The sequence below is a fragment of the Polynucleobacter sp. JS-Mosq-20-D10 genome, assembly GCF_018687755.1.
Classification (GTDB): Bacteria; Pseudomonadota; Gammaproteobacteria; order Burkholderiales; family Burkholderiaceae; genus Polynucleobacter.
Genome location: NZ_CP061305.1, coordinates 1,470,868 through 1,526,291, shown reverse-complemented (window position 1 = coordinate 1,526,291; position 55,424 = coordinate 1,470,868). Strand labels below are relative to the sequence as shown.

Below are 55,424 nucleotides of genomic sequence, written 5' to 3'. Positions count from 1 at the left end.
GTTTCAACTAAAACCATCGGACCATTTTGCAAACTGGTAGGTGCTTTAGGGGCTCTGCCCGTAGGCAAAACTTCTGGCTCAGATTTGATTTGCGATTGCGCCTCTTGATGCTTGTTAGAGTCCGTTGCAACCCAGACCATCCCAGCAGACTGAACTACGCTATGCAATGGGGTTTCTTCTAGTGCCTGAAAGGCAACCTTAGGGAGTTCAGGTATCGGTTTAGCGATCACCTCAATTGCTGGAGCAGGTGTAGCCACTGGAGCAGTGTTGTCAGGGTGATTGCTTTGACGAGGTGCACGTTGCTCTCTCGGTTCTCTAGGTGCACGAGGTGCACGCTCTTTCACTTCGTTAGAAACTACAGCTGCAGTCTTGTGTCCAAAGCTTTGGGCAATGTTCTGAATCGGCATTGAAGCAGATGCTCCAGCCATGCCTACTGGAGGACCTGAGAATGAAGTTGCTACAGCAACAACAGAAGCAATTGCTGCATCGCCAGTGGACTCAGTACGCTCGCCACGTTGACCACGACCACGACCACGACGGTTGCGGCCACGACCACGACGCTCTTCGCCATCTGCGCTAGGAGTTGCGTCAGTTCCAGGAGCAGCTTCAGTAGCCAGAGTTACCGCAGCTTGATTCTCTGGTTTTGGATTGTTCGAATTGCGGTTATTGCCATTACGGTTGCGACCATCTTGACGACCCCTACCTGAACCTGCCTCGCGTGGCGCATTTGCACCTTCAGTACTTACCGCACCTTCAGCTGGACGCTCAGCACGATCGTTACGCTCGCCACGACGACCGCGATTGCGGTTATTACCATTGCGATTGTTTTGGTTGCGACCACGTGGTGCGCTAGGAGCAGGCTGTGCTTCTGGTTTAGGCGCAACTGAGAATAGATTCTTAATGAATCCGAAGAAGCCACCGGTGCTAGCAGTTTCTACAGTTGCCTTTTCAGCACGCGCAGGACGCGGTTGACCTACTGGCGCTGGTGCATTGGGCGTAATCCCTTTGACTGCAGCTTCAGGGCGAACTTTAACGTCAGCATCTTTACGGCTTACAGCAGTATCGGTTTCGAGTTCACGCGCAGCTTCTTCAGCCATAACGTAGCTGGCCTTTTGATCGTCAAGACGTGGATCGTCATGGCGTAAACGCTCAAGTTTGTAATGCGGTGTTTCTAAATGCTTATTGGGAACCATCAAGACATTCACTTTAAAGCGTGACTCAATCTTGATTACCTCAGCGCGCTTCTCATTGAGTAAGAATGCAGCCACTTCGACTGGAACTTGCGTATGAATAGCGGCAGTGTTTTCTTTCATTGCCTCTTCTTGAATGATGCGTAAGACTTGCAATGCAGAAGATTCAGTATCGCGGATATGGCCTGTACCGTTACAACGCGGGCAGGTTACGTGACTGCCTTCAGAGAGGGCAGGGCGTAAGCGCTGGCGTGACATTTCCATCAAGCCAAACTTGGAGATCTTGCCCATCTGAACGCGAGCACGGTCATGACGTAAGGCGTCGCGTAGACGATTCTCAACATCCTTCTGCGCTTTGCTTGATTCCATATCGATGAAGTCGATCACGATCAAGCCACCTAAGTCACGTAAACGTGCTTGACGAGCGATTTCATCGGCAGCTTCTAAGTTAGTACGGGTTGCAGTCTCTTCAATATCGGAGCCACGGGTTGCACGTGCGGAGTTGACGTCCACTGAAACCAAGGCTTCAGTGTGGTCAATCACAATCGCGCCACCTGAAGGCAATGGCACGGTACGTGAGTAAGCAGTTTCAATCTGATGCTCAATTTGGAAACGGGAGAACAATGGAACATCGTCCTGGTAACGCTTCACTCTTGGCAGGTTATCCGGCATCACTACTGACATAAATGCAGCAGCTTGTTCGTAGATGTCATCGGTATCGATGAGGATCTCGCCAATATCCGGCTGGAAGTAATCACGAATCGCGCGAATCACTAAGCTAGATTCGAGGTAGATCAATAGTGGCGCTGAATTGCCTTTAGCGGCTTCATCAATTGCCGTCCACAATTGCATGAGGTAACTTAAATCCCATTGCAACTCAGTAGCGTCGCGACCAATACCGGCAGTACGAGCAATAATGCTCATGCCATCGGGCACTTCTAATTGAGACATCGCCTCACGGAGTTCTTGACGATCTTCGCCTTCAATACGGCGAGAAACACCGCCTCCACGTGGATTGTTTGGCATTAATACTAGATAGCGACCTGCTAAGGAGATGAAAGAGGTAAGGGCGGCGCCTTTTTGGCCACGCTCTTCTTTTTCGACCTGAACAATGATTTCTTGGCCTTCACGTAAGGCATCTTTAATAGAGGCATTACGGACATCAATACCCTCTTTAAAGTAGGTACGGGCCACTTCTTTAAATGGCAGGAAGCCATGACGCTCCTCGCCGTAATTTACAAAGCAAGCTTCGAGCGATGGCTCAATGCGGGTAATAACACCTTTGTAAATATTGCCTTTGCGTTGTTCACGACCGGCAGCTTCGATATCAATATCGATTAGTTTTTGACCATCGACGATGGCAACTCGCAACTCTTCTTGTTGAGTTGCATTAAATAACATGCGTTTCATAACACTCTCCTATTGGGAGTGCGTCGTTGCGCGCTGCGTTAGGGACAAGTTAAATACCGCTTGGGGCATAGCCCATTGGCGGTTTTGGAGTGTGGATCAAGCTAGTCCAGGCTAATTTGCCTAGTACACCATGTTCAATTAAACCGGTGCCACACTTGACGATCGCCGCAGAGACCTCCTTTAGGCCATCAATGCAGGCGCGCGCCTGAAAACTGTCTTCTAATCGCGGGTCGCGGCATACGGCACACCAACCCTGCGCCTCATTACAACGGGGGAGGGGCAACCCCGGGAGTCTATTAAGGGCGACTCCAAGCTCCACGATCCAAACCTGAATCAGGTCAGTCTCGGGCCAATAAATTGGCTAGAGCGTTGATTATACGGCACAAGTTGAAGGACAATGGGGTATTGTTAAGTCCCTTGTCGACCCCCGTCGGGGTGGCAAGAGAGATAAATCATGAAATCCGAACCCATTTCCAGGCCCTTGCAGGTCAAAAGCAGTGCTCCAGCCGCCGTTCATCTTCAGACTATTGGTCCAGAAGAGGCTGGCCAGCGCCTAGATAACTACTTGCTACGTTGGGCTAAAGGGGTTCCTAAAAGCCACGTTTATCGGATTATTCGCTCTGGCGAGGTTCGTGTGAATAAGAAAAGGGCTGAGCCGACTACGCGGTTAATTGAGGGGGATGTGGTTAGAGTCCCGCCAGTTCGTATCGCTGAGCCTGCCCAAATGGCAGCTGTCAATACAGCCCAAACTAAGTCTCGGGCACAGGGGTATTCTGACAAAATGCCCATTTTGTTCGAGGATGAGGCTCTATTAATAGTGAATAAACCGGCAGGTTTGGCAGTTCATGGGGGTTCAGGAATTGCGCTTGGCGTAATTGAAACTTTGCGTATTACCCGCCCCGAGCTCAAATTCTTGGAATTGGTTCACCGTTTGGATCGAGACACATCAGGCGTTTTGCTCTTGGCGAAAAAGCGTAGCGCTTTGGTGGAACTGCATCGTCAAATTCGCGAAGGGCAAACAGATAAGCGTTACTTCTTGCTAGCCCATGGGGAAATTACCCAAAGCGCAGGCACGATGCAACTGAAGTTTGCATTACATAAATACCTATTAGCCAATGGCGAGCGACGCGTTCGTGTTGACCCAGATGGTCTACCAAGCCATACTGCTTTGCGTGTCACTAAAGTAATGAAACGTGGGGAAGTGGCGATTACTTTGGCTGAGGCCCAACTTAAAACCGGGCGTACCCATCAAATTCGAGTCCACTTACAAAAACTGGGTCACTCGATTTTAGGTGACGATAAATATGGCTTTGAAGATCAGGACAAGATTGTGAAATCCAAACGCCTGTATTTGCATGCCCACTTAGCAGGCTTTACTCATCCGCGTACTGGCGAGAAAATGCGTATCGAGTCCCCATTGCCTGCTGAATTTACCGCAATGATGAAAACTTTTGAAGCGCGCGACAATGCCTGAAGAACAAAAACCCGATAGACGTTACGACCTGATAGTGTGGGATTGGGATGGAACCATCATGGATTCCACGCCGACGATCGTGGACTGTATTCAGCAAGCATGCCGCGATTTAGGTTTTAAAGAGCCTGATGACACTTTGGCTAGCTCGGTCATCGGTTTGGGTATTCAGGATTCACTCAGAAGGGCAGTGCCGTGGATTGAGCCGGCGCATTTCCCTAATTTAACGGAGCGCTTTCGATTCCACTATTTAGCTAAAGATCATGAGCTCGATTTATTTCCGGGTATTCGTGAATTACTCCAAAGCTTGCGCGAGGATGGTTATCTATTAGGTGTTGCCACTGGCAAATCTCGTGTTGGATTGGATCGTTCTTTAAAGCATCATCAGCTAGAGCAGATGTTCCATGAAACTCGTACTGCGGATGAATCCTTCTCCAAGCCTCACCCTGGGATGCTCCTGGAGCTCTCAGATGTGATGCAAGTGCCGATGCGCCGCATGCTGATGATTGGGGACACTACCCATGATTTAGATATGGCAGCTAATGCAGGTGTGGATGCAGTAGCGGTAACGTATGGTGCGCATCCTCCGAGCACTTTAAAAGAAGCGCCATCACTAATGCATGTGGATGATGTCTCGCAGTTGGCAACTTGGCTAAGTCAGAATCTCACTGTTAAAAACTAGTTAGTAATTAAGGATTAAAAAGATGGATCAAAATCAATCTGAGAACACGAATCAAAATTGGGAGCGTCAAGCACTCGAGCACTTACTGCTAGAGAATTTAAAAGAGACTCGCAAGGCGCGACGCTGGAAAGCGGTATTTCGTATTCTCACTCTCCTTGTCTTTGTCGGCGTACTACTGGCGGTATTTGATTTTCATTTACCTGGGCGTGGTATGGGAATGGAAAAGCACACTGCTTTGGTTACGCTAGAGGGGGAAATCTCTTCAAGCTCGATGGCCAATGCTTTGGATATCAATTCTTCGCTAACTGCTGCTTTTGAAAATGAAAACAGTGTAGGGGTAGTTTTGCGCATCAATAGTCCTGGTGGCTCTCCAGTTCAGGCTGGCATGATGAATGATGAGATTCATCGCTTACGCAAACTCTATTCAAGTAAACCGTTTTATGTCGTAGTCGAAGATATCTGCGCCTCAGGTGGTTACTACGTCGCTGTTGCAGGCGACCAAATTTTGGTGGATAAGGCGAGCTTAGTTGGCTCTATTGGCGTGATCATGGAGGGCTTTGGTTTTACTGGTCTGATGGATAAGTTAGGCGTGACTCGTCGCATGATTACTGCGGGCTCAAATAAGGGCATGATGGATCCATTCTCCAAAGAAAATCCACAGCAAGTAGAAATGATCAAAACGATGATCGATGAGATTCATCAGCAATTTATTGCGGTAGTGAAGGCAGGGCGTGGCGATCGTCTAAAAGAAACTCCAGAGATGTTCTCGGGTCGCGTTTGGAACGGCGAGCAAGCAATTAAAATTGGACTGGTGGATGGCTACGGAACAGTAGAGACTGTAGCGCGCGATATTTTTAAGGCGCCAGATATTCTCGACTACACCATGAAAGAGAATTTCGCAGAACGCGTTGCTAAACGTTTCGGCGCTGAAGTGGGTGCCGCAGCAGGTAAGGCTTTAATTAAAACACCTGATCTAAAGTAAAAAGGATAGATTAACAAAGTCACAAATAAAAAACCTAGGCCAGCAATAGAAATACTGCTGGCCTATTTTGCAATGAGGCACAGGCAGCTTCATTTGGGAAACGCTTACGCCAATCTGCAATCGAGAGCGTAGTAATAGTTTCGCTTGGCAGGCTGAGATCCATTCCCATGCAAAGCATTGATTGCGGAGACAGCGTATTAAGGCAAGCCATCAGCATTGCAGTATTACGATATGGCGTCTCAATCCAAATTTGTGTCTGCTGTAACTTTCTAGATTCCACTTCCAACTGTTTCAGTCGTGCGACACGGTCTTGCACGTCATGCGGTACATAACCCTGAAACGCAAAGCGTTGACCATTCAAACCACTGGCCATGAGACCAAGCAAAATAGAGCTTGGGCCTACCAATGGTTTTACTTTGGCGCCCAGCTTATGCGCTGCCAGCACAAGCTCTGCACCAGGATCCGCCACCCCCGGAACGCCAGCCTCTGACATGAGGCCCATGTCTTTTCCAGCAATGAGGGGTTTGAGTAGATCTATTGGTTTTACAGCATCACCATACTTAGCATTGCGAGCAACACCGCGCCACTCGCTCATCTGCATTTCTTGAATAGTGCAAGCTAAGGGCGACACACTATCGACTGCTTTTAAAAAAGCACGCGCAGTTTTGGCATCCTCAACAATCCAGTGGATGAGTTTGGCAGTTTGGGTAATGGTTTCGCTTGGTAGCACCCAAGGCAATTGCTCTACGCGAGCATCGTCACCCAAAGTATTGGGAATTAAAAAGAGAGTGCCTAGTGTTGAACTCATTATTTAATTCTTTTTCATTCAGTTAATTGATGTTTTATTTGGAATGAGAAAGCCAGCTTCACGCAAGAGGCCGCTTAGTGCAATTAATGGTAAGCCAATTAATGCAGTGGGATCATCACTCCGAATGGATTCTAAAAGTGAGATTCCTAGGCCTTCAGACTTGGCGCTGCCCGCACAGTCGTAGGGCTTTTCGGCATGGAGATATGCCTCTAGAACATCATCCGATAGTTTTCGAAAGGTCACTTCCGTAGGAATATTGATCGTTGTTTCAACGTCGCCATGCATCAGACAAAGCGCCGTTTGAAAAGTCACAGTGGCACCACGCATGAGTTGAAGTTGCGCCATAGCGCGCTCAAAGTTTCCCGGCTTACCAATAGCGGCTCCACAAAGGTCGGCCACTTGATCGGAGCCAATGACCCAAGCCTCGGGGTGATCTTTGGCTACGGCTGCAGCTTTCGCTTTGGCTAAGCGCAAGGCTAAAGCTAAAGTGCTTTCACTGGGGAGGGGGGTTTCATCTACCTTGGGGGAGATGACATCAAAAGGGATGCGTAGGCGCTCTAAGAGCTCCCGACGATAGACCGAGGTAGATGCCAGGATTAGTTTTTTTGCAGAATTACTCATCACTACTTGTACTTTCGCTGAAGCCTTCATTTAGACTGATGTCATGAATCGTAATCAAGTTTTACCTCAAGTTGAGCTATCTAATGATCCCAAGGCCCTCTGTCGGATCGATTTTTGCGCTCCACAGTCCTATCGAGGGGCTGGATTTTTGGAGATTACAGCCTTGCCAAGGGTGGCTGAGGAGACCTCCAGTATCGAGCCGGGCGATGGATTCCATTGGCAGGTAAAGACCCATTTTGCTGATTCTTTGGGTTCTGAGCCCCGGCAAATTCTGGAATTAGCCGTGAAAGGCCGTATCCACCTGGTTTGTCAGAGCTGTCTTCAGGATTGCGGTCTGGATTTAGCTCAAGAGAGTCGATTTGTCATGGTGGCCACCGAAGAGGAGGCGGACGCCTTCCCAATGGAAGATGATCAACAAGAACCTTTGGTAGTCAGTCAGCACTTTGACCTACTAGGGCTGATTGAGGATGAAATCCTCCTTTCCATGCCCTTAATTCCAAAGCATCCAAAGGGTGCTTGCCAGCCACATGCCTCTTCATTTGGCGAGGTGGGTGAAGCTGCAGAGGACTCTGAAAAGCCTCAGAACCCCTTTAACATATTGAAAAATATGAAGAAAAATTGATTTAGCCCCACCATTTGGGGGCAGGTTTTCAAACCTACTTTATCAATTAATCGGGCATTTATCTCAATTTACATGCTAGAATGTCGCCTTGCTTAGGAGTTCAATATGGCCGTCCAACAGAATAAAAAATCCCCATCCAAACGTGGCATGCACCGTGCGCACGACTTTTTGACCGCACCTGCTACGGCTGTTGAAGCCACAACTGGTGAGGCTCATTTGCGCCACCACATTTCACCAAACGGCTACTACCGTGGTCGCAAAGTTGTTAAAACAAAAAACGACTAATTTCTTAGTCTAAAAGATAGAAGCGGCTCCAATAAAAGCCGCTTTTTTCTTTGAAAAACACCACTTGCAGCAATACTTGATTTTATGAGTGTCACACTTGCTATCGATGCCATGGGCGGAGATCATGGGGTAGTTGTTACCGTCCCCGCTTGTTGCGATTTTCTAGAAAAACATGCTGATGTGAAGATTACCCTGGTTGGTAATCTTGAAGTGCTCAAGCAAGCCTTGAGTCAATTTCCAAAAGCGCCAATGGAGCGCATTCAAATTATTTCCGCTAGTGAGGTTGTCTTAATGGATGACCCCATTGAGGTGGCATTGCGCCGCAAAAAAGATTCGTCCATGCGCATTGCTATCGAGCAGGTCAAAGAAGGTCTTGCTGACGCGATCATTTCTTCTGGCAATACTGGCGCCTTAATGGCCATCTCCCGCTACATCCTGAAAACGCTAGATGGTGTTGACCGTCCCGCAATTGCTACTGCGATTCCTAATGAAAAAGGGCGCGGTACCACCATGCTCGATCTTGGCGCTAACGCAGATTGCGAGCCTATGCATTTGGTGCAATTTGCACAAATGGCTAACGTGATGGTTCAAGTGGTTGATGGCACACAAAATCCTTCCATCGGTCTTCTGAATATTGGTGAAGAAGTAATCAAAGGTAATGAGGTAGTTAAGCAGACCAGCGAGTTGCTGCGTCAAACAAACCTCAACTTTTATGGCAACGTAGAGGGCAATGATATTTTTAAAGGCACTACGGATATCGTGGTGTGCGATGGTTTTGTTGGTAACGTTGTCCTGAAGGCAAGCGAAGGCTTGGCCAAGATGATGAGCGGCTTAATTAAACAAGAATTCAATCGTTCATGGCTGACTAAACTCATGGCGATCTGTGCCATGGTACCTTTGTTACGTGTTCGCAAGCGCGTAGATCATCGTCGCTATAACGGGGCAGTATTATTAGGTTTACGCGGTTGCGTGATTAAGAGCCACGGTTCAGCGGATCGTTTTGCATTTGGTTTTGCGCTCGAGCGTGCATATGAAGCAGCAAAAAATCGCATGGTGGAGCGTATCGCTCAAGCTTTTGCGGCGGAGATAAAGCAATCATGAGTACCTATTCACGGATAGCCGGAACTGGAAGTTATCTTCCGGAGCAGCGTTTAAGCAATCAAGACCTCGTGGAGCGTTTGGCGAAGATCGGTCTTGAAACTAGCGATGAATGGATTGTGACTAGAAGTGGAATTTCCGCTCGTCACTTTGCTGCAGAAAATCAACTCACGAGTGACTTGGCAGTCAAGGCAGCTCGGGCAGCACTAGAGGCAGCTAGTTGCACCTCTGAAGATCTTGACTTGATCATTTTAGCAACATCGACGCCGGATCATTTAGGTGGTTTTCCAAGTACAGCGTGCGTAGTGCAAGATAAGCTGGGCGCTCACACAAATTGTGCAGCATTCGATGTTCAGGCGGTATGTGCTGGCTTTACTTATGCTCTCGCTATTGCAGATGCATTTATTCGCACGGGCACCTACAAAAAAGTATTGGTTCTCGGTGCGGAAACTTTCTCCCGAATTTTGGATTTCCAAGATCGCACCACTTCCGTTTTGTTTGGTGATGGCGCTGGCGCAGTTGTGCTTGAAGCTTCTGCCGAGCCAGGCATTTTGGCAACGGCCTTGCATGCGGATGGTAGTCAACGCGATATTCTATGTGTACCAGGGCGCGCTAAGCAGGGTGGCGTTGAGGGAACTGCCTACTTAACAATGGATGGTCCTGCGGTATTTAAGTTGGCTGTCAAAGTACTGGAGCAGGTTGCCCACGAGGCTTTAGAAAAAGCCAATCTCAAACCAGAGCAAATCGATTGGTTGGTGCCTCATCAAGCCAATATTCGCATTATGGAGAGTACGGCTCGCAAAATGGGTATGTCAATGGATAAAGTGATTGTGACCGTCCATGAGCACGGCAATACTTCTGCTGCATCTATCCCACTTGCGCTCGATGTCGGTGTTCGCTCTGGTCAAATTCAACGTGGCCAGCATCTTTTGCTAGAGGGTGTGGGCGGTGGCTTTGCTTGGGGTGCAGCAGTTATTAAGTTCTGAAGCAAAGTTCTAAAGCAAAAATATATTCATAACTATCATTTAGCGATTATTCCTATGACATTTGCATTTGTATTCCCCGGCCAAGGTTCCCAATCTGTTGGGATGCTCAACACCATTGCTGATCGCCCTGAAGTCCGCGCGACTTTGCAGGAAGCTTCAGAAGCTTTAGGTGAAGATGTTGCAAAACTGATTGCTGTAGGCCCTGCTGAAGCATTGTCTTTAACAACCAATACCCAGCCCGTGATGCTGACTGCAGCGATCGCTTTTTACCGTGCTTGGTTAGCCTCTGGCGGCGCCGTTCCCAAGATGATGGCTGGCCATAGCTTGGGCGAATACTCTGCTTTAGTTGCTGCAGGCGTAATTGCTTTTAAGGATGCTGTGCCTTTAGTGCGCTTTCGTGCTGAAGCGATGCAGACAGCAGTGCCGGTAGGTACTGGCGGTATGGCCGCAATCTTGGGTTTGGACGATGCTATTGTGAAGACTGTATGCGCTGAAGCTGCTGCAGCCTCTGGTGGTGTAGTGGAGGCTGTGAACTTTAATGCTCCAGGGCAAGTGGTGATTGCTGGCGGTAGTGATGCAGTGACCAAGGCCTGTGAATTACTCAAGGCGGCTGGCGCAAAACGCGCTCTGCCACTACCAGTATCAGCGCCTTTTCATTCATCATTATTACAACCTGCTTCTGAAAAACTCAAAGCTTACTTAGCGGATATTGAATTCAAGGTTCCGACTATCTCTGTAGTCAATAACGTTGATGTCAATGTCTTGAATGATCCAGCAGCCATAAAAGATGCTCTAGTGCGTCAAGCCGCCAAGCCTGTGCGTTGGCAAGAGACGATTAATGCGATGGCGCAGCAGGGCATTACTCAAGTAGTGGAATGCGGTCCCGGCAAGGTATTGGCAGGGCTGACAAAGCGCATCAATGAAAATGTTGTTGGGCTACCTATCTTCGATGAGGTCAGTCTCAATGAGGCTTTGGCTGCCGTAAAGTAAAAATACGAATCAGTAATAGATGAAATACGAAATAAACAACGGAAGATAAATATGAATCTCGACTTAAGCGGACAAATTGCGTTAGTGACCGGCGCATCGCGCGGTATTGGCCAGGCAATTGCGGATGAGTTAGTGAAGTGTGGTGCTAAGGTAATTGGTACTGCAACTTCTGAAGATGGCGCTAAAGCAATCAACGCCCGTTTACAAGCGAGCGGTGGCCGTGGCGAGGTATTAAATGTGACCGATCCAAAGGCTTGCGAGGAGATTATTGATTTGATCGTCAAAGATTTTGGAGGCATCAGTATTTTGGTGAATAACGCAGGCATCACCCGCGATAACCTAGCAATGCGCATGAAAACAGATGAGTGGACCGATGTGATCGACACCAATTTAAGTGCGGTGTTCCGTTTGTCGCAGGCAGTAATGCGCCCTATGATGAAAGCGCGCGCTGGCCGCATTATTAATATCACTTCGATTGTTGGCCACATGGGTAACCCTGGCCAGGCTAATTACGCTGCTGCTAAATCCGGTGTTTCAGGTATGACCCGTGCTTTGGCTCGCGAAATCGGTAGCCGCAATATCACTGTTAATTGCGTAGCACCCGGCTTTATCGACACAGACATGACCCGTGCTTTGAGTGAAGAGCAGCAAAATGCCCTAAAAGCGAACATTCCTTTGGCGCGTCTGGGCAGTCCAGAAGATGTGGCTCAGGCGGTGGCATTTTTAGCCTCTCCAGCCGCCGGATATATCACTGGAAATACCCTGCATGTCAATGGCGGGCTCTATTTAGCCTAAGAACAAAGCAGGAATTGATCATTTTTTGGCGGATTTACTAATTTAGCCTGCCAAGCTGATAAAATCCTTTTCATCGTTTTTTTACAACCCTTGGGGGAATTAATGGATAACATCGAACAACGCGTTAAGAAGATCGTCGCTGAGCAATTGGGCGTCGCAGAAGCAGAGATCAAGAATGAATCTTCTTTTGTGAATGACTTAGGCGCAGACTCTCTTGACACCGTTGAACTGGTAATGGCTTTAGAAGATGAGTTCGGGATTGAAATTCCGGATGAAGAAGCTGAGAAAATTACTACTGTTCAGCTCGCTATCGATTTTGCTCAGTCAAAAGCTCAGGGTTAATTCCCTAGCTTAGTTAAAAGCTATTACTGTGTCAGCATCAAATGGCCGCCGCCGGGTTGTTGTTACCGGCTTAGGCCTGATTTCACCAGTTGGTAACTCGGTTGACGTAGCTTGGTCTAATTTGCTTGCGGGTAAATCAGGCATCGCTACCATCACGAAGTTTGACCACACTCCGCTGAGTGTCCATTTCGCTGGCGAGGTCAAAGACTTCAATGTCGAAGAATATGTTTCTGCCAAAGAGGCGCGCCACATGGATACCTTTATCCATTTTGGCATCGCTGCTGGCACGCAAGCGATTCGCGATAGCGGTTTACAGGTAACTGAAGATAACGCCGAGCGCATTGGCGTCATGGTTGGTTCAGGAATTGGTGGCTTGCCGATGATCGAAGAGACTGGCGCTGAGTTGTTAGCTCGTGGTCCTCGTCGCATCTCCCCATTCTTTGTGCCAGGCTCAATCATCAATATGATTTCTGGTCATCTCAGTATCTTGTTTGGCCTTAAGGGTCCAAACGTTGCTGCGGTAACTGCCTGTACTACCGGTTTGCACAGTATTGGATTGGCAGCACGCTTAATTCAGTATGGCGATGCTGATGTGATGGTGGCTGGTGGGGCCGAATCCACTATATCTGCATTGGGTGTTGGCGGCTTCGCCTCAGCTCGCGCACTATCGACTCGCAATGATGATCCTGCAACAGCTTCACGTCCATGGGACAAGGACCGTGATGGTTTTGTACTGGGTGAGGGCGCAGGTGTTGTGGTTCTAGAAGAGTATGAGCACGCTAAAGCGCGTGGTGCAAAAATCTACTGCGAGCTCTTAGGTTTCGGTATGAGTGGCGACGCATATCACATGACTGCTCCAAATATGGATGGCCCACGTCGCTGTATGGTCAACGCCATGCGCGATGCCGGTTTAAATCCAGATCAAATTCAATATATCAATGCACACGGCACCTCTACACCCTTAGGTGATAAGAACGAAACCGGTGCGATTAAAGCTGCCCTTGGCGATCATGCTAAGAAGACTTTGATTAACTCCACCAAATCAATGACTGGCCATCTTTTAGGCGGTGCTGGTGGCTTAGAGTCCGTCTTTACTATTCTGGCGCTACACAACCAGAAGTCCCCACCTACAATCAACATCTTTAATCAGGATCCAGAGTGTGATTTGGACTACTGCGCCAATACTGCTCGGGATGTGAAGATTGACCATGCCATTAAAAACAACTTTGGCTTTGGGGGTACTAACGGTACCTTGATTTTTGGCAAATTGACCTAATATCCTTATTAGGCAGTTTCCTTCTCTTTTTTCTTCAATTATTGGTTTTTACCAAGCAGGTCTATAGCATTATGAAAAAGTATCTTATTGCGCTCTTGGCTATCTTTAGCTTGGGGCAAATCGCGCTTACTCCCCAGGTCCACGCCCAGAGCCCACGAGTTTTGATTCCTGACTTTGCAGACTTAGTTGAGCGAGCTAGTCCTGCTGTGGTGAACATCCGAACTACTGAAAAAGTAATGCAGCAGCAAGCTCAGGGTGGTATTCCCGGGATGCCTGAGGATCAGGCCGAGTTCTTCCGCCGTTTCTTTGGCGTGCCTATTCCAGGATTACCTGGCGGACCTAAGCAAGCGCAACCTAATTCAGGCAAGCCTCAAGAGGCGGATCGCGGCGTAGGCTCTGGCTTCATTATTGAATCTAATGGGTTAATTTTGACTAATGCCCACGTTGTCGAGGGCGCAAATACCATCTATGTCACTTTGACAGACAAACGGGAGTACAAGGCCAAGTTATTGGGTATGGATAAACGAACCGATATGGCGGTTGTCAAAATCGATGCACGTGATTTGCCTAAGTTGCCTTTAGGCGACTCTTCTCGAGTGAGGGTGGGTGAGTGGGTATTAGCAATTGGCTCCCCATTTGGTCTAGAAAACACGGTGACTGCTGGCATCGTGTCAGCTAAGAGTCGTGATACTGGCGACTACTTGCCATTCATTCAGACTGACGTAGCTGTGAATCCTGGTAACTCTGGCGGCCCTTTATTGAATACTGCCGGACAAGTGATTGGTATTAATTCACAAATCTTTAGTCGCTCTGGTGGATATATGGGTATCTCTTTTGCGATTCCGATAGATGAGGCGATGCGTGTTGCAGATCAACTGCGTACCAATGGAAAAATGACTCGTGGCCGTATTGGTGTCGCTTTGGGTGAGATGACCAAAGAAATTGCAGAGAGTCTGGGTCTAGGTAAGCCTCGTGGTGCCTTTGTTCGTAATGTTGAGCCAGGCGGTCCGGCGGCGGCGGGCGGCATTGAGTCTGGGGACGTGATTCTGAGCTTTAATGGTCGTGATATTGGTAAATCCACTGACCTACCAAGAGCCGTTGGGGAAACCAAGCCAGGAACCAGCGCTAACGTACAGGTTTGGCGTAAAGGCTCAACCAAGGACTTGATGGTCTCTGTAGTGGATACCGAAGTAGGTCAAGCTGCCGTGAAAAAGTCGGATAACTCAGGTTCATCTGGTGGAAATGCCAATTCTCTCGGGGTGGCAGTTTCTGAGCCCTCAGATAGCAAGAAAAAGGAACTCAATATCCGTGGAGGGGTCGAGGTTACCGGTTTAGGGGATGGCCCCTTAGCGCGCTCAGGAGTACGCCCCGGAGATGTCATCATCCGAATTGCCGATGCCGATATCACTGGGGTAAAGCAGTTTGAGGGTCTTGTGAAGGGTTTGGACCCCAATAAGTCTGTCCCGGTTTTTGTTCGTCGGGCTGATAGCACCCTGATTATTCCAGTAAAGCCAAAATAAGCCAAAACCTTGTTTTTTTGAATGAAATAAGGGGGTTTGGCGCTAATTTGGCGCCACCCATTACAATTAATTTAAGACGACTTTTTGCAGCGCATCATCGTGGTGCGTTCTGACAAGGCGTTTTTTGAAGACTACACAAGACGCTATGGATTTAATCCGCAATTTTTCTATCATCGCCCATATTGATCACGGCAAATCGACGCTTGCTGATCGCATCATTCAACTCTGCGGTGGTCTCTCTGATCGTGAAATGGAAGCTCAGGTTCTGGACTCGATGGATATTGAGCGTGAGCGTGGCATCACGATTAAGGCGCAAACAGCGGCGCTGACTTATAAGTCTAAAAACGGCAAAACCTACAACATCAATTTGATTGATACGCCAGGGCACGTCGACTTCTCCTATGAAGTTAGCCGCTCCTTATCGGCATGCGAAGGTGCATTGTTAGTGGTCGATGCCAGTCAGGGTGTTGAAGCTCAAACAGTCGCTAACTGTTACATGGCTCTAGAGTTGGGTGTTGAAGTGGTGCCAGTACTCAATAAGATTGATTTGCCACAGGCTGATCCTGAGCGCGCTAAACAAGAGATCGAAGATGTGATTGGCATTGATGCATCGGAAGCGGTGACTTGTTCTGCTAAAACGGGATTAGGTGTGCAGGATGTCATTGAAGAAATGATTGCTCGCGTACCCCCGCCAAAAGGTAGTGCGACAGATCCATTGCAAGCATTGATTATTGATTCTTGGTTTGATAACTATGTTGGTGTGGTGATGTTGGTGCGCGTTGTGAACGGCACTCTCAAGCCAAAAGAAAAAATTACCTTGATGTCCAATGGCTCAAGCCACCTAGTAGAGCATGTTGGTGTATTTAGTCCAAAGTCTGTGGATCGACCAGAGCTGTCTGCTGGTCAAGTGGGCTTTGTGATTGCGGGCATTAAAGAGTTAAAGGCTGCCAAGGTGGGTGATACGGTCACGCACACCCCAGGGCAACAGGGACGGACTCCTGCAACTGCACCACTTCCCGGTTTTAAAGAGGTTAAGCCTCAGGTATTTGCTGGACTTTATCCAGTAGAGTCGAGCGAATACGATCAACTGCGCGAGTCCTTGGAGAAGCTACAGTTAAATGACGCCTCACTCTTGTATGAGCCAGAAGTGTCACAAGCGCTTGGTTTTGGATTCCGCTGCGGCTTCTTGGGTTTACTCCATATGGAGATCGTGCAAGAGCGCTTAGAGCGTCAGTACGGCATGAACCTCATCACAACCGCACCAACGGTGGTGTATCAAGTAGAGCAATCAGATGGAACTATTTTATCGGTAGACAACCCATCAAAGATGCCTGAGGCTAGCAAGATCAATACGATTCTTGAGCCAATTGTGACAGTTAATCTGTATATGCCGCAAGAGTATGTGGGCGCGATTATTACCTTGTGCGTTGGTAAGCGCGGTATTCAGATGGATATGAATTACCTTGGTCGTCAAGTAAAGCTCACATACGAACTCCCAATGGCTGAGATTGTTTTAGATTTCTTCGACAAAATGAAATCCATTTCTCGTGGCTATGCATCCATGGATTACGAGTTCAAGGAATATCGTCCAGCCGATGTGGTTAAGGTTGACATCCTCATTAACAGTGAGCGAGTTGATGCTCTATCGGTGATCGTTCACCGCAGCAACAGTCAGCATCGCGGTCGTGAAGTGGTCGCCAAGATGCGCGGCATTATTCCGCGTCAAATGTTTGATGTAGCTATTCAGGCAGCAATTGGCAGCAACATTGTTGCCCGTGAAAACGTTAAGGCATTACGTAAGAACGTGTTAGCTAAATGTTACGGCGGTGATATCTCGCGTAAACGCAAATTATTAGAGAAACAAAAAGAAGGTAAGAAACGAATGAAGCAGGTGGGTAATGTGGAGATTCCACAAGAAGCCTTCTTAGCCATTTTGCAGGTGGACGACTAATGAACTTTGCCCTCATCCTTTTTATCTTGGTGGTGGTTTCTGGCATTGCTTGGATTGCTGATCGCTATTACTTTGCTCCGCAAAGACGTCAAGCTGGCATCGATCGTATGCCATTGTGGCTTGAATATACAGCTGGCTTCTTTCCCGTAATTTGTGCGGTATTTCTATTGCGCTCTTTTATTGTGGAGCCGTTCAAGATCCCATCCGGTTCCATGATCCCAACACTACAGATTGGCGACTTTATTCTAGTCAATAAATTTACTTATGGCATTCGTCTGCCGGTGATTAACCAGAAGGTCGTCGACCTAGGCTCCCCAAAACGTGGCGATGTCGTGGTATTTCGCTATCCCCGTGATGAATCTATTGATTACATCAAGCGTGTTGTGGCTTTGCCAGGCGACACCATTACTTATCAAGACAAGCGTTTAACAGTGAATGGTCAGCCATTGCAATACAGTGGTGGCGAGGCTTATCTTGATCCGGAAAACATGCGTTACGCAAAACGCTTTGCAGAATCTTTCCCTTCAGACTTGGGCGGTAACAGGCACGAGATTCTGAATGATCCTGATCGTCCTGCCGGTATGTTCCCTGCAGAGCAGTTTCCTGGATTCGAAAACTGCCAATATATTAATGCTGGCCTCACTTGCAAAGTACCTTCGGGACATTACTTTGCTATGGGTGATAACCGAGATAATAGTGCTGATTCTCGTTACTGGGGATTTGTACCGGATAAGAATATTGTTGGTAGAGCATTCTTTGTTTGGTTGAATCTCGGAAATCTTGGCCGTATTGGCGGCTTCGAATAAGACCATGAACGCCCGCGCCGCTATCGAAACTGCACCGCTGCAAGCGCAACTAGGCTACACGTTTAAAAAACTAGAGCTTCTTAATCAAGCTCTAACGCACCGTAGTCACAGTAAGAAAAATAATGAGCGTCTTGAGTTCTTAGGTGACTCGATCCTGAATTGCGTTGTCGCTGAAATGCTCTATGAGCGTTATTCAGACTTGGACGAAGGTGACCTTTCTCGCGTACGAGCTAACTTAGTCAAGCAACAAGCGCTCTATGAGATCGCTCAAACTCTATCACTATCAGATTACCTGCGCTTAGGCGAGGGCGAGCTGAAGAGTGGCGGTTTTCGTCGCCCATCTATTCTGGCTGACACGCTTGAAGCGGTGACTGGCGCCATATTTCTAGATGGTGGGTTTGATGCTGCCAAGGCCTGTTTGCGTAAACTCTATTCAATCATCCTGGCCAACGTTGATCCCAAAACCTTGGGTAAAGACGATAAGACTTTATTGCAAGAGTGTTTGCAAAGCTATCAGTTACCACTGCCTACCTATAACGTCACTGGTACTAGTGGTGCAGCTCACAATCAGCAGTTTGAGGTGGAATGTTTAATACCCAATCTTAAGGTTGCCGTGAAGGGTGAGGGGGCATCTCGACGTGCAGCGGAACAAGCGGCGGCTAAGCTGGCTTTAATTACTGCGCTAAAAGCCTTGCCACAGGCGCTAGGTAAACCTAAAAAGACTCGGTCAGCCAAAAAGAAGGCAGCCAAAAAAGTAGCGACTGAGGAGCAGTTAAATCTTAAGCTGAAGGGCTAATCGTGTTTAGATGCGGCACCATCGCCATTGTTGGCCGTCCCAATATGGGCAAATCGACCCTCTTGAATGCTTTGGTTGGGCAGAAGATCAGCATTACCTCGCGTAAAGCACAAACTACGCGTCATCGTATTTTAGGCATTCAGAATCGCGAAGAAGCGCAATTCATTTTCATTGATACACCAGGCTTTCAGACCCGTCTGATGAATACTCTCAATAAAGCGTTGAATCGTACGGTCACTACTGCCTTGCAAGATGTAAATGTAGCTTGCTTTGTAGTTGAGGCTGGTTACTTTGGCGAGGATGACAAGAAGGTTTTGAAATTACTGCCAGATGACTTACCCGTTATCTTAGTTTTAAATAAATTGGATTTATTTAATAGCCGCTTTCAGACTCCCTCTGAGCGTGATCAGGCCCTACTCAACTTCATTAAAGAAATGGCTCGCCCTTGGTGTGAATTAGGTGGTCACGAAGATCAGAAGTGTGAGTTTGCTGAAATCGTACCAATGAGCGCCAAGAGTCCTGGGGATGTTGAAAGATTGTTAGATGTGCTTGAAGGTTATCTGCCGGAAGCGCCGGCAGTCTACGATGGCGACACCATTACTGATCGCAGTGAGCGCTTCTTGGCTGCCGAGATTCTGCGCGAGAAGGTTTTCCGCTTCACTGGTGAGGAGTTGCCTTACACCAGCACCGTAGTCATTGATCAGTTCAAGATGGACGGCAAGATGCGCCGGATTGCAGCAACTATTTTAGTTGATCGTGATAGCCACAAGGCGATGATTATTGGCGCCAAGGGTGAGAGACTGAAGAAGATCTCAACCGATGCTCGCATTGATATGGAAAAACTTTTTGACGGCAAAGTCTTCCTGGAGACTTGGGTTAAGGTCAAGCGCGGGTGGGCAGATGATCGTGCTGAATTGCGGGCACAAGGGTTAGAGTAATTATTCATGGCCTCCATTCGTGTTGCTGACGAACCTGCTTTTGTATTGCATAGCATTCCTTATAAGGAAACTAGCTTAATTCTAGATGTGTTTACTCGGCAATATGGCCGCATGGCGCTGATTGCTAAAGGCGCTAAGCGCCCACATTCGGTATTACGTCCAGTCTTACAGCGTTTTCAGCCGCTATTGGTTTCTTGGAGCGGCAAGTCCGAGCTGCGTACTTTAACGAAATCAGAGTGGGTTGGTGGCACACCATCTTTGGTGGGCGATGCTTTGCTCTGCGGCTTCTATCTCAATGAGTTGCTAGTGAAGTTTTTAGCTCGTGAAGACGACTATGAAAAACTCTACGACCATTACACCGATACAATCTCCGCCTTATCTAACCTCGAATTTCAATCTAAGGGATTAGAAGAAATTTTGCGCCCCTTTGAGTTAACACTCTTGCAGGAGACCGGCTATGCAGCAGCGCTAGATCGCTGCGTCGAAACCAATAGCGCCCCCATCTCAAATGAGCAATACGTCTATCAGCCAGAGCGTGGTGTCAGGCCGGCACAAGGGGATGATCCAGGCCACTGGCCAGTCTTGAGTGGTAAATCTCTGCTTGCCATCGCAGTGGGAGACTTTTCTGATCAAGAAACACTTTCTGAGAGCAAGCAGCTGATGCGCTTCTTGTTGGGCTTGCACCTGCAAGATCAGGTTCTGACTACCCGTCAGATTTTGATAGATCTAAAGAAAATCTAGTAATCTACAAATATGAGCAACCCCAATATCCTTGAACTTGGTATCAATATTGATCACGTCGCTACTCTACGTAATGCACGTGGCACGGTCTATCCCGACCCATTAAAAGCTGCCCGCTTGGCCGAAGAGGCTGGTGCAGATTTAATTACCTTACATTTACGCGAAGATCGTCGCCATATTAAAGACGCAGATTTATTGGCGCTTCGCCCTTTGATTCGGACGCGCATGAACCTGGAGTGCGCCGTTACTCCCGAGATGATTAATATCGCCTGTCGGGTTCAGCCACATGATGTATGCCTCGTTCCTGAAAAGCGTGAAGAGGTCACTACTGAAGGCGGCTTAGATGTCGTAGGTCACTTTGATGCGGTGAAGGCAGCTACTGTGCAATTAAAAGCTGCTGGCATACGGGTTTCACTGTTTATTGACCCCGAAGAAAAGCAAATACAAGCGGCTAAAGATGCGGGTGCCACAGTAGTCGAATTGCATACTGGTCGCTACGCAGATCTGGCTGGTGATCAACAGAAGCAAGAGCTCGAGCGTATTAGAAAAGCAGCCCAGTTTGGAGTAAGTATTGGCTTACGAGTCAATGCAGGCCATGGTTTACACGAGGGTAATGTAACTCCAGTTGCTGCCATTGCTGAACTCTCTGAGCTCAACATTGGACACGCCATTGTTGCTGAAGCGCTCTTTAAGGGCTGGCAAAAAGCAATTACCGATATGAAAGCCCTGATGGTTCAGGGCAGGGCTAAATTTTAAAAGATTCAATATCAAATGATCATTGGCATAGGTACAGACATTTTGCGGATCGAGCGGCTTCAAGCTGCCTACGATCGCACCAATGGTCGCCTTGCTGAGAAGATCCTAGGGCCAGATGAGATGTTGGTTTTTAAACATCGCTTAGCCAGAAACCACAAACGGGGCATTGCTTTCTTGGCAACGCGGTTTGCTGCAAAAGAGGCATTCTCCAAAGCAATTGGCTTGGGCATGAGAATGCCAATGACCTGGCGCTCACTCCAAACATTGAATGAGCCTAGCGGTAAACCAGTTACTTCCTATTTGGGGGCACTTGCGCAATTTATGCAGGAAAAAAACTGGGAAGCGCAAGTCACTGTTAGCGATGAGCAAGACATGGCCATTGCCCACGTTATCGTAGTTCAAAAATAAAACAACTCTCAAAAGTATATAAAACTAAATAATTTCGAGGAATGCATGACTAAGTCGACTATGAAGCCGGGCCCAGTTACTTTAGATGTTGTTGGTCTCGAGTTAAATGCGGAGGATCGTCGTCGTATCTTGCATCCCCTTACCGGTGGCGTGATTTTGTTTGGCAGAAACTTTGCCAATCGTAAGCAACTCACTAAATTAACTGCAGAAATTAAAAAACTCCGTTCTGACGTATTGATCTCGATTGATCATGAGGGTGGACGTGTACAGCGCTGCAGAACGGACGGCTTCACCCATTTACCGGCTATGCGCAAGCTTGGTGAACTTTGGGGGGCCAAAAATAAATCGACCCATAGCGCTCAATCTGCTGCCATCGCTATGGCTGCAGCTACCGCCTGTGGATATATTCTAGCTGCCGAGTTAAGAGCTTGCGGCGTGGACTTTAGCTTTACTCCTGTCCTAGATTTGGACTTTGGTCGTAGCGGTGTAATCGGCGATCGTGCATTTAGTCGTGATCCGCAAATCACCTTTGCATTGGCTAAGAGTTTGAACGAAGGTCTACGACTTGCGGGTATGGCGAACTGCGGAAAGCATTTTCCAGGTCATGGCTGGGCAGAGGCGGATTCTCATGTGGCCATTCCGGTAGATGAGCGTCCATTAGAGAAAATTCTGGATGATGATGCTAAGCCTTACGAGTGGTTAGATCTGAGTTTGACTGCAGTAATGCCGGCTCACGTGATTTATCCACAAGTAGATAAAAACCCGGCGGGATTTTCTAAGGTTTGGCTGCACTCTATCTTGCGTCAAGAGTTAGGCTTTGAAGGTGTGATCTTTAGTGATGATCTTTCAATGGAGGGCGCCAGTGTTGCTGGTTCTGTGGTGAAGGGCGCTGACATGGCGCTTGAGGCAGGATGCGATGCAGTATTGATTTGCAATCGCCCTGATCTCGCAGATCAATTACTGAGTCAGCTAAAGGTTTCCAAGGCAAAACACGCTGAATCTGCAACTCGATTAAATCGCTTGATGCCGATTGCCACAACTCTTTCCTGGGATGAATTGCAAGGCGAAGCGCAATACCAGCATGCCAAAGGCTTACTCCAGCAGTTGAAGCTCATTGCCTAGGCAATAAAAAAGCCCGGCGTACCGGGCTTTGGCTAATCGAGCGAGCTAATTAGTTAGCGCGGCTACGATATTCACCAGTACGAGTATCAATCTCGATCTTGTCACCGGTGTTGCAGAACAACGGCACTTGCAATTCAAAGCCGGTAGCCAATTTTGCAGTCTTCAACACTTTGCCTGAGCTGGTATCACCTTTAACCGCTGGCTCTGTGTAAATGATTTCACGAACCAAAGAGTTTGGCATGGCTACTGAGAGTGCTTTACCTTCGTAGAACACGACTTCGCAAGGCATGCTTTCTTCGAGGTAATGCAATGCATCGCCCATGAATTCAGCCTCTACTTCATATTGGTTGTACTCAGTATCCATAAATACATACATTGGATCTGCGAAGTAAGAGTAGGTGCAATCTTTCTTATCCAAGATCACCACATCAAACTTATCATCCGCTTTAAATACGCCTTCGTTAGGCGCACCAGTTAACAAGTTTTTGAATTTCATTTTTACAACGGAGGAGTTACGGCCTGAGCGGCTATATTCTGCTTTTAAAACGACCATGGCATCAGTGCCAATCATGACTACGTTACCAACGCGGAGTTCTTGTGCTGTTTTCATCTTGCTATTCCTGGGTGCAGAGCTGATTTTCTGCGGTTTTTATCAAAGACAAGATTGTAACCGCCCGCAGTCGTATTTAGCCTAAGATCAGGCCACAAAGCTCATTAGACGGGCTGCCAGGCCGCCATCGGCTTGTTTTTCGAGTAAATCCGCTCGCCAAGCCTTGGAATGGGTATTCCAGTCATCAATGGAGTGATGCCACTTGCTGGGCATTGCCCAAGTCATTGCTGAAATGACGGCATGTTTAAGCTCTTGTGATGCGTCTTCGAGATAGAGATCTAAAAATGCAGCTAACTTAGTTTCGTGCGCGCGATCTTCTTGGGGGTAAATATGCCAGATGAAGGGCTTGCCAGCCAACTGCGCTCGGACAAAAGAATCCTCACCTCGAACAATGTTGAAGTCGCATTGAGAGAGAACCCAATCATATTCATCTTGAGACACAAAAGGAATTGAGATTAGTTGAATAGAGTCGGGCAGGGTAATGACTTGAGTAGGGTGACTGGAGCTGAACTGTAATTGCTCAAGTTGACCGTGAGTCAACACAATGTCGAAGCTCTCATCTAATGTCGCTAAATCTTCTAACCATCTCAGGAGAGGTACGCCTGGGTAGCAAAAAACACTGATGCGTTTTGTATGTGGTCGTAAGAGCTTCCAGCTTGCCCGCAGGCTCTCGGGAACCAATTGTTCTGTCAGCGATGACTTCTTGGGGACTGGGTCAATCAAAATGCCGCCTGCATTAGTCTGGAATCCAGGAAAGAAAAAGTATTTCTGAATACCATGCGCCTGCGGGGATGCTTTCTGATGAAAGTCCACAATCCAGGGCTCTGCAGTTAAATACTCCAGATTAATGATGATGGGTTTTTTAGGGTCAATCAGTAGACCTGCAAGGTAACGCGCTGGAAGATCGCATCCAAATGCCTCAATCACCACATCGGGTGCTTCAACAGGGTGGCGGCTATTGTTGTGACTTGCTTCCCAGGGTTGGACGTCGATACGACGCTTGATTTCTGGGTCAACCCCAGAAGCGAGTAAATTAAGGGTTGGGAGATCGTCACAGAAAATGCGCACGTCTTGGCTATGAAGACTTGTTAAGCTTCTTGCTAGGCGCCAGCAAACACCGGCATCACCATAGTTGTCTACGATTTGACAGAAAATATCCCAACGCATGAGTAATTCGCTTTTTGAAACCCTTCAGCAGGATGTTAAACGGCTACCCGGATTGCCGGGGGTATATCGCTTCTTTGATGAGGCGGGACATATTTTGTATGTCGGAAAAGCCCGCAACCTCAAAAAGCGGGTGTCTAGTTACTTCCAGCGAACTCAGCTTTCACCACGGATAGAACTGATGGTGGGAAAAATCGCCCGCTACGAAACTACAGTAACACGCTCAGAAACCGAAGCCTTAATTCTAGAGAATAATTTGATTAAGGAGTTAGCTCCTCCATTTAATATTCTCTTCCGAGATGATAAGTCCTATCCCTATGTGATGTTGACGGGGCACCAGTTTCCACGCCTAGCCTCCTATCGAGGAAAAATAGATAAGCGCAATCACTACTTTGGGCCATTCCCGAATTCATGGGCAGTACGCAATAGCGTGCAGATTTTGCAAAAAGTCTTTCGTCTGAGAACTTGCGAAGACTCCGTATTCAAAAACCGTAGCCGTCCTTGTTTACTACATCAAATTCATCGCTGTAGCGCACCTTGTGTTGGCCGTCTGAACGCAGAGCAATACGGGCAGGACGTAGCACAGGCAACACGTTTCTTAGAGGGCGACCATAGTCGTGTACTTTCTGAGCTTGAAAAGAAAATGCATGCCTACAGCGATGCCATGGAGTTTGAAATGGCTGCGGTGCTTAGAGATCGGATTGCCGATCTTTCTAGTGTCTTGCAACAGCAGTCTATGGATACTGTTGCAGATGGTGAAGGTGATGTTGACGTCATCGCTGTAGCTCAAATGGAGGGCGTGGTTTGCGTCAATCTGGCAATGATTCGCGGTGGTCGCCATTTGGGCGATCGCGCCTATTTTCCGAAAGGCTTACGCTCAAGCGCTGGAGAGCTGCCACCCCCCACAGAAATTTTAGAAGCCTTTATTGCCCAGCATTACCTAGAGGAGAAGTCAGGTGATGGTGAGGCGACTACCAATTTAATTCCACCGGTATTGATTCTGAATCATCCATTGAGAAAGTTAGCGGATGATATTGCGGCGTCAGAAGAAAGCGCTGAAGTTGGTGCTGATCAAGCCGTTCCAGAAGGCTTGCATGATTTACTCAATGCGCAAGCTGGTAAGCGCATTACTTTCCTTCACCAACCACAAGGTCAGAGACGACATTGGTTGGCGATGGCTGAGGGTAATGCCAAGATTGCCATTGCAAAGCGTTTAGTCGAGACTGGTGGACAATTAGCGAGAGCGCGAGCACTGGCTGATGTTTTGGCTTTGGAATTAGAGGGTCTTGAACAGTTGCGTATTGAATGTTTTGACATTAGCCATACTTCCGGTGAGGCTACGCAAGCTTCTTGTGTGGTGTATTCCAAAAATGCGATGCAGCCTAGTGAATACCGCCGTTTTAATATTAATGACATTACACCAGGCGATGATTACGCGGCAATGCGTCAGGTCTTACAGCGCCGTTATGCAAACTTCCAAGAGCTCCCTATTGAGAAGATGCCGCAAGTGATTTTGATTGACGGTGGCAAAGGTCAGGTTGAGATGGCAAGACAAGTACTCTCTGAATTTGGTATGGACATTAGTTTGATTGTTGGTGTTGCTAAAGGGGAGGGGCGCAGGGTAGGTCTTGAGACGCTTATTTTTGCGGACGGACGGAAATCCCTTGAACTCGGCATTGATAGTGCGGCTTTATTATTAGTAGCACAAATCCGGGATGAGGCACATCGCTTTGCTATTACTGGCATGCGCGCCAAGCGAGCAAAAGCCAGAACAGTTTCTCAGTTGGAAGAAATTGAGGGTATCGGAGCGAAACGTCGTCAAAAATTACTCGCCCGTTTTGGGGGTTTGCGTGGCGTTTCTAATGCCACCATCGAAGAGCTATCTAGCGTGGAAGGGATATCCACTGCATTGGCAGAGCAAATCTATAGGCAACTCCATTGATTGCCCAGCACGCTCGCATTGGTTTATGCTTAAGCTATGCCGTTTAATCTACCTATTGCCCTGACCTGGTTGCGCGTTGCCGCAATTCCGCTAGTCGTCGCAGTGTTCTATTTACCCAATAGCTGGCTTACCCCCTTCGACAAAAACCTCACAGCTACCGTGATTTTCATTTTTGCTGCAGCGACTGATTGGTTAGATGGATTCTTAGCTCGCAAAATGAAACAAGAGTCGGCATTTGGTCAATTTTTAGATCCGGTAGCAGACAAGTTAATTGTTGCTGCTGCATTGTTAGTTCTCCTGAACATGGATCGTGTGCAAGTTTGGGTTGCCCTCATCATTATTGGGCGTGAAATTACTATTTCAGCACTAAGAGAATGGATGGCACTCTTAGGTGCCGGGAAAAGTGTTGCTGTGCATCTGGTTGGCAAACTGAAGACCACAGCCCAACTTGTAGCGATTCCATTTTTATTATTGAACGACACTATATTTGGGTGGTTGAATTGCGCACAAGTTGGCACTTGGTTAATCTGGATTGCATCCTTTTTGACACTTTGGTCCATGTTCTATTACATGAAAAAGGCTTTGCCTCAGTTAGTTGATAAAGCCGAGTAATGCCCATAAACCCATGGCTGATAAGGGTCTGTTGTAAACATCGACCCCGTTAGTAGATAGCCTTCTTCACAATAAATGCGTTTCCTCAAATAGTTTGCTAAACTGTTGCCCTGTTATGCGGGAATAGCTCAGCTGGTAGAGCGATACCTTGCCAAGGTATAGGTCGGGAGTTCGAACCTCCTTTCCCGCTCCAAGTTCGATGGGAAGCCCTAAAAAAGCTTCCCATTTTTGATTCAAGCATATGGCGCGTTGGCCGAGTGGTTAGGCAGGAGCCTGCAAAGCTTCGTACGGGGGTTCGATTCCCTCACGCGCCTCCAGTAATGTAGATTGATTACCAGGGCAAGAACATGATTCAACTTAAACAAGTTCAGCAACTTTCATTGGCCTTCGTGCTAGCTATGCTGCTAGCAGCGTGTGCAATTTCTGGCGACTCTCCAACAGGCACGTCTAGTGAAGTGCAGGAAATTCAATCGCAACTCTTAGGTGATATGCCATTGCCTGCAGCATCCAAAATCATCGGCTCAGATTCTTTAATCATTGGTCGTGGCGATAACTGGGTTGGGCGTGTAGTTTTATCTGGTGTACAAACCCCAACCGATATTTACGCATTCTTCCAAGCTGAATATCCTAAAGCGGGTTGGACTACCGTGAGTGCAGTGAAATCAAAAACTAGTATTTTGGTTTTTACGAAGGGTGATCGCACCTCAACCGTGGAGTTAAATGAAGGTCCATTCACTGGCCCTAAGACAATCATCACTATTACTGCATCTCCCAAGAATGCAAATGTAGTCGCACCTAGTAAAAAATAAATAATAGAAAAAAGAATGGGGCAGTAAGAATGCTGTAGATCCACTCTCCAATTGAAAAAGGCCTCGTATAGAGGCCTTTCATTTCAGAAGTCTAGGATTAGAGTCCGCCAGCTCTGATCAGGCCTACAGCCTGGCCTTCAACTGCAAAGTTCGGTTGACGACTGTTTACCAAAATATTTTTGAAGTCTGGATTCTCGGCTTGCAATTCAATCACCATGCCATCCGCAGTTTTCTTTTGGTTCCAACGTTTTACGGTGACTTCATCATCTAAGCGCGCAACCACGATATCACCGTTACGAACCTCGGAAGTTTTTCGTACTGCAAGATAATCGCCATCCAGAATGCCAGCATCGCGCATGCTCATACCAACCACCTTCAGCAAATAATCAGCACCTTTGCTAAACAAGCTTGGATCAATTGGCACTTGTTTTTCAATATGCTCAACAGCCATGATCGGAGAGCCTGCAGCAACTCGACCAATGAGTGGCAGTGTGAGTTGCTGAAGCGCGCCAGAAGGTAATGACATCTGGCGATATTTATTGGGATTGTGTGTTTGATTAAATCGTTGCGGAATACGAATGCCGCGGGATGTTCCGGGTGTTAGTTCGATATACCCTTTTTTTGCTAAGGCGCGTAAGTGTTCTTCAGCAGCGTTGGCGGAAGCAAAGCCCAGTTGCGTTGCAATTTCAGCGCGAGTAGGAGGTGAACCACTTTCCTCGATGGCCTTAGTAATTAATTCCAAAATCTCACTTTGACGTGAGGTGAGTTTGGGGAGGGCAGTCAGCTCCTCTAGAAAATCGACTGTATTTATATCCATACTGGGATTGTATACAGCACTATTTCAATATTCAAGCAATTTGGAGGCGGATAATAGAGAAATGAGTTCAAATCCCGGTATTTCTGAAAAAACACCCCATCTTTTAGTTTTAGGCATGGGCGGCACTATTGCAGGCCTCGCCCCCAATCCGGAAGAAAGCCCCCTTCAATACAAAGCTGGCCAAGTCGGGGTTGACGCTTTAGTGGCGCAGGTTCAATCAGTGGTGCCTGAGGGGGTAAGGCTGGTTTCACGCCAGATAGCGAATATCAATAGTCGTAATCTGACCGAAGCCCACCTTACTAGCCTTGGGCTTGCTGTCATTGAGGCTCTGCTAGATGTTGCTATAAAGGGAATTGTGATTACCCACGGCACCGATACGATTGAAGAAACAGGCTTATTTCTGCAGGTAACGTGTGGCAAGTTAGCGCAGACTCAGTCTAAGAGGGTTATTTTGACTGGGGCTATGCTTCCGAGTAACGCACCTAAGGCTGATGGACCCTCCAATCTTTTGGATGCCTTGCGCTGGGCCTCCACATCCATTGATAACTTTCCTGGTGGCATTTATGCGGTGATGGACGGGCGTGGATGCATGGCAATGGATTTGGCTAAGCGCCACGCTACGGCTTTGAATGCGCCATTACAAAATGCCCCATCCAGTTCGGTAGGCTTAATTAACCCATCTTGGTTATCTGGCGTGAAGGCCGTCCAGGCAGCATGGAATGAAGATTTACCGATTCCCAAGGAAGGTGAGTGGCCTTGGGTTGAGATCCTGACTAGTCACGCGGGTGCTCGTCCCGAAACCATCACACATTGGCTTGGTAGCGCCGTCCAGGGCTTTATTCTTGCTGGTTCGGGGCAAGGTGGTTTTCATGATGATTGGGTCAAGCCTTTGGACCAAGCGATGGTTCAGGATATTGCTTTGGTGAGAACGACTAGAACAGGTGCCGGGGCTACTTTGCGAAACATTCCTGAGTTAGATAGGCCTGGATGCTGTCCCTCAGGGTCTCTGACTGCGCCTAGAGCCAGAATTGCACTTCAATTGGCTTTAAATGCAGAAAAGCAGGCAAATAAAGCTGGTAAACCCCTGACTTGGCAGGATTTTTTTGCTAGAATAGCGGACTTACCTGAAATTCGGTAAGGACTTAAAAGCTGTAAATTCTGTAGTTAGTTTTACCTACAATTTGTTACTACCTTGTCACACTGGCGCTAACTTTAAAACCATCGGAAGTTAGCAAGACGCCCAGGTGACTTTATCCTTAAGGAGTGTTAGATGCGTCATTATGAAATCGTTTTTATCGTCCACCCGGACCAAAGCGAGCAAGTGCCTGCGATGATCGATCGCTACAAAGCGACATTAGCTGCTGCTGGCGGCAAAATTCACCGCATGGAAGATTGGGGTCGTCGTCAGATGGCTTACATGATCGACAAACTTGCTAAAGCCCATTATGTTTGCATGAACATTGAGTGCGACCAGAAAACTCTGGACGAGCTCGAGCACGCATTCAAATTTAACGATGCTGTTTTGCGTCACCTCATCATCAAGACGAAGAAGGCTGAAACTGAGCCTTCCATCATGATGAAAGAAGTGCAACGTGAAGAAGCACGCAAATCAGCTCAATCCGACGCTCCTGTAGTAGCGGCTTAAGTTAGAAATTTGAAGAGGAATACACAGACTAGAAAACGTATCAGAGTGACGGAGCGGCGTTGAATCATTTCACCCTAACTGCATTCTTGGTAGCTAAAGACGCGATTCGATTTACACCAGCAGGAATACCGGTGATGCATTGCCAGCTAGAACATAGCGGCGAAGTAAGCGAGGTAGGAGCGGCTAGGAAAATTCAGATGAGTGTTGAAGCCATAGCAATTGGCCCGATACAAAAGGGCTTAGAGCAAATGGATTTAGGAGCCGAGGCAGTGTTTGAAGGATTCTTAGCACCCAAGACTCTACGTAATCAAAAACTTGTTTTCCATATTACCCATATTCAATTGAAAAATTAAAGAGGAAATCATCATGGCGTTTGGAAAGAAACCCGATTTCAAAAAGAAACCAGCTCAGAACCCATTGTTCAAGCGTAAGCGTTATTGCCGTTTCACTGTTGCTGGCGTAGAACAGATTGACTACAAAGACGTAGATACATTGAAGGACTTTATTGGCGAAAACGCCAAGATTACTCCTGCACGTTTGACAGGCACAAAAGCTAAATATCAGCGTCAGTTAGACACTGCTATCAAGCGTGCTCGTTACTTGGCTTTGTTGCCATTCTCCGATCAACACAAGAAATAATTGGGAGCCCTCAATGCAAATCATTCTTTTAGAAAAAGTAATTAACCTGGGCAACCTCGGTGACATCGTTCGTGTTAAAGACGGTTACGCTCGTAATTTCCTAATCCCACAACGCAAAGCTCGTCGTGCAACTGAAACAGCCATCGCTGACTTTGCAGTACGTCGTGCTGAGTTGGAAAAATTGGCTGCTGAGAAGTTGGCTGCTGCGCAAGCGGTTGGCGCAAAGCTCAAAGATTTAGTTCTTGAAATCGGTCAAAAAGCGGGAGTTGACGGTCGTTTGTTTGGTTCTGTAACTAACCATGACATCGCTGATGCTTTGAAGGCAAAAGGCTTCGTAATCGAAAAAGCTTCTGTTCGTATGCCTACTGGCCCATTGAAGATGGTTGGTGATCACCCTGTAGCGGTAGCTGTGCATACCGATGTAGTGGCTGACATCACTATCCGTGTAGTTGGCGAGCAAGCGTAAGTTTTAGATCTGTAATCTAGCCTCATGGCTGAATCCCGCTCACGCTCCCTAATGTCAAATCCTGGCATGATGGGTTCTGGGGATCCAGCCTTGCAGGCTCTAAAAGTACCGCCACATTCTGTAGAAGCCGAGCAATCTTTGCTCGGCGGTCTACTGATCGATAACACGGCCTGGGATCGCCTAGGTGGTGTGTTAACTGATAAAGATTTCTATCGTCCTGAGCATGCTCTGATCTATAAGGTCATTCAGCGTTTAGTTGGCGACAATCATCCCGCTGACGTCATTACAGTTCATGAGGCTGTTAAGTCCGAGCAGGGTGGTGACTTAGTTGGTATTGATTACCTCAATTCATTAGCGCAAAGTACTCCAAGTGCAGCGAACATCAAAGGCTATGCCGACATTGTTCGTGATCGCAGCATTCTGCGTCGCCTAATCGAAGTGTCTGACAATATTGTGAACTCAGCATTTGTTCCAGAGGGCCGTTCTGTAAGAACGCTCTTGGATGAAGCGGAGTCACGCATTCTGCAAATTGGCGAGGAGGGTAGTCGCAAAGCTGATTACCTCGAGATTGAACCCTTACTTAAAACCGTTGTTGCGCGTATTGATGAGTTATATAACCGTCAAGGTGGCAGTGACATCACGGGTATTGCAACTGGATTTATTGATCTAGATAAACAAACTAGTGGTCTGCAAAAAGGTGACTTGGTAATTGTTGCAGGTAGACCGTCGATGGGTAAAACGGCGTTCGCATTAAACATTGCTGAGAACGTTGCTCTAGCTGAAGGTTTGCCAGTCGTTGTTTTTTCAATGGAGATGTCAGGTGAGCAATTAGCGGCTCGTTTATTGGGTTCAGTAGGGCGCGTTGACCAAAGTCGTATGCGTACCGGCAAACTTCAAGATGATGAGTGGCCACGTGTTACTGACGCCATTGCTCGTTTGAGTAATACCCAAATTTTGATTGATGAGACTGGTGCTCTTTCCAGTTTAGAGTTGCGTGCGCGTGCACGTCGTATTGCTCGCAACTTTGGTGGAACACTTGGCCTTGTTGTCATTGACTACTTGCAGTTGATGAGTGGCTCCGGCTCTGAGAATCGTGCGACTGAGATTTCTGAAATATCACGCTCACTCAAGTCGCTCGCAAAAGAACTGCAGTGCCCAGTGGTTGCCCTATCACAGTTAAATCGTGGCCTTGAGCAACGCCCCAACAAGCGTCCAATCATGTCTGATTTGCGTGAGTCAGGCGCGATCGAGCAAGACGCTGACTTAATTATGTTTATTTATCGTGATGAGGTGTATCACCCAGATACAACCCAAGACAAAGGTATGGCGGAGATCATTATTGGCAAGCAGCGTAACGGACCAATTGGCACGGTACGCTTAAGCTGGCAGGGTCCGTATACCAAGTTCGATAACTTGGCGATGGGATCAGTGGGTTACTCCTCTGGTGGCTATGAGCCGTTCTAATTCAAAGCAAGAAGTAAAAGCCATCATAGTGAAGAATTAAAAAAGCCTCGCAATTGCGAGGCTTTTTAACTTGATGCGAAAGGCATTTACTTTCCGCCTTCGCACTTCTTAATAGATGCAGCTTTGGCGGCGCCATAGAGCGGCTTGCCATCTTTGCTTACTGCCTTTTCTTCACAATCATTGGGCTTGGCATCCCCCATGCATTTCTTGATTGAGGCGTCTTTAGCTGCCCCATAAAGCGGTTTACCTTCTTTGCTAACTGCCTTAGCTTCACAAGCTGCTTGATCTGCGAAAGCAAGGGACGGAATTGCAAAGCTGAATGCAACACTTAAGGCGATAATGATTTTCTTCATACGAGTGACTCCCAAATGAGTAATCTAAAGAACTAATTGTTCTACTTGCAAATGTAAACAATATTTAGTGTTTTGGGAATACGGTATTAATGCTATCCGCCGAAAGGCTAATAATTAAGGCGTTAATCTTCTGGCCTCAGTAAACCTTGCTGCCCAATAGGGGGTAGTGATGTACTCCAGACGTACAGTTCCGCCAGCGCTTGGGGCGTGGACAAATCTACCTTGTCCTACATAGATACCAGCATGCGAATACTTTGCGCCAGTCGTGTTGAAGAAAACGAGATCCCCGGGTGCAGGTGGACCACTGTCTACACTTTGACCTCGATTACTCATTTCTTGAATAGTCCTTGGCAACTTGATGTTTGCAGATTTGTTATAGACATAAGCAATTAATCCACTGCAATCAAACCCCCCGTCCGGATTATTGCCGCCATAGCGATAGGGTACGCCCACTAAGCCCACTGCAGCAATCGAGATATCTTCGGTACCTACGCTAGTGTCTTGTTTGAACTGGGTAACTTTAGCCGCACTATTCTTGGAGCCAAAGCTACTACAGCCCGTGAGCAAAAGAAGGGTGCAAATAAAAATGCCGCACCCCATCAGAGTGCGGCATGAAAAAGTTTGCTTAGAGTGCGTCAGCAGCATGATCCGCAAGACGTGAACGCTCACCGCGAGCCAGAGTCACATGTCCACCATGACGCCAGCCTTTGAAGCGATCTACCACATAAGTTAGACCTGAAGAGCCTTCAGTTAAGTAAGGTGTGTCGATCTGAGCAATATTACCCAAGCAAATAATCTTGGTTCCTGGACCCGCACGAGTAACCAAGGTTTTCATTTGCTTTGGAGTTAAATTCTGCGCTTCATCAATAATCACAAACTTACTGACAAAAGTTCTACCGCGCATGAAGTTCATACTCTTTACCTTAATGCGTGAACGAATTAATTCTTGTGTAGCAGCACGACCCCATTCTCCGGCGCTACCGTCTTCATTACGTTGCAGCACCTCAAGGTTGTCATCAAACGCACCCATCCAAGGCTGCATCTTCTCTTCTTCAGTGCCCGGTAAAAAGCCAATATCTTCACCTACAGGAACGGTAGCCCGGGTAATAATGATCTCGTTATAGCGCTTACTATCCAACACTTGCTCTAAGCCGGCAGCTAAGGCCAGCAGAGTTTTACCAGTACCCGCTTGCCCCAGTAATGTGATGAAATCCACATCTGGGTTCATGAGTAGATTCATAGCAAAGTTCTGCTCGCGATTACGTGCTGTCACACTCCACACATTATTTTTCTGGTGAGAGAAGTCCCGCAGAGTTTGAAGTAGGGCGGTCTTGCCGTTGATCTCTTTAACTTGTGCATAGAACGGCGTGGATCCATCTGGGTTTTCTTGATAGACAAACTCATTCACTAACATGCTGGGAACTGAAGGGCCGGTTACGCGATAAAACATCGTTCCAGATTTGCCGTCAGCCCAGCTCTCCATATCTTTGCCATGCTTTGGCCAAAAGTCTGCTGGTAATGCCATGACTCCGGAATACATTAAGTCACGATCTTCTAAAACCTGGTCGTTGAAGTAATCTTCAGCAGGTAAGCCAAGCGCGCGCGCCTTAATGCGCATATTGATATCCTTGGATACCAGAACAACTTCTTGACCTTTGCGTGTCTTTTGAAGCTCGCTGACTACTGCCAAGATGAGGTTGTCACCCTTACCTTCGGGCAAACCTTCTGGTAGTGCTTGAGTAGTCAACTTTGTCTGGAAAAAGAGTCGACCAGACACATCTTGATTGCCAAGCTTATTCAGGGGGATGCCTTCATCTAATGTGCCACTAGTGCCGGCTACTAATTGATCTAAGGAGCGGCTTACTGTACGGGCGTTACGAGCAACCTCCGTCATACCCTTCTTATGGTTGTCCAGCTCCTCAAGAGTGGTCATCGGCAAGAAAAGATCATGTTCAGAGAAGCGGAACAGGGAGCTAGGATCATGCATCAATACATTGGTATCGAGTACAAATAGGCTTGGTGGACCGGTACGAATAATACGTTTTGGTTTTTCGGGAACATTCGCTATCTTGTTATCACTGCGCGCACTACGCACAACTACTGAGTTGTGATCACTTTTGATTCTCTCAAGTGCTACTTCAGCAGCAGAAAGATCTTCCTCTGCATCTGTTGCCCAATCTGGCGTATGGCTTTCCATCACAACAGTTTTTACTGGCGCAGGACGTTTCTTTAAATTCGGGGTGTCTTTGCTATGAATTTTTACTTGGCCAGCAATTTGAGTTGGGATTGGGGGCAATGGCATGCAGACTCTCCTAAAAGAAAAAACCGTCAAGCGGATTGCATTGACGGTTTATAGCGAAACTGGGTGTAAAACGATCTGTAAAACGGCGGGGGTTGTTTACCAAGCCTGCTCTTAAGTATTCAGGCTGATGAGTCAAACGGATTGTGAGACTTTCCCGTCGTTTACGGTGCATAAGAACTACTTTACCCCAAATTTTGGGCTTTGCAAGTAGCCCAGATTAAATTAATTACAAAATTATTTAGTTGCTTGGGCTGCTTGTAATACCTCTGTCACATGACCGGGAATCTTCAGGCCACGCCACTCTTTTACCAGTTTGCCTGAAGAGTCAAATAGAAAGGTGCTGCGCTCTACGCCGCGAACTTGTTTGCCATACATATTCTTCATTTTCATGACACCAAAAAGCTGGCACAGGGTTTCTTCGGTATCGGCAACGAGTTCGAATGGCAGCTCCAGTTTGCTTCGGAAGTTGTCATGAGACTTGATGCTATCCCGAGATACACCAACGATCAAGGTATTGGATTTAGTGAAGGCATCAATGTTGTCCCGAAATTCACCAGACTCCGCGGTGCAGCCTGGAGTCATATCTTTTGGGTAAAAGTAGATAACCAGTTTTTTGCCTTTGGCTGAGTCTGGGGTAAAGGTCAATCCTGATGTTGCCGGGATTGCACATTGGGGCATTGGTTTACCAATTTCTACTGTCATGATAGGACTCTCTTATTTAACTTGATGTATTACGTATTCTGGACTAACTTATGCCATTTGCAAAATGAGTTCGCCACTTCTATTGGGTATTTCCCCCCAGGCGATTGGCTGCACCGCTATTTTATCCAGTTGCTTAGTAGCTTCCCAAGATTGATGAAGTTCACCCATAGTAACTAGATCATGTCCTTGATTTAACCAGCCTGCCAACAGCTGCTCAAAGGCGGGTAGAAGCTTCTGACCTTCAAGCTCTGCATGCAGGGTGAAGACCTGATCATTTGGATTGCTTTGGGTGATTTCTAGGAGTTTCTTTACAGCACCAAATTCATCGGCATCATCTATTCCAATCAGCTCATCAAAAGTTGGTAGGGTAGTTGGATATTGCACGTGCTTTGCTTTGCCAGAAGGCAGGTCAAAACGATAAGGAATCAAGTTAGGCTCAGCTCTGCCATCGGAAGAATATTTAATGCCCCATTGATCGAGTTGCTCAAAAGCAGCCTCATTCATTTGCCAGCCAGCCGCACCATAGGTGACTGGTGGGTGGCCAAAGATCTCTACAAAACGATCCCAGCTTTTTTGCATCTGCGCTTTAGTCCATTGGGCATCGCGATGACGCACAGCATCTTGCCAAGCTACGTGATCCCAAGTGTGAATGCCGGTCTCATGACCAGCCGCATCTACGGCACGCATTTCAGTAGCAGCTTGTTTGCCTATATCTGGACCGGGAAGTAGGACGCCGTATAGCAAAGTCTTAATGCCGTAGTGTTCAACAACGGAAGTGCGACTCACTTTTTTTAGAAAGCCTGGCTTAAAGACTCGCTTGAGCGCCCAGCCAGTGTGGTCGGGGCCTAGGCTAAATAGGAAAGTGGCTTTCAGGCCAAAGCGTTCAAGCGTCCGCGCTAGGTTGGGAACACCTTCTTTGGTCCCGCGCAGAGTATCAACATCTACCTTGAGTGCAATCTTAGCCATGAAGCCTCAAATCTACTTCCACTTATTCTTTATCAACCAAATGACGTGCGTTTTCTACGTCATGGCGATAGGCTTCAAAAATATTCTTCAGCGCATCACTCATATTGATAGTCGGCTTCCAGCCCAATTCAGTCATCGTGTTGTCAATTGCGGGAACACGGTTCTGAACGTCCTGATAGCCTTCGCCGTAATAAGCGCCAGAGGTAGTTTCTACTATCTTCACTTCATTTGCTGTCTTTGCGTATTCAGGAATACTGCGAGCGATATCGAGCATCTGATTGGCGAGCTCACGAATAGAGTGATTGTTCTTTGGATTGCCGATGTTGTAGATCTTGCCATCAGCAATACCGTCTTTGTTATCGATGATGCGCATTAAGGCGTCGATACCATCATCAACATAAGTAAAGGCACGTTTTTGCGCGCCACCATCAACCACGTTGATGGGCTCGCCGCGAACGATATGACCCAAGAACTGAGTAACGACACGGGAAGAGCCTTCTTTTGGGGTGTAGATACTATCTAGTCCAGGGCCAATCCAGTTAAATGGGCGAAAGAGAGTGAAGCGCAAACCTTCCATACCGTAACCCCAGATCACGCGATCCATCAATTGTTTAGAGCAAGCGTAGATCCAGCGTGGCTTGTTGATTGGGCCATAAACCATATTCGACTTAGCGGGATCAAACTCACCGTCTTCACACATGCCATAGACTTCGGATGTCGATGGAAAGACCAAATGCTTTTTGTATTTAACTGCTGAGCGCACGATTGGTAAATTGGCTTCAAAGTCGAGCTCAAATACTTTTAATGGTTGCTGAACATAAGTTGCTGGTGTTGCAATTGCCACCAAGGGCAAGATGACATCGCATTTACGGATGTGATACTCAACCCATTCTTTATTGATGGTGATGTCACCTTCAAAAAAGTGCATGCGAGGATGGCTTACTAAATCACCAAGGCGATCGTTTTGCATATCCATGCCGTAGACATCCCAATCGGTTGTCTCCAGGATGCGCTTTGAAAGGTGATGGCCAATAAAGCCGTTTACGCCAAGAATGAGTACTTTTTTCATCTTTACTGCCTCGTTTTTTTTAATCTAAAAAGTGCTACTGGTAATTTGTTAAGTATTTGCTGGGAACCAGTCCAGTATCGCTACCGCCTTTTGGTCTCCACATACACCGAATACCTGATTATCAACCACTTGGATTCCGGGAACCTGAAGTTCTAGCTGCCTCGGAAATGGGCCCTCTAGGCTGGTCCGAGCCACAATTCTGCGCTGACCTTGCCAGTCTGTAAAAGCACCTGGATAAGGGGGTGCAACGGCTCTCACGAGGTTATGAACCTGCTGAGCCGTCTGATGCCACAGAATTTGCCCATCAGCAGGCTTGCGGCCCCCAAAATAGCTTCCCTGAGCCAGATTATTGGGTTTTCTGGGGATGTGACCTAGAACAAGCTCCGGCAGGACCTGGTTCATTACCGTGATGGCTGCCTGGCTGACTTTGCCAAAGACATCGGTGGCGGTTTCATTGGGCCCAATCGAAACGGCAGACTGTCCCACAATGTCACCCGCATCCGGTTTGACTTCCATCATGTGCAATGTTGCACCGGTTTCTGTTGCGCCGTGCAAGATAGCCCAATTAACGGGCGCCCGTCCACGGAACTTTGGCAGTAATGAGCCGTGCATATTCAAGGCGCCAATCTTGGCGCAGGCCAAGAGTTCTGCTGGAATCATGTGGCGGTAGTAAAAAGAAAAAAGGTAATCAGGTGCTAGCTTTTGAAGCTGCGGTATGAGATCGATCAGCTGATTAGCGTCTGGTGTGATGTAAGGAATTTTTTGATCCTCACACAGTTTCGCAACGCTTCCAAACCAGACATTCTCATGAGGATCATCTTGATGGGTAAGGACTAGATCAATCTGAATGCCTGCACCCAGCAATGCCTTAAGGCAGTTAACGCCAACATCGTGATAAGCAAAGACGACTGCGTGCAATTATTTTTTCTCTAAAACAGTTTGCACAACATAGCGTGGACGCTCGCGAACTTGCTGGTAGATGCGACCTATGTACTCGCCGAGTAGACCAAGACCAAAGAGCATCACGCCAATCAGGAAGAAGGTGAGAGCGAAGAGGGTGAAAACCCCTTCAACCTCAGCGCCGAGCACAAAGCGGCGAACCAGGAGGTAGATAAACAGACTGCCCGCAGCCATTGCCAGCAACATACCTAGAATCGAGAAAATCTGTAAAGGCATGACAGAGAAGCCGGTCACTAAATCAAAGTTCAAACGAATGAGTTGATAGAGACTGTATTTAGACTCGCCAGCAAAACGCTCTTCATGTTTGACGGTGATTTCAGTTGGGTTGGATGCGAAGGTGTAAGCCAGTGCCGGAATAAAGGTGTTGCTCTCATCACACTGACGTACGAGATCAACAATACGTCGGCTATAGCCACGGAGCATGCAGCCTTGATCAGTCATTGTGATCCGAGTGATTTTCTGGCGCAAATGGTTCATCGCACGTGAAGCAAATTTTCTGAAGAAGCTATCGCGACGATCGGCGCGAATAGTGCCAACGTAGTCATGACCTTGAAGTAATTGATTGACCAAGGCATCTATTTCTTCTGGGGGATTCTGCAAGTCAGCGTCGAGGGTGATGATGTATTCACCACGGGAATATTCAAAGCCAGCCATGATGGCCATATGTTGACCAAAGTTGCTATGAAATAAAACCGCACGTGTGACATCGGGGCGTAGCTCAACTTGCTTAGCTAGGATGCCGGCAGAGCGATCTTTGCTGCCATCATTCACAAACACCACTTCATAAGCAATGTTGCGCTTACTGGCCATCACATCTAGCGCAGGATATAGACGGTCAAAGAGGGCTTGAAGACCATCTTCCTCGTTATAAACGGGGATAACAATGCTGAGTATGGGATTGCAGGCTTGGGTAGCTAAATTTGCAGTCATGCTGCAATTTTGCCTGATTCCGCTCTCGGTACTAGTTTTTACGATGTTTCTTCAGAATTCCAGTCAAACCCTTGGCTATTCGGCCAATATCTTCATCTGCCATCCCTGGAAAAAGGGGGAGGGTCAAAATGGAGCGACCAATACGCTTTGCTATTGGGGTGGTTTCAGTTTCATAGCCTCGCTTTTGGTAAAGCGTAAATCCCGTAATCAAAGGGTAGTGGACGCCAGTACCAATTCCTAGATCTTTCAGTTCAGACATCACCTGCGCGCGATCTACATTCAATTGCTCAAGCGGTAGAACAACTTGGAACATATGCCAGTTGCTATCAGTGAAGTTTTCTACTGGCAGTTCTAAATTGAGATTACCCAAGCCCGCTGATTTCATTTCATGGCGAATGGCATCGAAATACTGTTTAGCCAAAGCACTCCGACGCGTCTGAAACTCCGGTAATTGTTTGAGTTGATGCAGACCAATGACTGCATTGACATCAGTTAAATTGTCTTTACCACCAAGCACATCAACATCCATACCATCCATACCTTGGCGTGTGAGACCTTGAAGACGAAACTTCTCTGCGAGCTTTGCTTCATCAATATTGTTAAAAATAAGACAGCCGCCTTCAATAGTGGATAAGTTTTTATTTGCCTGAAAACTAAAACTCACGAGATCGCCAATGCTGCCAATCTTTTGACCTTTCCACTGCGATCCAAATGCTTGCGCTGCATCTTCAATCACGCGTAATTTGTACTGCTTCGCCAAGTCATAGAGTTGATCCATATTGACAGGCAGCCCAGCTAAGTAGACGGGCATGATGGCCCGAGTTTTTGGTGTAATGGCTGCAGCAATCTTGTTTAAATCAATGTTGCGCGTAACAGGATCAATGTCTACAAACACAGGTGTTGCACCTACGCTCAGAATCACATTCGAAGTGGCTACCCAAGAAATCGGCGTGGTGATGACTTCATCGCCAGTCCCAATACCAGCAACCTGCAAAGCGATTTTCATAGTGGCAGTGCCGTTGGCAAAGCAACGTACAGGGCGACCGCCAAAATAGTCACTTAAGGTAGCCTCGAATTCCGCTAGCTTCGGGCCCGAGGTAACCCAACCAGAACGCAAAACCTCGGCAACCGCATCAATCGTTTCTTGATTGAAGTGTGGGCGCGTAAAAGGAATGAAGGGCAGGGTGTTTTCAGTAGTTGACATGGTGAACCTTAAAAACTGATTGTGCGGAGCTGCTTTGTGAATCTGGGTGTTTAACAATGACGCGTCGAGAATCTCTACCCACTTCTTGCATTGGTACATTGAGTTTCTGGAGCTCGATATATTGTTCTGGAACCATCAATGCATAAGCGGTTTGATCCCCTTTCCAGCGTTCGATAAAAGCATCTAAGGTAGGTAGCCACAACTCAGGCTCTTGTTGGGCGCCAAACTTAAGTTCATCTAAAAATTCCACCATCGTCATGGTTCTGCCAAGATAGAACGGTACCGTATGATCTAAAATTCTGACAGAATAAAAATTCACTTTTTCTGGAATACTTGGTTTAACTTTCTCAACTAAATCAATGCCGGATACAGCGCGACCCAGAGTTTCATGGCCCGTTCCGGCAATGATTGCGCAGAGAAAAAATCCACAAGCAAAACTGGTAATACTACTCAAACCATTACGTTTACTTTGCATGACCGTCAGGAGACTAAATGCAATTAAGGCTATCAACGCGGCAACTATCCAGTAAATGTATTGCGCATAGGACTCAATTTCATCCGGCCTTGCCTGTTTACTAACTTCGCCTAAAAAGAAAAATCCAAGGCCGCCTAAGATTGCAAAGAAGAGGACCTGTAATTTCCAAGGTAAGCCCAGCGCATTAGCAAGGCCCAAATTACGATCCAAGCAATGACCAACAAGCATTGCCAGTGCCGGAAAGACTGGGATGATGTAGCCAGGTAATTTCGATTGAGAGACACTAAAGAATCCCATGATCACGGCAAACCAGCAGGTGAGCAACCAGCCACTGGAGAATTCTCGATTACGCTCACGCCAGGCCTGAGCAAGAGCTTCAGGCGTTTGCGCAATCCATGGCAAAAAGCCGAGTAGCAGTAGTGGTATGAAGTAATAAATCGGACCTGTTCTGCTGTGGGCTGTTTGTGTAAAACGTTGCAAGTGTTCATGAATAAAAAAGAACTCCAGAAACTCTGGATTGCGTTGGGCCACTAGAACAAACCAAGGCGCAGTAATCGCTAAAAATAAAATCGTGCCGCTAATGATGTGCAATCGCTTCCAGATCTGCCAGTCCCAGGCAGTCGTTGAATAAACAACAAACACCATGCCAGGGATGGCGACCCCAATAACACCTTTGGATAGCGTCGCTAAGGCCATGAAGGTCCAGCAGGCCCACATCCACCCCCTGGTATCGCTCGAGTTTCGAGAGCTTTGTGCCAATAAAAGACTACATAGTGCCGCAACCAAAAATGCCGACAATCCCATGTCGAGTGAGTTGATATGTCCGCCAATTACCCACATTGGGCTCGAGGCTAGAACGATTGCAGCTAACCAGCCTGCTCGTGGGCTGTAGATGCGTGCGCCAGTAAATCCAATAAATACAATCGTTAGAAATCCAGTGAGCGCAGTCCATAGGCGCGCTTGCCAATCACCGATGCCAAAAAGATTAAAGGCAGTGGCAGTGGCCCAAATTTGTAAAGGGGGTTTTTCAAAATACTTATAACCGTTGTAGCGAGGAGTAATCCAATCCCCTGTGACTAGCATCTCGCGAGCAATCTCGGCATAACGTCCTTCATCCGACGGAATGAGGTGACGATAATTTAAGGTGCCAAACCACAGTAGGGCATAGATCAAGACCAGAATCAAAATAGTTACTGGGTTGAGGGAGCTTGACTGCCGAATTTGGCCAAACTGCATTAGTCGGCTTCCACAATCAGAGCCAGAAGGACTTGGCGGCCTTCGCCGACAAGAATATTGTAGGTGCGACAAGCAGCCTGGGAATCCATGATCTCAAAGCCAAGCTTGGCTTCAATGAGCGTTTTTAAAAGCTCCGGCCTTGGGAAGCGCTGGCGTTTACCAGTCCCAATAATGATTAATTCAGGCTTAAGGGAAGCCATTTGAGCGAAATCTGTTGAACTCAGCTCTTCAAAGGACTTGACGCCCCACTCTAAGATTTCGCCATCCGAGCTCAATAAAACCGCATGACTATAGGGGATCTTATTGATCTCGATGTAGCCATCGCCGTAACCGGTGATCGTATTGGCTCCGGAATGGGGGTCAGATTGAAGCTTCAAGTGGACTCTCTGTCATAATTATGGTCATTATAGCTAGCTGTTTTTTCCAAGATTTCAAGAACTTACCCTTTAATTTATTGTGAAACTCATCCTAAAGTCCGAAAAACTCAATCACGTCTGTTATGACATTCGTGGACCCGTGCTGGAGCTCGCACAGCGCATGGAGGAGGAGGGTCACAAAATCATTAAATTAAACATCGGCAATGTGGGTGTTTTTGGATTTGATCCTCCAGAAGAAATTCAGTTGGACATGATCCGTAATTTGGGTAATGCCTCAGCGTACTCTGATTCCAAGGGAATATTTGCGGCTCGTAAAGCCATCATGCAATATTGCCAGGAAAAAGGCATCCAGGGTGTTACTTTGGATGACATCTATACCGGTAATGGGGTTTCTGAATTAATCGTTCTCGCAATGAATGCATTGCTCAACAACGGTGATGAAGTGTTGGTACCAGCCCCAGATTACCCCTTATGGACTGCTGCGGTGAGTCTATCAGGCGGCACCCCAGTTCATTACTTGTGTGATGAGTCTAAGGAGTGGGCGCCAGATTTGGCGGATCTCCGTAAAAAGATTACACCGCGTACCAAAGCGATTGTGGTGATAAACCCAAATAATCCAACGGGTGCGATTTACTCCAAAGAGGTGTTGACTGAGCTAACCGCAATTGCACGCGAACACGATTTGATTCTGTTTGCCGACGAGATTTACGACAAGATGCTTTACGACAAAGAGCAGCATGTCTCTTTGGCATCCTTATCCACTGATGTGGTCACGATTACTTTTAATGGTTTATCCAAAAACTATCGTTCATGCGGCTATCGTGCTGGCTGGATGGTGGTTTCTGGAGACAAAGAGATGATTCGCGACTACATCGAAGGTCTCAATATGTTGTCCTCAATGCGTCTATGTGCCAACGTGCCAGGTCAGTACGCTATTCAGACAGCTTTGGGCGGCTATCAAAGCATCAATGATTTAGTCAATGAAGGCGGGCGTTTAGCCAAACAGCGCGATCTAGCCTGGAAACTGATTACCGAAATTCCGGGTGTGACTTGTGTGAAGCCAAAGTCTGCCTTGTATTTATTCCCAAAACTCGATTCCGAGATGTACCCGATTGAAGATGATCAACAATTTGTTGCTGATCTTCTTAAAGAAGAAAAAGTATTGCTGGTGCAAGGCTCTGGTTTTAATTGGGTCAAGTCAGATCACTTCCGTGTCGTGTTCTTACCTCATGAAGATGTGCTGAAAGAGGCTATTGGCCGTTTGGCACGCTTCCTAGAGCGTTATCGTCAAAAACATAGTCGTAAAGCGGCTAATTCAACAGCAACAAAGGCATCATGAAACAGATTCAAGTTGGTCTATTAGGTATTGGCACTGTAGGTGGTGGTGTATTTGCTGTTCTCGAACGCAACCAAGATGAAATTACTCGTCGTGCTGGTCGTGGCATTCATATTAATACGGTTGCCGACCTCAATGTAGAGCGTGCCAAAGAGTTAGTAAAAGACCGCGCGCTGGTAGTCAGTGATGCTCGTGCTGTGATTAATAATCCTGAAATTGATATCGTTGTTGAGTTGATCGGTGGTTACGGCATTGCTAAAGATTTAGTGCTCGAGGCAATTGCTGCTGGTAAGCATGTGGTCACAGCCAACAAGGCTTTGATCGCCGTGCATGGTAATGAGATTTTTAAAGCTGCCCATGAAAAGGGCGTGATGGTCGCGTTTGAAGCGGCTGTTGCTGGCGGTATTCCAATCATCAAAGCGCTTCGTGAAGGTTTAACTGCGAATCGCATCGAGTGGATTGCTGGCATCATCAACGGCACAACCAATTTCATTCTTTCTGAGATGCGCGACAAAGGCCTAGACTTTGCGACGGTCTTGAAAGAGGCGCAGCGTTTGGGCTACGCAGAGGCAGACCCTACATTTGACATTGAAGGTGTAGATGCTGCCCATAAGGCCACCATCATGAGTGCAATTGCATTTGGTATTCCCATGCAATTTGAGAAAGCGCACGTTGAGGGCATTACTAAGTTAGATGCCATCGACATTAAATATGCTGAGCAGTTGGGTTATCGCATCAAGTTGCTTGGGATTGCGAAGAAGACAAATTCCGGTGTTGAGTTGCGTGTACACCCAACCTTGATTCCAACTAAGCGTTTAATTGCAAACGTTGAAGGCGCCATGAATGCTGTTCAGGTATTCGGTGATGCTGTTGGCACGACGCTTTACTACGGTAAGGGCGCAGGCTCAGAGCCAACTGCTTCTGCTGTGATTGCGGACTTAGTGGATATCACGCGTTTATTAGGCGCAAGCCCAGAGAACCGAGTTCCATATTTGGCGTTCCAGCCAGATGCAGTGCGTGATATCACCGTATTGCCAATGGGTGAAATTACCACGAGCTATTACTTGCGTTTGCGCGTAGCGGATCAAGCCGGTGTGTTAGCTGATATTACCAAGATCTTGGCGGCTCATAGTATCTCGATTGATGCACTCTTGCAAAAAGAAGCCGACGAGGGTGAAAGTCAAACTGACTTAGTTGCGCTAACCCATGAGACTAAAGAAAAGCACATGCTGGCAGCAATTCAGGAAATTCAGAATCTGAAAACTGTTGCCGGTGAAGTAGTGAAGATCCGCTTAGAAAATCTGTCCTAATACAAATACATGCGTTACCAATCTACTCGGGGCAATAGCCCACAGCAATCCTTTTTAGAAATTCTGCTTGGCGGATTGGCGCCAGACGGCGGATTATATCTACCTACAGAGTACCCGCAAGTCACTCAAGCGCAGTTAGATGCTTGGCGTGGCATGCCCTATGCTGATCTCGCTTATGAGGTCTTAAGTCTTTATTGCGACGATATTCCTGAGTCGGATCTGCGCGCTCTTTTGCGTAAGACCTATACAGAGCAGGTCTACTGTAATGGCCGTAAGGAAGATAACGCTCAAGACATCACGCCATTGCATTGGTTAGGTGAAGAGCAGGGCACGCGTATTGGTTTGCTTAGCTTGTCTAATGGGCCCACATTGGCATTTAAAGATATGGCGATGCAGTTACTCGGTAATCTCTTTGAATATGCCTTAAAGAAGAATGGTCAGAAGCTCAATATTTTGGGCGCGACATCTGGGGATACTGGTAGTGCTGCTGAATACGCAATGCGTGGCAAAGAGGGTGTCAAGGTATTTATGCTCTCACCACGTGGCAAGATGAGCTCATTCCAGTCTGCCCAAATGTATTCTCTGCAAGATCCTAATATCTTTAACTTAGCAGTTGCTGGTGTATTTGACGATTGCCAGGATATTGTTAAAGCAGTGAGTAACGACCATAGTTTTAAAGCGAATCACCAAATTGGTACGGTTAACTCCATTAACTGGGGTCGTGTAGTTGCTCAGGTGGTGTATTACTTCCAGGGTTATTTGCTGGCTACAAAATCTAGCGATGAAACAGTGTCATTCACTGTACCCTCAGGCAACTTTGGCAATATCTGTGCTGGTCATATTGCCCGCATGATGGGTTTGCCAATCGCCCATTTGATTGCGGCTACTAATGAGAATGATGTTCTCGACGAGTTCTTCCGCACTGGTGTCTATCGTGCACGTAAGTCTGCTGAGACTTTGCATACCTCCAGCCCGTCTATGGATATTTCTAAGGCGAGCAACTTTGAGCGCTTTGTATTTGATTTTATGGGTAAGGACGGCAATGCTACTGCAGCTATGTTCAAGCAAGTTGATCAAGCCGGTGGCTTTGATATTTCTAAAGATGCCGTATTTAAAGATATTGCGCAGTATGGATTTCAATCTGGCCGTAGCACCCATGAAAATCGTTTAGAAACAATTCGTAATATTGATGCGCAGTACGGAGTGATGATTGATACGCATACAGCAGATGGCGTGAAGGTTGCGCGCGAACACTTGCAGTCAGGTATTCCTATGATTGTTTTGGAAACTGCTTTGCCTATTAAGTTTGAAGAAACGATTGAAGTGGCATTAGGGCGTCCAGCAGAATGTCCGGCAGCTTTCAAGGACATCAAATCAAAGCCACAGCGTGTTGAAAATATCGACGCCGATGTTAATCAAGTTAAAAACTTCATTACTGCCCACACCAACTAAATCAGAAATAAATTGCTATGACTAAGCCTCCGATGTTGACTGCTCAGCAGGCTTTAGATCACTTACTTTCTCACGCAGAGCCTGTAAGCGAAACCGAAACACTTGCGATGCAGGCCGCTTTAGGCCGTGTACTTGCAGAAAGTGTCAATAGCCTTGTAGATGTACCTCCACTCGATAACACCTCAATGGATGGTTATGCGGTGCGAACAACGGATACCAATACTCCAGGCCAAACACTCACAATTGCGCAACGTATTCCAGCGGGATCTATGGGAACTCAGCTCGAGCCAGGCACTGCTGCCAGAATCTTTACTGGTGCCCCGGTGCCACCTGGCGCTGATGCCGTTGTAATGCAAGAAGACTGTGCTGTCCCAGAGGGGTCGATCGATCAAGTGCAAGTCAATGTCGCACCAATATCAGGTCAATGGATTCGTCGCAGAGGTGAAGATCTGACTGCTGGCAAAACAGCTCTTACTGCAGGTACTTTTCTGCGCCCGCAAGAACTTGGAGTTGCCGCCTCTGCCGGCTTAACGCATTTGACGGTAAAGCGCAAAGTGAGAGTCGCAGCATTTTTTACTGGTGATGAGCTATCCCTGCCAGGTGAACCACTTAAACCAGGCGGTATCTACAATTCGAATCGCGACACCTTATTAGCATGTATCAAATCCTTGGGCTGTGATGCTACTGACTTTGGAATTGTTCCTGATAGTCTTGAGGCCACCAAAGAAACGCTTCGGAAGGCCAGTAAAGATCATGATCTGATCATTACTTCTGGTGGTGTATCTGTTGGCGAGGAAGATCACATTAAGCCTGCAGTAACTGCTGAAGGTAGATTAGATCTTTGGCAGATTGCAATGAAGCCGGGAAAGCCTTTGGCTTTTGGCGCTGTGCGCAAACTAGATGGTTTAAAAAGTAATGCGGTCGAATCTGAAACTGCAGCTGAAACTTGGTTTATCGGTTTGCCTGGTAACCCGGTATCCAGTTTTGTGACTTTCCTATTATTTGTACGCCCATTCATTCTCAAGTTGCAAGGACGAGATGCAGGTTTGCCGCAGTCTTATTCTATGCGCGCCGACTTTGATTGGCTTAAGGCCGATCGTCGTAACGAGTTTCTGAGGGTCAAGATCAATGCGCAGGGTGGTTTAGATCTGTTCCCTAATCAAAGCTCGGGTGTACTTACTAGTGCCTCTTGGGGGGATGGTTTGGTAGATTGTCCACCGGGCCACGCATTCAAGTCTGGCGATATGGTGAAGTACATTCCATTTAATGCGCTTCTTTCCTAGTCGTATTACGATTCTGATATGAAACTCGAATTACGATTCTTTGCTTCCTTGAGAGAAGGTCTTGGACTTTCTGGTGAGAGTATTGCTGCTCCACCAGAAGTAAAAACCATTGCCGACTTAAGAAGCTACCTTGTTCAACGGGGCAATCCATGGGCTGAAGTGTTAGCAAGTAGTAAGGTGATTCGCTGCGCATTAAATCAAGAGATGGTGAGCGACTCTACTCCTTTAGTGGAGGGGGCCGAAGTCGCATTCTTCCCCCCTGTTACTGGCGGCTAAGATGCAGAATGATTTCATCCGCATTCAAGAGGCTGACTTTGATCTAACAATCGAGGTGAAGGCTCTGCGCAAGGATGATCCCCGAGTAGGTGCAGTAGTGACTTTCTTGGGTACCGTCCGGGATATGAACGACGGTAGTCAAGTTCGGGGTATGACTCTAGAGCACTATCCTGGTATGACAGAGAAATCCCTAGAAGAAATCATCATGCAAGCTAGAGACCGCTGGGATCTTTATAAGACACTAGTCATCCATCGAGTAGGGTCACTTCTACCTGAAGATCAAATTGTTCTAGTGGCGGTCACCAGTGCCCATAGAGGTGAAGCATTTGCTGCTTGTGAGTTCATCATGGACTACTTAAAAACAGCGGCACCATTTTGGAAAAAAGAAGAAACACCAGAAGGTAGCAAATGGGTGGACGCCCGCGTAACTGATGATGCTGCAATGGCACGCTGGAGTTAATCTAGTTCTTTATTTGTTCGAGCGCTAAAGCTAGATTAAAACCGCTGAGCCAGGCACCCTCGACTCTGCCACCATTGAACCAGTCTCCACAAAGCCCTAGGCCAATATTAGGTAGTGATAAAAAACCAACCCTATTTTCTAAGCCCCCACTGGCATAGCGCCAGCGGTGCATGCTGATATCAGCATCCTTACAGTTAAAACCCAGCGCTGTCAGGCACTGCACCATTTGCTCTTGAGCATCCTCTTTACTTAACTCAACGTTATCTTGACTCCAGTCAGGACTTCCATGGATGGTCCACGTGCTTCCCTGACGCATTGGCTTCGATCCATTTTGACAAATCCAGCTAATGATTTCTTGGTTAATAAATGCTGCATCAAAATCTACATTCAAATGATTCGGAAAGTTTGCCATCATGGTCCAGCAGGCCTTCATCTGCGCTGAGTCAGTGATATCAGCAGCCCTACTGTCAAGACCTTCAAGCAGGGCACTTGCCTGGGGGGCAGGTATCGCCAATACGACAAAATCATATAGCGTTGTAATTTCATTGACTTCACTGCACTGCAAATGCCACTGGTCATCCCTGCGCTCCAACTGGGAAATGGTTCTCCCATACTGAATGGTGAGCCCTTCGGTAAGATACTTGCCCGGTGAATTCATATGAGGGGTGCCAACATAGCGAATATCTTGTGAGTGACTTTCACGCCATGTCTTTGCCTCATATACCTTGAGTTTCGGTTTCCAAATAGCTGCAGTGCCGGCCTGAAGCCAGCTTTGTACTTCCTCAATGAAACGAGGGTCTCTGGCAGTAAAGTACTGGGCGCCATGATCAGCAGACCAGTCTTGCGTACGACGCGTGCTCATACGTCCGCTAGGACCACGACTCTTTTCAAAGATATCTACTGATATACCGTGTAACTGAAGTTCTCTCGCACAAGCAAGGCCTGCAATTCCTGCGCCAATGACCGCTACCTGATTGATTGCTTTGGTGCTGTTCATGTTCTGGGAAGTATTTTCCGAAAGGTAAGATTGATTCGTGGACTCATCACAGCCTTGGTTTTGAGAAGGCTATGATGCCAGTGATCTTGAACAGGGGCATGCATGATGAGAAGGCTCCCGTGCTCAAGAAATACTGATACAGTCGTCTTATCCAGCTTGTGACGAAAGGCAAATTTACGTCGAGCACCCAAGCTGATTGATGCGATCGGGGTTGCGCTATCTAACTCTTTTTCATTGTCACTATGCCAACCCATACCTTCATCGCCATTGTGATACAGATTGAGCAAGCAAGAGTTATAGCTATAGCCGGTCACTGCTTCCAGTTGATGCTTGATTTGCAGTAACTCTGCCGTCCAGTCCTGAGGAATTTTTTTGATACCTGAGTAGGTATAACGGCATTGAGGATCGCCTACCCAAGCAACTTTTCTCGCGGTTGTCACTAACTTACCAAACATAGTGATTTGGTCTGCTTTCCATGTAAGGGAGTGCAGTAAGCTTTCAAAAAAATGATCAGATTCATCTGCTTTGTAAAAATGACTGAAATACTCAGCTTGACCATCTTTCTCCAATAGGCAGATTGGATCGGATGATTCTGAGGGGTCGAATAAAGGATTTTGCATTTTTTGCTAATAAAGCTAGGGTCGCACGTTGTTTCAATAAAAACCCTAGAATAGACTGCATTATGAATTGTTCAGGACTAAGAGGTTGATTATGAAAGCACCCGATAAACGTTGCTGCGGCTCAGGAGTTTGCATTATTAATGAGGCAGGGGAATGCTGGTGTGGCCAAGTGTGGGATGGCGAGAAAATGAGTGCGCCACCTCTCATGTCAGCAAAAAGCCAGCCTACCGATTCTGAATCTACCAATCCTAAACCTGAATCTCAGGACCCTCTTTAGAACCAGCTTTGCTAGCGGACTGCTCTGCAACTTTCTTATTTAGTTGATCCGTACACTCTGCGGAGGGAGTGGGCAGCTACGCCATCTTTCAGCGCCTCCCTCACGGGAATTGCCATCGCTCGAATAGCAGATTGCACGGCTAGTCGCTCTAGCCGGCTTGGGTGTGGTCGTTGAATAATCGGATATGCCCAATCAGGCAAATTCAGAAAGCCTGCCCGACTGATCATTCTTACAAAAGGTTTAGCGCTGAGGTTGCTAGGAAAGTGATCTAGCATCCCGATAATGCTTTTAGCTCTCTCCCCGTAGTGAAGTTGAGGAATGTATTGTCTAATTGCATGCTCCGTACCAGCATAGGTGTCTGGCAGATCAATTGCCCCCAATCTCTCCCCGAGCCTTTTCATTTCTGCAAAATACTGATCTTTTTGCTTTGCACTCAAAGCCTCACTTCGGTACGACTCATAAGAGCACATAAAACTCCGGGTTTCTGTTAAGTGAACCCATGCGAGTAGTTCGGGATCATCCGCCCTATAGGGTTGATTAAATTCATCAAACCCGGTGACCTTTTGATGAATTTGATTAACTCGATTAATGGCCTTATCCGCCATGTCATGCGAGCCGTAGGTAGTTGCAGCAATGAAGAATGCTGTTCTTCCTAGTCTGCCTTTAAGGTCTTGCCTGAAGCTGGAATGATCCCATACGCCGGCTAGCGCTTTTGGGTGAAGTGCTTGAAGCACCAATGAGCTAATGCCACCGATCATCATGGAAATAAAATCCGCGTGCACCTTCCAGGCGATAGACTCCGGGCCAAACAAACCTCTGTCACCAGCGGGCTCCAGAAATGCTACAGGTGGACCGCCACCCCCCACCATTTCTCGAATTGACCGGCGAATGAGTTCATCAATCATTGCTCTAATGAATCACGATATTGGGTAAGCCATCATCCTCAATAATTTCTGAAATTAAATCGAGCCGGATTCGGGGATTGCTTTGAGCAAGTAAGTGGTTCTTCTGAGCCGGGGGGAGTGGTAAGAGCTCAGCTAATCGGTTGGACACCCAACCGCAATCATCTGGGTTCATCGGCATTTTGAACGCATCTTCACCCAGCAAATCATCGCTTTTGATAACCGAAATAATCTCATTCAAAAGCGAGGCTACCTTTTCGTGCTCTTTTGCTAATGGTATTTCAGGGTCCGCATCCATTAGTTCAACTTGGCCCATCCACAAACCATCAGCTTCTTGCTTGATATTGAGCACTGTAAAGCGTTGCGTTCCATAAGACTTGGTCATATACAGAGCGGGCTGAATCGGATCAAACTCTTCTAATTTTGCTAAGGTGCCAATATTTGAAAAGTTAGCAACTGCGTCGGCATTTGACTCAATTGGCTTGTTATCGAGAATGCTGATAACCCCAAAAGGAGTGTCTTCGCGAAGGCAACGCTTCATCATGTCTAGATAACGCGCTTCAAAGATTTTGAGGGCAATTACACCGCCTGGAAAGAGGGTGGTTCCTAGGGGAAAAAGCGGGATCCAGCGGGCTGTCAAAGAGGATGTTGTCATATGTTTAATTTAAAGGATTTACGTTTAGTTTGCTGAGCAGTCTAAATGGCACCGTGTTCAGCAGCAATCCTGGATTTCGGCCAAAATATGCACTACTCACAGGAGAATAAACATGATGCAAAAATTACGGGTTAAGCTCGCACGCTGGATTTTGGGCAAACATTGCCCTTGCTACCAAATGGGCTACCACTCCATGGTTGATTTTCAGCAGCGCAGTGCCGATCAGCTCGAAAAGGCTAAACAAGCTCAATCTGCTAAGCACTAAACTGCAAGTTTTACTGAGAGCCCTATCCGATAATGAAAATCTGGAAGATGAGGCGAAATTGCGCATTGACTCCGGGTCAATTGCTTCAGTTTTATATCGCTTTGGTTTGCCTTTCGCTAACTGTAGCCACTGGTTTTTTATTAGTTGGCGTAAAAATTATCCTGATCTTTACCGCAATCGAGTTGACCGCAGTCACTGTCGGCTTTTTGATCTACTGCCGACATGCTTTGGATTATGAGGAGATCGAAATCAGCGGTACCCGCTTGTTGGTCAGGAAATTTATTGCCTACAAAGAGTCGGTAACTGAATTTAATACGCGCTGGGTCAGACTATCGCATCCAGAGGAGCATCAAAAGGTTTTTATTATTGAGCAGACGGATCAGCGGGTTGAGGTTGGCCAGTTTCTGAGACGTGAGCAATTTAAAGGTCTTATCGCTGAGCTACGACCTTACTTAGGTTGACTACAACCATGAGTTCAAAAGGGTTAAAGTTTGGCATTCTGCAGAAATATGGATTCAACTCGATACTTTACTTAATTCAACATATTTGCTAAATCCATCATGAACGTTAATACAGCAGTAAAAGCCGCCCTCAATACCTTGGTTGATATTGCATCTCACTCCAACGGTGCTCAGCCAGTTACTGGCCTAGAGCTAGCGCAGCGTCAAAAATTGTCGGTGAGCAGAATAGAGTTATTGCTCAGTGCATTGCGTGCAGCTGGAATTGTGAAGGGTACAAAAGGTCGCAATGGGGGTTATACCCTGTTGCAGGATCCCCGCATGGTCACCATTAAAGATGTAGTGTTAGCAATGAATTACATCAAAAAGCGCAAAGTTGAGGCTTGCGATATCGCTAGTGAGCTATACCAATCTTTGGAGACTTATATGCTCAGTTGCATGGCCAATGTGAACCTCTCCGATGCCATCAAAGATTATGTGCCGCGATTTAGTGAAGCTAAAACTGCTCCCGAGCGTCAAACTTTTGTTTACTCCGACTTCAGCGTTGAAAAGCCTTCCAAAGGGGAAGTGCAGAGAGTAATCAAGGCGCCATTTAAGAAGGTGGAGGATGTACCTTTGGGGCCCAACTCTATTTTTAGTTTTGGTGACTACCTACACAAAGCAGGATAACAATAAGGATCTTCATGATGCAAGTAGTGAAATGGAACTACGCTAGCAAACTATTGGCATCTATTTTGCTGGTAACAGCACCATGGGTAGTCTCCTTGGCTGCTGATAGCGCCCCAACTAAATCTGACCCAGCTTGGCTAACGGATGCTCGCGCTAGCATCAAATCTAATAATTATGAGCAAGCATTAAAGCAATTGCAGTTGGTAAACGAAGTTAACTCTGCAGACTGGAATAATCTGATGGGATACAGTTTGCGCAAAAAGCAGCCGCCAGATTTGGTTTTATCTGAAAAGTATTACCTGGCAGCGCTGAAGATTGATCCAAGTCATCGATCGGCTTTGGAGTACTACGGCGAGCTGCTTTTGATGAAAAAAGACCTGCCTGGAGCAGAGGCGATCTTGGTAAGACTTGATAAGGCTTGCCGCTTTGGGTGTGAAGAGTACGGCGACCTGAAGGCGAGTATCGCCAAGTATCAAGGTAAAAAGTAATTCTTCAGTTCTCATGTCATCCAGTGGCTATGAATACCCTCCATTAGCATTTGTTGATATTGAGACTACGGGCTCTCATTTCGAGCGCGATCGCATTACAGAAGTTGGTATCAAATCGCTGATTCACGATCAGGTAGAGACTTGGGAAAGCCTCATTAACCCTCAAACATTTATTCCGCAGAACATCCAAAATTTGACGGGTATTAGACCTCAGATGGTTAGTCAGCAGCCTGCCTTTGAGGGCTTGGCGACAGAGATCGCTCGCGAGCTCGAGGGCAAGATTTTTGTAGCCCACAATGCCCGTTTTGATTATGGATTTTTGAAGGCGTCGTTTAAGCGTGTGGGTATCGACTTTAAGCCCAAAGTGCTCTGTACCGTAAAGCTCTCTCGCTTACTATTTCCTGATCAGGTTAGGCACAATCTCGACACCATCATTGGCGCCCACCGCCTCAAAATTAGCGCAAGGCACCGTGCCTTGGGTGACGCTGATTTGTTGCTTCAGTTTTGGCGCGTTTGTGAAGAAAAGCTAGGGCGTGAAGCGCTTCTTAAAGCGGTCAATCAACTCATTGGTAATCCGAGCTTACCGCCCAATATTGATAAAGCGCTAGTGGACTCGATTCCAGAAAAGCCGGGTTGTT

At 47.1% G+C, this 55,424-nt stretch carries 63 protein-coding genes and 2 tRNA genes (2 of these 65 only partly in view); 43 read left to right on the top strand and 22 right to left on the bottom strand.

The window, feature by feature from the left end:
- Both FD967_RS07870 and FD967_RS07865 read right to left on the bottom strand, forming a co-directional pair.
- On the bottom strand, window positions 1–2,600 hold the 5' portion of the coding sequence (locus tag FD967_RS07870; RefSeq protein WP_215325444.1) for an Rne/Rng family ribonuclease. 25 nt of this gene lie to the left of the window's left edge; only the first 2,600 of its 2,625 coding nucleotides appear in the window; the start codon lies at window positions 2,598–2,600; its stop codon lies off the left edge, out of view.
- A 49-nt stretch (window positions 2,601–2,649) separates the two neighbouring features.
- The gene (locus tag FD967_RS07865) at window positions 2,650–2,883 is read right to left on the bottom strand and encodes a hypothetical protein (protein ID WP_215325443.1); all 234 of its coding nucleotides are present in this window, start codon (window positions 2,881–2,883) and stop codon (window positions 2,650–2,652) included.
- 171 nt (window positions 2,884–3,054) lie between these two features.
- Between FD967_RS07865 and FD967_RS07860 the strand changes: the two genes are divergently transcribed.
- Genes FD967_RS07860 through FD967_RS07850 form a run of 3 tightly spaced genes read left to right on the top strand, consistent with a single transcriptional unit; the run spans window position 3,055 to window position 5,735 of the window.
- Entirely contained in the window at window positions 3,055–4,074 is a 1,020-nt protein-coding gene (locus FD967_RS07860; RefSeq protein ID WP_215325442.1) for an RluA family pseudouridine synthase, read from the top strand.
- The gene (locus FD967_RS07855; protein WP_215325441.1) at window positions 4,067–4,753 is read left to right on the top strand and encodes an HAD-IIIA family hydrolase; all 687 of its coding nucleotides are present in this window, start codon (window positions 4,067–4,069) and stop codon (window positions 4,751–4,753) included. Before FD967_RS07860 ends, FD967_RS07855 begins: the two co-directional genes overlap by 8 nt.
- A gap of 22 nt (window positions 4,754–4,775) precedes the next feature.
- Window positions 4,776–5,735 (top strand): S49 family peptidase, encoded by a 960-nt coding sequence (locus tag FD967_RS07850; protein WP_215325440.1) that lies wholly within the window; start codon window positions 4,776–4,778, stop codon window positions 5,733–5,735.
- A gap of 34 nt (window positions 5,736–5,769) precedes the next feature.
- Here FD967_RS07850 and FD967_RS07845 read toward each other — a convergent pair whose 3' ends face one another.
- A complete protein-coding gene (locus FD967_RS07845) occupies window positions 5,770–6,543 on the bottom strand; it encodes an SAM-dependent methyltransferase (RefSeq protein WP_215325438.1) in 774 nt (257 codons plus the stop codon).
- Window positions 6,544–6,561: 18 nt separating this feature from the next.
- Window positions 6,562–7,194: a Maf family nucleotide pyrophosphatase gene (locus tag FD967_RS07840; RefSeq protein ID WP_371819286.1), complete on the bottom strand. Its 633-nt coding sequence runs from the start codon at window positions 7,192–7,194 to the stop codon at window positions 6,562–6,564.
- A gap of 13 nt (window positions 7,195–7,207) precedes the next feature.
- Between FD967_RS07840 and FD967_RS07835 the strand changes: the two genes are divergently transcribed.
- From FD967_RS07835 to nagZ, 17 genes are all read left to right on the top strand, one after another.
- Window positions 7,208–7,786: a YceD family protein gene (locus FD967_RS07835; protein WP_215325436.1), complete on the top strand. Its 579-nt coding sequence runs from the start codon at window positions 7,208–7,210 to the stop codon at window positions 7,784–7,786.
- A 105-nt stretch (window positions 7,787–7,891) separates the two neighbouring features.
- Entirely contained in the window at window positions 7,892–8,071 is a 180-nt protein-coding gene (gene rpmF, locus FD967_RS07830) for a 50S ribosomal protein L32 (RefSeq protein ID WP_011902241.1), read from the top strand.
- 84 nt (window positions 8,072–8,155) lie between these two features.
- Window positions 8,156–9,172, top strand: a complete 1,017-nt coding sequence (gene plsX, locus FD967_RS07825; protein WP_215325434.1) for a phosphate acyltransferase PlsX — start codon at window positions 8,156–8,158, stop codon at window positions 9,170–9,172.
- A complete protein-coding gene (locus tag FD967_RS07820; protein ID WP_215325432.1) occupies window positions 9,169–10,155 on the top strand; it encodes a beta-ketoacyl-ACP synthase III in 987 nt (328 codons plus the stop codon). Before plsX ends, FD967_RS07820 begins: the two co-directional genes overlap by 4 nt.
- Before the next feature lie 54 nt (window positions 10,156–10,209).
- A complete protein-coding gene (gene fabD / locus FD967_RS07815) occupies window positions 10,210–11,145 on the top strand; it encodes an ACP S-malonyltransferase (RefSeq protein WP_215325430.1) in 936 nt (311 codons plus the stop codon).
- A 51-nt stretch (window positions 11,146–11,196) separates the two neighbouring features.
- Window positions 11,197–11,940, top strand: a complete 744-nt coding sequence (gene fabG, locus FD967_RS07810) for a 3-oxoacyl-ACP reductase FabG (RefSeq protein ID WP_215325428.1) — start codon at window positions 11,197–11,199, stop codon at window positions 11,938–11,940.
- A gap of 102 nt (window positions 11,941–12,042) precedes the next feature.
- Complete coding sequence (gene acpP, locus FD967_RS07805) at window positions 12,043–12,282, top strand: acyl carrier protein (protein ID WP_046330561.1); 240 nt, start codon at window positions 12,043–12,045, stop codon at window positions 12,280–12,282.
- A gap of 28 nt (window positions 12,283–12,310) precedes the next feature.
- The gene (gene fabF, locus FD967_RS07800) at window positions 12,311–13,558 is read left to right on the top strand and encodes a beta-ketoacyl-ACP synthase II (RefSeq protein ID WP_215325426.1); all 1,248 of its coding nucleotides are present in this window, start codon (window positions 12,311–12,313) and stop codon (window positions 13,556–13,558) included.
- Window positions 13,559–13,629: 71 nt separating this feature from the next.
- Window positions 13,630–15,078 carry a DegQ family serine endoprotease gene (locus tag FD967_RS07795; protein ID WP_215325425.1) on the top strand — a complete coding sequence of 483 codons (1,449 nt, stop codon included), beginning with the start codon at window positions 13,630–13,632 and terminating at the stop codon, window positions 15,076–15,078.
- Window positions 15,079–15,223: 145 nt separating this feature from the next.
- Window positions 15,224–17,029 carry a translation elongation factor 4 gene (lepA, locus tag FD967_RS07790; protein WP_215325424.1) on the top strand — a complete coding sequence of 602 codons (1,806 nt, stop codon included), beginning with the start codon at window positions 15,224–15,226 and terminating at the stop codon, window positions 17,027–17,029.
- On the top strand, window positions 17,029–17,835 hold the full coding sequence (lepB, locus tag FD967_RS07785) for a signal peptidase I (protein WP_215325423.1): 807 nt from the start codon (window positions 17,029–17,031) through the stop codon (window positions 17,833–17,835). Before lepA ends, lepB begins: the two co-directional genes overlap by 1 nt.
- 4 nt (window positions 17,836–17,839) lie before the next feature.
- A complete protein-coding gene (gene rnc / locus FD967_RS07780; RefSeq protein WP_215325422.1) occupies window positions 17,840–18,631 on the top strand; it encodes a ribonuclease III in 792 nt (263 codons plus the stop codon).
- Between the two features lie 2 nt (window positions 18,632–18,633).
- The gene (gene era / locus FD967_RS07775) at window positions 18,634–19,569 is read left to right on the top strand and encodes a GTPase Era (RefSeq protein ID WP_215325421.1); all 936 of its coding nucleotides are present in this window, start codon (window positions 18,634–18,636) and stop codon (window positions 19,567–19,569) included.
- A gap of 6 nt (window positions 19,570–19,575) precedes the next feature.
- On the top strand, window positions 19,576–20,310 hold the full coding sequence (gene recO / locus FD967_RS07770; protein WP_215325420.1) for a DNA repair protein RecO: 735 nt from the start codon (window positions 19,576–19,578) through the stop codon (window positions 20,308–20,310).
- A gap of 12 nt (window positions 20,311–20,322) precedes the next feature.
- A complete protein-coding gene (pdxJ, locus tag FD967_RS07765) occupies window positions 20,323–21,066 on the top strand; it encodes a pyridoxine 5'-phosphate synthase (protein WP_215325419.1) in 744 nt (247 codons plus the stop codon).
- 15 nt (window positions 21,067–21,081) lie between these two features.
- Window positions 21,082–21,474 carry a holo-ACP synthase gene (acpS, locus tag FD967_RS07760; protein WP_215325418.1) on the top strand — a complete coding sequence of 131 codons (393 nt, stop codon included), beginning with the start codon at window positions 21,082–21,084 and terminating at the stop codon, window positions 21,472–21,474.
- A gap of 45 nt (window positions 21,475–21,519) precedes the next feature.
- Window positions 21,520–22,596 (top strand): beta-N-acetylhexosaminidase, encoded by a 1,077-nt coding sequence (gene nagZ / locus FD967_RS07755; RefSeq protein WP_215325416.1) that lies wholly within the window; start codon window positions 21,520–21,522, stop codon window positions 22,594–22,596.
- Window positions 22,597–22,645: 49 nt separating this feature from the next.
- On the opposite strand, the gene efp is transcribed toward nagZ, so the two are convergent.
- Window positions 22,646–23,206 carry an elongation factor P gene (efp, locus tag FD967_RS07750; protein ID WP_215325414.1) on the bottom strand — a complete coding sequence of 187 codons (561 nt, stop codon included), beginning with the start codon at window positions 23,204–23,206 and terminating at the stop codon, window positions 22,646–22,648.
- 87 nt (window positions 23,207–23,293) lie between these two features.
- Entirely contained in the window at window positions 23,294–24,373 is a 1,080-nt protein-coding gene (gene earP, locus FD967_RS07745) for an elongation factor P maturation arginine rhamnosyltransferase EarP (protein WP_215325413.1), read from the bottom strand.
- Here earP and uvrC point away from each other — a divergent pair.
- The 5 genes from uvrC (at window position 24,372) to FD967_RS07720 (ending at window position 27,733) form a co-directional block, all read left to right on the top strand.
- Window positions 24,372–26,312 (top strand): excinuclease ABC subunit UvrC, encoded by a 1,941-nt coding sequence (uvrC, locus tag FD967_RS07740; RefSeq protein ID WP_215325412.1) that lies wholly within the window; start codon window positions 24,372–24,374, stop codon window positions 26,310–26,312. The two genes, earP and uvrC, sit on opposite strands and share 2 nt — an antisense overlap.
- Window positions 26,313–26,348: 36 nt before the next feature.
- Window positions 26,349–26,924, top strand: a complete 576-nt coding sequence (gene pgsA, locus FD967_RS07735; protein WP_215325411.1) for a CDP-diacylglycerol--glycerol-3-phosphate 3-phosphatidyltransferase — start codon at window positions 26,349–26,351, stop codon at window positions 26,922–26,924.
- Between the two features lie 117 nt (window positions 26,925–27,041).
- A tRNA-Gly gene (locus tag FD967_RS07730) sits at window positions 27,042–27,117 on the top strand.
- A gap of 50 nt (window positions 27,118–27,167) precedes the next feature.
- A tRNA-Cys gene (locus FD967_RS07725) sits at window positions 27,168–27,241 on the top strand.
- A 30-nt stretch (window positions 27,242–27,271) separates the two neighbouring features.
- On the top strand, window positions 27,272–27,733 hold the full coding sequence (locus FD967_RS07720; protein ID WP_215325410.1) for a hypothetical protein: 462 nt from the start codon (window positions 27,272–27,274) through the stop codon (window positions 27,731–27,733).
- A 97-nt stretch (window positions 27,734–27,830) separates the two neighbouring features.
- Here FD967_RS07720 and lexA read toward each other — a convergent pair whose 3' ends face one another.
- Window positions 27,831–28,550 carry a transcriptional repressor LexA gene (gene lexA / locus FD967_RS07715; protein ID WP_215325409.1) on the bottom strand — a complete coding sequence of 240 codons (720 nt, stop codon included), beginning with the start codon at window positions 28,548–28,550 and terminating at the stop codon, window positions 27,831–27,833.
- 61 nt (window positions 28,551–28,611) lie between these two features.
- Here lexA and FD967_RS07710 point away from each other — a divergent pair, with 61 nt between their 5' ends.
- The 6 genes from FD967_RS07710 to dnaB all read left to right on the top strand — a co-directional run bounded on the left by FD967_RS07710 (window position 28,612) and on the right by dnaB (window position 32,764).
- Window positions 28,612–29,688: an asparaginase gene (locus FD967_RS07710; protein ID WP_215325408.1), complete on the top strand. Its 1,077-nt coding sequence runs from the start codon at window positions 28,612–28,614 to the stop codon at window positions 29,686–29,688.
- A gap of 132 nt (window positions 29,689–29,820) precedes the next feature.
- Window positions 29,821–30,195 carry a 30S ribosomal protein S6 gene (gene rpsF, locus FD967_RS07705; RefSeq protein ID WP_215304752.1) on the top strand — a complete coding sequence of 125 codons (375 nt, stop codon included), beginning with the start codon at window positions 29,821–29,823 and terminating at the stop codon, window positions 30,193–30,195.
- Between the two features lie 59 nt (window positions 30,196–30,254).
- The gene (gene priB, locus FD967_RS07700) at window positions 30,255–30,548 is read left to right on the top strand and encodes a primosomal replication protein N (protein WP_215325407.1); all 294 of its coding nucleotides are present in this window, start codon (window positions 30,255–30,257) and stop codon (window positions 30,546–30,548) included.
- A gap of 13 nt (window positions 30,549–30,561) precedes the next feature.
- The gene (gene rpsR, locus FD967_RS07695) at window positions 30,562–30,834 is read left to right on the top strand and encodes a 30S ribosomal protein S18 (RefSeq protein ID WP_011902267.1); all 273 of its coding nucleotides are present in this window, start codon (window positions 30,562–30,564) and stop codon (window positions 30,832–30,834) included.
- A 13-nt stretch (window positions 30,835–30,847) separates the two neighbouring features.
- A complete protein-coding gene (rplI, locus tag FD967_RS07690) occupies window positions 30,848–31,300 on the top strand; it encodes a 50S ribosomal protein L9 (protein ID WP_215325405.1) in 453 nt (150 codons plus the stop codon).
- A 24-nt stretch (window positions 31,301–31,324) separates the two neighbouring features.
- Window positions 31,325–32,764 (top strand): replicative DNA helicase, encoded by a 1,440-nt coding sequence (gene dnaB, locus FD967_RS07685; RefSeq protein WP_251369014.1) that lies wholly within the window; start codon window positions 31,325–31,327, stop codon window positions 32,762–32,764.
- 86 nt (window positions 32,765–32,850) lie between these two features.
- Here the strand turns inward: dnaB and FD967_RS07680 are convergent, their stop codons facing one another.
- From FD967_RS07680 to FD967_RS07630, 11 genes are all read right to left on the bottom strand, one after another.
- A complete protein-coding gene (locus FD967_RS07680; protein ID WP_215325404.1) occupies window positions 32,851–33,117 on the bottom strand; it encodes a hypothetical protein in 267 nt (88 codons plus the stop codon).
- Window positions 33,118–33,231: 114 nt separating this feature from the next.
- Entirely contained in the window at window positions 33,232–33,762 is a 531-nt protein-coding gene (locus FD967_RS07675) for a C40 family peptidase (protein WP_215325403.1), read from the bottom strand.
- Entirely contained in the window at window positions 33,743–35,419 is a 1,677-nt protein-coding gene (locus FD967_RS07670; protein ID WP_215325401.1) for a PhoH family protein, read from the bottom strand. The genes FD967_RS07675 and FD967_RS07670 overlap by 20 nt, the downstream gene beginning before the upstream one ends.
- Window positions 35,420–35,653: 234 nt before the next feature.
- On the bottom strand, window positions 35,654–36,121 hold the full coding sequence (locus tag FD967_RS07665) for a peroxiredoxin (protein WP_215325399.1): 468 nt from the start codon (window positions 36,119–36,121) through the stop codon (window positions 35,654–35,656).
- 48 nt (window positions 36,122–36,169) lie between these two features.
- On the bottom strand, window positions 36,170–37,087 hold the full coding sequence (locus tag FD967_RS07660; RefSeq protein ID WP_215325397.1) for a polysaccharide deacetylase family protein: 918 nt from the start codon (window positions 37,085–37,087) through the stop codon (window positions 36,170–36,172).
- Window positions 37,088–37,109: 22 nt separating this feature from the next.
- A complete protein-coding gene (locus FD967_RS07655) occupies window positions 37,110–38,156 on the bottom strand; it encodes a bifunctional UDP-4-keto-pentose/UDP-xylose synthase (protein ID WP_215325395.1) in 1,047 nt (348 codons plus the stop codon).
- Window positions 38,157–38,204: 48 nt separating this feature from the next.
- Window positions 38,205–39,074: a formyltransferase gene (locus FD967_RS07650; RefSeq protein ID WP_215325393.1), complete on the bottom strand. Its 870-nt coding sequence runs from the start codon at window positions 39,072–39,074 to the stop codon at window positions 38,205–38,207.
- Window positions 39,075–40,046 (bottom strand): glycosyltransferase, encoded by a 972-nt coding sequence (locus tag FD967_RS07645; protein ID WP_215325392.1) that lies wholly within the window; start codon window positions 40,044–40,046, stop codon window positions 39,075–39,077.
- A gap of 31 nt (window positions 40,047–40,077) precedes the next feature.
- Window positions 40,078–41,250, bottom strand: coding sequence for a DegT/DnrJ/EryC1/StrS aminotransferase family protein (locus tag FD967_RS07640; protein ID WP_215325391.1), 1,173 nt, complete (start codon window positions 41,248–41,250; stop codon window positions 40,078–40,080).
- A complete protein-coding gene (locus tag FD967_RS07635; protein WP_215325390.1) occupies window positions 41,237–42,961 on the bottom strand; it encodes a glycosyltransferase family 39 protein in 1,725 nt (574 codons plus the stop codon). The genes FD967_RS07640 and FD967_RS07635 overlap by 14 nt, the downstream gene beginning before the upstream one ends.
- Window positions 42,961–43,338, bottom strand: a complete 378-nt coding sequence (locus FD967_RS07630; protein WP_215325389.1) for an Mth938-like domain-containing protein — start codon at window positions 43,336–43,338, stop codon at window positions 42,961–42,963. Before FD967_RS07630 ends, FD967_RS07635 begins: the two co-directional genes overlap by 1 nt.
- A 79-nt stretch (window positions 43,339–43,417) precedes the next feature.
- Here FD967_RS07630 and FD967_RS07625 point away from each other — a divergent pair, with 79 nt between their 5' ends.
- The 6 genes from FD967_RS07625 to moaE are packed head-to-tail and all read left to right on the top strand — an operon-like array spanning window position 43,418 to window position 49,455.
- Window positions 43,418–44,677, top strand: coding sequence for a pyridoxal phosphate-dependent aminotransferase (locus tag FD967_RS07625; protein WP_215325388.1), 1,260 nt, complete (start codon window positions 43,418–43,420; stop codon window positions 44,675–44,677).
- Window positions 44,674–45,984 carry a homoserine dehydrogenase gene (locus FD967_RS07620; protein WP_215325387.1) on the top strand — a complete coding sequence of 437 codons (1,311 nt, stop codon included), beginning with the start codon at window positions 44,674–44,676 and terminating at the stop codon, window positions 45,982–45,984. The genes FD967_RS07625 and FD967_RS07620 overlap by 4 nt, the downstream gene beginning before the upstream one ends.
- Window positions 45,985–45,993: 9 nt before the next feature.
- Window positions 45,994–47,436 (top strand): threonine synthase, encoded by a 1,443-nt coding sequence (gene thrC, locus FD967_RS07615; protein WP_215325386.1) that lies wholly within the window; start codon window positions 45,994–45,996, stop codon window positions 47,434–47,436.
- Window positions 47,437–47,468: 32 nt separating this feature from the next.
- On the top strand, window positions 47,469–48,719 hold the full coding sequence (gene glp, locus FD967_RS07610) for a gephyrin-like molybdotransferase Glp (RefSeq protein ID WP_215327236.1): 1,251 nt from the start codon (window positions 47,469–47,471) through the stop codon (window positions 48,717–48,719).
- Window positions 48,720–48,737: 18 nt separating this feature from the next.
- Window positions 48,738–48,995 (top strand): molybdopterin converting factor subunit 1, encoded by a 258-nt coding sequence (gene moaD / locus FD967_RS07605; protein WP_215325384.1) that lies wholly within the window; start codon window positions 48,738–48,740, stop codon window positions 48,993–48,995.
- 1 nt (window position 48,996) lies between these two features.
- A complete protein-coding gene (gene moaE / locus FD967_RS07600; protein WP_215325382.1) occupies window positions 48,997–49,455 on the top strand; it encodes a molybdopterin synthase catalytic subunit MoaE in 459 nt (152 codons plus the stop codon).
- Between the two features lies 1 nt (window position 49,456).
- Here moaE and FD967_RS07595 read toward each other — a convergent pair whose 3' ends face one another.
- Window positions 49,457–50,452, bottom strand: coding sequence for an NAD(P)/FAD-dependent oxidoreductase (locus FD967_RS07595; RefSeq protein WP_215325380.1), 996 nt, complete (start codon window positions 50,450–50,452; stop codon window positions 49,457–49,459).
- Window positions 50,449–51,072 (bottom strand): alpha-ketoglutarate-dependent dioxygenase AlkB, encoded by a 624-nt coding sequence (locus FD967_RS07590; RefSeq protein WP_215325378.1) that lies wholly within the window; start codon window positions 51,070–51,072, stop codon window positions 50,449–50,451. The genes FD967_RS07595 and FD967_RS07590 overlap by 4 nt, the downstream gene beginning before the upstream one ends.
- A 91-nt stretch (window positions 51,073–51,163) precedes the next feature.
- On the opposite strand from FD967_RS07590, the gene FD967_RS07585 reads away from it, so the two are divergent.
- Window positions 51,164–51,349, top strand: coding sequence for a hypothetical protein (locus tag FD967_RS07585; protein ID WP_215325376.1), 186 nt, complete (start codon window positions 51,164–51,166; stop codon window positions 51,347–51,349).
- A gap of 35 nt (window positions 51,350–51,384) precedes the next feature.
- On the opposite strand, the gene FD967_RS07580 is transcribed toward FD967_RS07585, so the two are convergent.
- Together FD967_RS07580 and FD967_RS07575 are read right to left on the bottom strand one after the other, a co-directional pair.
- Complete coding sequence (locus tag FD967_RS07580) at window positions 51,385–52,254, bottom strand: oxygenase MpaB family protein (RefSeq protein WP_215325375.1); 870 nt, start codon at window positions 52,252–52,254, stop codon at window positions 51,385–51,387.
- Between the two features lie 4 nt (window positions 52,255–52,258).
- Window positions 52,259–52,906, bottom strand: coding sequence for an LON peptidase substrate-binding domain-containing protein (locus tag FD967_RS07575; RefSeq protein WP_215325374.1), 648 nt, complete (start codon window positions 52,904–52,906; stop codon window positions 52,259–52,261).
- 112 nt (window positions 52,907–53,018) lie between these two features.
- Between FD967_RS07575 and FD967_RS07570 the strand changes: the two genes are divergently transcribed.
- The 5 genes from FD967_RS07570 to FD967_RS07550 form a co-directional block, all read left to right on the top strand.
- Window positions 53,019–53,171, top strand: a complete 153-nt coding sequence (locus tag FD967_RS07570; RefSeq protein WP_215307978.1) for a hypothetical protein — start codon at window positions 53,019–53,021, stop codon at window positions 53,169–53,171.
- A 32-nt stretch (window positions 53,172–53,203) separates the two neighbouring features.
- Window positions 53,204–53,632 carry a DUF2244 domain-containing protein gene (locus FD967_RS07565; protein WP_215325373.1) on the top strand — a complete coding sequence of 143 codons (429 nt, stop codon included), beginning with the start codon at window positions 53,204–53,206 and terminating at the stop codon, window positions 53,630–53,632.
- A 99-nt stretch (window positions 53,633–53,731) separates the two neighbouring features.
- A complete protein-coding gene (locus tag FD967_RS07560) occupies window positions 53,732–54,298 on the top strand; it encodes an Rrf2 family transcriptional regulator (protein ID WP_215325372.1) in 567 nt (188 codons plus the stop codon).
- 17 nt (window positions 54,299–54,315) lie between these two features.
- On the top strand, window positions 54,316–54,786 hold the full coding sequence (locus tag FD967_RS07555) for a hypothetical protein (protein ID WP_251369011.1): 471 nt from the start codon (window positions 54,316–54,318) through the stop codon (window positions 54,784–54,786).
- A gap of 13 nt (window positions 54,787–54,799) precedes the next feature.
- Window positions 54,800–55,424: the 5' portion of an exonuclease domain-containing protein gene (locus FD967_RS07550; protein WP_215325371.1), read on the top strand. Its footprint extends 512 nt past the window's final position; the window shows 625 of its 1,137 coding nt (coding positions 1–625); the start codon lies at window positions 54,800–54,802; its stop codon lies off the right edge, out of view.

Bases quoted from the DNA above. Each gene is read 5' to 3' on its own strand.
- FD967_RS07860 (WP_215325442.1), top strand. From the start codon at position 3,055: ATGAAATCCGAACCCATTTCCAGGCCCTTGCAGGTCAAAAGCAGTGCT.
- FD967_RS07855 (WP_215325441.1), top strand. From the start codon at position 4,067: ATGCCTGAAGAACAAAAACCCGATAGACGTTACGACCTGATAGTGTGG.
- FD967_RS07850 (WP_215325440.1), top strand. From the start codon at position 4,776: ATGGATCAAAATCAATCTGAGAACACGAATCAAAATTGGGAGCGTCAA.
- FD967_RS07845 (WP_215325438.1), bottom strand. From the start codon at position 6,543: ATGAGTTCAACACTAGGCACTCTCTTTTTAATTCCCAATACTTTGGGT.
- FD967_RS07840 (WP_371819286.1), bottom strand. From the start codon at position 7,194: ATGAAGGCTTCAGCGAAAGTACAAGTAGTGATGAGTAATTCTGCAAAA.
- FD967_RS07835 (WP_215325436.1), top strand. From the start codon at position 7,208: ATGAATCGTAATCAAGTTTTACCTCAAGTTGAGCTATCTAATGATCCC.
- rpmF (WP_011902241.1), top strand. From the start codon at position 7,892: ATGGCCGTCCAACAGAATAAAAAATCCCCATCCAAACGTGGCATGCAC.
- plsX (WP_215325434.1), top strand. From the start codon at position 8,156: ATGAGTGTCACACTTGCTATCGATGCCATGGGCGGAGATCATGGGGTA.
- FD967_RS07820 (WP_215325432.1), top strand. From the start codon at position 9,169: ATGAGTACCTATTCACGGATAGCCGGAACTGGAAGTTATCTTCCGGAG.
- fabD (WP_215325430.1), top strand. From the start codon at position 10,210: ATGACATTTGCATTTGTATTCCCCGGCCAAGGTTCCCAATCTGTTGGG.
- fabG (WP_215325428.1), top strand. From the start codon at position 11,197: ATGAATCTCGACTTAAGCGGACAAATTGCGTTAGTGACCGGCGCATCG.
- acpP (WP_046330561.1), top strand. From the start codon at position 12,043: ATGGATAACATCGAACAACGCGTTAAGAAGATCGTCGCTGAGCAATTG.
- FD967_RS07795 (WP_215325425.1), top strand. From the start codon at position 13,630: ATGAAAAAGTATCTTATTGCGCTCTTGGCTATCTTTAGCTTGGGGCAA.
- lepA (WP_215325424.1), top strand. From the start codon at position 15,224: ATGGATTTAATCCGCAATTTTTCTATCATCGCCCATATTGATCACGGC.
- lepB (WP_215325423.1), top strand. From the start codon at position 17,029: ATGAACTTTGCCCTCATCCTTTTTATCTTGGTGGTGGTTTCTGGCATT.
- rnc (WP_215325422.1), top strand. From the start codon at position 17,840: ATGAACGCCCGCGCCGCTATCGAAACTGCACCGCTGCAAGCGCAACTA.
- recO (WP_215325420.1), top strand. From the start codon at position 19,576: ATGGCCTCCATTCGTGTTGCTGACGAACCTGCTTTTGTATTGCATAGC.
- pdxJ (WP_215325419.1), top strand. From the start codon at position 20,323: ATGAGCAACCCCAATATCCTTGAACTTGGTATCAATATTGATCACGTC.
- acpS (WP_215325418.1), top strand. From the start codon at position 21,082: ATGATCATTGGCATAGGTACAGACATTTTGCGGATCGAGCGGCTTCAA.
- nagZ (WP_215325416.1), top strand. From the start codon at position 21,520: ATGACTAAGTCGACTATGAAGCCGGGCCCAGTTACTTTAGATGTTGTT.
- efp (WP_215325414.1), bottom strand. From the start codon at position 23,206: ATGAAAACAGCACAAGAACTCCGCGTTGGTAACGTAGTCATGATTGGC.
- uvrC (WP_215325412.1), top strand. From the start codon at position 24,372: ATGAGTAATTCGCTTTTTGAAACCCTTCAGCAGGATGTTAAACGGCTA.
- earP (WP_215325413.1), bottom strand. From the start codon at position 24,373: ATGCGTTGGGATATTTTCTGTCAAATCGTAGACAACTATGGTGATGCC.
- pgsA (WP_215325411.1), top strand. From the start codon at position 26,349: ATGCCGTTTAATCTACCTATTGCCCTGACCTGGTTGCGCGTTGCCGCA.
- FD967_RS07720 (WP_215325410.1), top strand. From the start codon at position 27,272: ATGATTCAACTTAAACAAGTTCAGCAACTTTCATTGGCCTTCGTGCTA.
- lexA (WP_215325409.1), bottom strand. From the start codon at position 28,550: ATGGATATAAATACAGTCGATTTTCTAGAGGAGCTGACTGCCCTCCCC.
- FD967_RS07710 (WP_215325408.1), top strand. From the start codon at position 28,612: ATGAGTTCAAATCCCGGTATTTCTGAAAAAACACCCCATCTTTTAGTT.
- rpsF (WP_215304752.1), top strand. From the start codon at position 29,821: ATGCGTCATTATGAAATCGTTTTTATCGTCCACCCGGACCAAAGCGAG.
- rpsR (WP_011902267.1), top strand. From the start codon at position 30,562: ATGGCGTTTGGAAAGAAACCCGATTTCAAAAAGAAACCAGCTCAGAAC.
- rplI (WP_215325405.1), top strand. From the start codon at position 30,848: ATGCAAATCATTCTTTTAGAAAAAGTAATTAACCTGGGCAACCTCGGT.
- dnaB (WP_251369014.1), top strand. From the start codon at position 31,325: ATGGCTGAATCCCGCTCACGCTCCCTAATGTCAAATCCTGGCATGATG.
- FD967_RS07680 (WP_215325404.1), bottom strand. From the start codon at position 33,117: ATGAAGAAAATCATTATCGCCTTAAGTGTTGCATTCAGCTTTGCAATT.
- FD967_RS07675 (WP_215325403.1), bottom strand. From the start codon at position 33,762: ATGCTGCTGACGCACTCTAAGCAAACTTTTTCATGCCGCACTCTGATG.
- FD967_RS07670 (WP_215325401.1), bottom strand. From the start codon at position 35,419: ATGCCATTGCCCCCAATCCCAACTCAAATTGCTGGCCAAGTAAAAATT.
- FD967_RS07665 (WP_215325399.1), bottom strand. From the start codon at position 36,121: ATGACAGTAGAAATTGGTAAACCAATGCCCCAATGTGCAATCCCGGCA.
- FD967_RS07660 (WP_215325397.1), bottom strand. From the start codon at position 37,087: ATGGCTAAGATTGCACTCAAGGTAGATGTTGATACTCTGCGCGGGACC.
- FD967_RS07655 (WP_215325395.1), bottom strand. From the start codon at position 38,156: ATGAAAAAAGTACTCATTCTTGGCGTAAACGGCTTTATTGGCCATCAC.
- FD967_RS07645 (WP_215325392.1), bottom strand. From the start codon at position 40,046: ATGACTGCAAATTTAGCTACCCAAGCCTGCAATCCCATACTCAGCATT.
- FD967_RS07640 (WP_215325391.1), bottom strand. From the start codon at position 41,250: ATGTCAACTACTGAAAACACCCTGCCCTTCATTCCTTTTACGCGCCCA.
- FD967_RS07635 (WP_215325390.1), bottom strand. From the start codon at position 42,961: ATGCAGTTTGGCCAAATTCGGCAGTCAAGCTCCCTCAACCCAGTAACT.
- FD967_RS07620 (WP_215325387.1), top strand. From the start codon at position 44,674: ATGAAACAGATTCAAGTTGGTCTATTAGGTATTGGCACTGTAGGTGGT.
- thrC (WP_215325386.1), top strand. From the start codon at position 45,994: ATGCGTTACCAATCTACTCGGGGCAATAGCCCACAGCAATCCTTTTTA.
- glp (WP_215327236.1), top strand. From the start codon at position 47,469: ATGTTGACTGCTCAGCAGGCTTTAGATCACTTACTTTCTCACGCAGAG.
- moaD (WP_215325384.1), top strand. From the start codon at position 48,738: ATGAAACTCGAATTACGATTCTTTGCTTCCTTGAGAGAAGGTCTTGGA.
- moaE (WP_215325382.1), top strand. From the start codon at position 48,997: ATGCAGAATGATTTCATCCGCATTCAAGAGGCTGACTTTGATCTAACA.
- FD967_RS07595 (WP_215325380.1), bottom strand. From the start codon at position 50,452: ATGAACAGCACCAAAGCAATCAATCAGGTAGCGGTCATTGGCGCAGGA.
- FD967_RS07590 (WP_215325378.1), bottom strand. From the start codon at position 51,072: ATGCAAAATCCTTTATTCGACCCCTCAGAATCATCCGATCCAATCTGC.
- FD967_RS07585 (WP_215325376.1), top strand. From the start codon at position 51,164: ATGAAAGCACCCGATAAACGTTGCTGCGGCTCAGGAGTTTGCATTATT.
- FD967_RS07580 (WP_215325375.1), bottom strand. From the start codon at position 52,254: ATGATTGATGAACTCATTCGCCGGTCAATTCGAGAAATGGTGGGGGGT.
- FD967_RS07575 (WP_215325374.1), bottom strand. From the start codon at position 52,906: ATGACAACATCCTCTTTGACAGCCCGCTGGATCCCGCTTTTTCCCCTA.
- FD967_RS07570 (WP_215307978.1), top strand. From the start codon at position 53,019: ATGATGCAAAAATTACGGGTTAAGCTCGCACGCTGGATTTTGGGCAAA.
- FD967_RS07565 (WP_215325373.1), top strand. From the start codon at position 53,204: ATGAAAATCTGGAAGATGAGGCGAAATTGCGCATTGACTCCGGGTCAA.
- FD967_RS07560 (WP_215325372.1), top strand. From the start codon at position 53,732: ATGAACGTTAATACAGCAGTAAAAGCCGCCCTCAATACCTTGGTTGAT.
- FD967_RS07555 (WP_251369011.1), top strand. From the start codon at position 54,316: ATGCAAGTAGTGAAATGGAACTACGCTAGCAAACTATTGGCATCTATT.